The sequence below is a fragment of the Dysgonomonas termitidis genome, from assembly GCF_054657735.1.
In genome coordinates, this window is the sequence record NZ_BAAHYD010000002.1 from 3,799,890 (window position 1) to 3,857,560 (window position 57,671).

Annotated in this window: 46 protein-coding genes and 1 pseudogene (2 of these 47 cut by a window edge); 12 read left to right on the forward strand and 35 right to left on the reverse strand. The window is 41.3% G+C overall.

Going from position 1 to position 57,671, the window contains the following annotated elements:
- Together ilvB and ilvD are read right to left on the reverse strand one after the other, a co-directional pair.
- Positions 1-1,152 carry the 5' portion of a biosynthetic-type acetolactate synthase large subunit gene (ilvB, locus tag ACYQ3L_RS19870; RefSeq protein ID WP_380000058.1) on the reverse strand. 549 nt of this gene lie to the left of the window's left edge, so only the first 1,152 of its 1,701 coding nucleotides appear in the window; its start codon is at positions 1,150-1,152; its stop codon lies off the left edge, out of view.
- 196 nt (positions 1,153-1,348) lie between these two features.
- On the reverse strand, positions 1,349-3,181 hold the full coding sequence (gene ilvD, locus ACYQ3L_RS19875) for a dihydroxy-acid dehydratase (protein WP_380000056.1): 1,833 nt from the start codon (positions 3,179-3,181) through the stop codon (positions 1,349-1,351).
- A 545-nt stretch (positions 3,182-3,726) separates the two neighbouring features.
- Here ilvD and ACYQ3L_RS19880 point away from each other — a divergent pair.
- Positions 3,727-4,017 (forward strand): hypothetical protein, encoded by a 291-nt coding sequence (locus ACYQ3L_RS19880; RefSeq protein WP_380000054.1) that lies wholly within the window; start codon positions 3,727-3,729, stop codon positions 4,015-4,017.
- 44 nt (positions 4,018-4,061) lie between these two features.
- On the opposite strand, the gene ACYQ3L_RS19885 is transcribed toward ACYQ3L_RS19880, so the two are convergent.
- The 15 genes from ACYQ3L_RS19885 to ACYQ3L_RS19955 form a co-directional block, all read right to left on the reverse strand.
- Entirely contained in the window at positions 4,062-5,471 is a 1,410-nt protein-coding gene (locus tag ACYQ3L_RS19885; RefSeq protein WP_380000052.1) for a DUF5009 domain-containing protein, read from the reverse strand.
- 66 nt (positions 5,472-5,537) lie between these two features.
- A complete protein-coding gene (locus ACYQ3L_RS19890) occupies positions 5,538-7,358 on the reverse strand; it encodes an FAD-dependent oxidoreductase (protein ID WP_380000050.1) in 1,821 nt (606 codons plus the stop codon).
- Entirely contained in the window at positions 7,351-8,016 is a 666-nt protein-coding gene (locus tag ACYQ3L_RS19895; protein WP_006797794.1) for a GDSL-type esterase/lipase family protein, read from the reverse strand. The genes ACYQ3L_RS19890 and ACYQ3L_RS19895 overlap by 8 nt, the downstream gene beginning before the upstream one ends.
- 39 nt (positions 8,017-8,055) lie before the next feature.
- Positions 8,056-9,531, reverse strand: a complete 1,476-nt coding sequence (locus ACYQ3L_RS19900) for a calcineurin-like phosphoesterase C-terminal domain-containing protein (RefSeq protein ID WP_380000048.1) — start codon at positions 9,529-9,531, stop codon at positions 8,056-8,058.
- Between the two features lie 9 nt (positions 9,532-9,540).
- Entirely contained in the window at positions 9,541-11,016 is a 1,476-nt protein-coding gene (locus tag ACYQ3L_RS19905) for a calcineurin-like phosphoesterase C-terminal domain-containing protein (protein WP_380000047.1), read from the reverse strand.
- Positions 11,017-11,087: 71 nt separating this feature from the next.
- The gene (locus ACYQ3L_RS19910; protein WP_380000046.1) at positions 11,088-13,061 is read right to left on the reverse strand and encodes a glycoside hydrolase family 97 protein; all 1,974 of its coding nucleotides are present in this window, start codon (positions 13,059-13,061) and stop codon (positions 11,088-11,090) included.
- 20 nt (positions 13,062-13,081) lie between these two features.
- Positions 13,082-14,377: a family 10 glycosylhydrolase gene (locus ACYQ3L_RS19915; protein WP_380000045.1), complete on the reverse strand. Its 1,296-nt coding sequence runs from the start codon at positions 14,375-14,377 to the stop codon at positions 13,082-13,084.
- A gap of 36 nt (positions 14,378-14,413) precedes the next feature.
- Complete coding sequence (locus ACYQ3L_RS19920) at positions 14,414-15,667, reverse strand: family 10 glycosylhydrolase (RefSeq protein WP_380000043.1); 1,254 nt, start codon at positions 15,665-15,667, stop codon at positions 14,414-14,416.
- A gap of 84 nt (positions 15,668-15,751) precedes the next feature.
- The gene (locus ACYQ3L_RS19925) at positions 15,752-17,218 is read right to left on the reverse strand and encodes a DUF5018 domain-containing protein (protein ID WP_380000041.1); all 1,467 of its coding nucleotides are present in this window, start codon (positions 17,216-17,218) and stop codon (positions 15,752-15,754) included.
- A gap of 31 nt (positions 17,219-17,249) precedes the next feature.
- The gene (locus tag ACYQ3L_RS19930) at positions 17,250-17,690 is read right to left on the reverse strand and encodes a hypothetical protein (RefSeq protein WP_380000039.1); all 441 of its coding nucleotides are present in this window, start codon (positions 17,688-17,690) and stop codon (positions 17,250-17,252) included.
- 19 nt (positions 17,691-17,709) lie between these two features.
- Positions 17,710-19,425 (reverse strand): RagB/SusD family nutrient uptake outer membrane protein, encoded by a 1,716-nt coding sequence (locus ACYQ3L_RS19935; RefSeq protein WP_380000037.1) that lies wholly within the window; start codon positions 19,423-19,425, stop codon positions 17,710-17,712.
- Positions 19,426-19,445: 20 nt separating this feature from the next.
- Positions 19,446-22,592 carry a SusC/RagA family TonB-linked outer membrane protein gene (locus ACYQ3L_RS19940; protein ID WP_380000035.1) on the reverse strand — a complete coding sequence of 1,049 codons (3,147 nt, stop codon included), beginning with the start codon at positions 22,590-22,592 and terminating at the stop codon, positions 19,446-19,448.
- Positions 22,593-22,655: 63 nt separating this feature from the next.
- Positions 22,656-23,831 (reverse strand): n-acyl-d-glucosamine 2-epimerase, encoded by a 1,176-nt coding sequence (locus ACYQ3L_RS19945; protein WP_380000033.1) that lies wholly within the window; start codon positions 23,829-23,831, stop codon positions 22,656-22,658.
- Positions 23,832-23,863: 32 nt separating this feature from the next.
- Complete coding sequence (locus ACYQ3L_RS19950; protein WP_380000031.1) at positions 23,864-25,264, reverse strand: sugar porter family MFS transporter; 1,401 nt, start codon at positions 25,262-25,264, stop codon at positions 23,864-23,866.
- Positions 25,265-25,276: 12 nt separating this feature from the next.
- Positions 25,277-26,380, reverse strand: coding sequence for a DUF4434 domain-containing protein (locus ACYQ3L_RS19955; protein ID WP_380000029.1), 1,104 nt, complete (start codon positions 26,378-26,380; stop codon positions 25,277-25,279).
- Positions 26,381-27,569: 1,189 nt separating this feature from the next.
- On the opposite strand from ACYQ3L_RS19955, the gene ACYQ3L_RS19960 reads away from it, so the two are divergent.
- Together ACYQ3L_RS19960 and ACYQ3L_RS19965 are read left to right on the forward strand one after the other, a co-directional pair.
- Positions 27,570-28,457 carry an OmpA family protein gene (locus ACYQ3L_RS19960; RefSeq protein ID WP_380000027.1) on the forward strand — a complete coding sequence of 296 codons (888 nt, stop codon included), beginning with the start codon at positions 27,570-27,572 and terminating at the stop codon, positions 28,455-28,457.
- A gap of 1,044 nt (positions 28,458-29,501) precedes the next feature.
- Positions 29,502-30,713 carry an ROK family transcriptional regulator gene (locus ACYQ3L_RS19965; protein ID WP_380000025.1) on the forward strand — a complete coding sequence of 404 codons (1,212 nt, stop codon included), beginning with the start codon at positions 29,502-29,504 and terminating at the stop codon, positions 30,711-30,713.
- Between the two features lie 213 nt (positions 30,714-30,926).
- Here ACYQ3L_RS19965 and ACYQ3L_RS19970 read toward each other — a convergent pair whose 3' ends face one another.
- From ACYQ3L_RS19970 to ACYQ3L_RS19985, 4 genes are all read right to left on the reverse strand, one after another.
- Positions 30,927-31,154: a hypothetical protein gene (locus tag ACYQ3L_RS19970; protein WP_380000023.1), complete on the reverse strand. Its 228-nt coding sequence runs from the start codon at positions 31,152-31,154 to the stop codon at positions 30,927-30,929.
- A 172-nt stretch (positions 31,155-31,326) separates the two neighbouring features.
- The gene (gene tpx, locus ACYQ3L_RS19975) at positions 31,327-31,830 is read right to left on the reverse strand and encodes a thiol peroxidase (protein ID WP_380000021.1); all 504 of its coding nucleotides are present in this window, start codon (positions 31,828-31,830) and stop codon (positions 31,327-31,329) included.
- Positions 31,831-31,899: 69 nt separating this feature from the next.
- Entirely contained in the window at positions 31,900-32,535 is a 636-nt protein-coding gene (locus tag ACYQ3L_RS19980) for an NAD(P)H-dependent oxidoreductase (protein WP_380000019.1), read from the reverse strand.
- 26 nt (positions 32,536-32,561) lie between these two features.
- Entirely contained in the window at positions 32,562-32,996 is a 435-nt protein-coding gene (locus ACYQ3L_RS19985) for a MarR family winged helix-turn-helix transcriptional regulator (RefSeq protein WP_380000017.1), read from the reverse strand.
- Between the two features lie 898 nt (positions 32,997-33,894).
- On the opposite strand from ACYQ3L_RS19985, the gene ACYQ3L_RS19990 reads away from it, so the two are divergent.
- Entirely contained in the window at positions 33,895-34,749 is an 855-nt protein-coding gene (locus ACYQ3L_RS19990; RefSeq protein WP_380000015.1) for an endonuclease/exonuclease/phosphatase family protein, read from the forward strand.
- Between the two features lie 22 nt (positions 34,750-34,771).
- Positions 34,772-35,602 carry a phosphatidylinositol-specific phospholipase C/glycerophosphodiester phosphodiesterase family protein gene (locus tag ACYQ3L_RS19995; protein ID WP_380000013.1) on the forward strand — a complete coding sequence of 277 codons (831 nt, stop codon included), beginning with the start codon at positions 34,772-34,774 and terminating at the stop codon, positions 35,600-35,602.
- 121 nt (positions 35,603-35,723) lie between these two features.
- Here ACYQ3L_RS19995 and ACYQ3L_RS20000 read toward each other — a convergent pair whose 3' ends face one another.
- The 12 genes from ACYQ3L_RS20000 to ACYQ3L_RS20055 form a co-directional block, all read right to left on the reverse strand.
- Positions 35,724-36,149 carry an ACT domain-containing protein gene (locus tag ACYQ3L_RS20000; protein WP_380000011.1) on the reverse strand — a complete coding sequence of 142 codons (426 nt, stop codon included), beginning with the start codon at positions 36,147-36,149 and terminating at the stop codon, positions 35,724-35,726.
- Between the two features lie 7 nt (positions 36,150-36,156).
- Positions 36,157-37,458 (reverse strand): phenylacetate--CoA ligase family protein, encoded by a 1,302-nt coding sequence (locus tag ACYQ3L_RS20005; protein WP_380000009.1) that lies wholly within the window; start codon positions 37,456-37,458, stop codon positions 36,157-36,159.
- A 33-nt stretch (positions 37,459-37,491) separates the two neighbouring features.
- The gene (locus ACYQ3L_RS20010) at positions 37,492-38,802 is read right to left on the reverse strand and encodes an aminotransferase class I/II-fold pyridoxal phosphate-dependent enzyme (protein WP_380000007.1); all 1,311 of its coding nucleotides are present in this window, start codon (positions 38,800-38,802) and stop codon (positions 37,492-37,494) included.
- A 104-nt stretch (positions 38,803-38,906) separates the two neighbouring features.
- Entirely contained in the window at positions 38,907-39,218 is a 312-nt protein-coding gene (locus tag ACYQ3L_RS20015; protein ID WP_380000005.1) for a GIY-YIG nuclease family protein, read from the reverse strand.
- 638 nt (positions 39,219-39,856) lie between these two features.
- Positions 39,857-40,441 carry an indolepyruvate oxidoreductase subunit beta gene (locus ACYQ3L_RS20020; protein ID WP_380000003.1) on the reverse strand — a complete coding sequence of 195 codons (585 nt, stop codon included), beginning with the start codon at positions 40,439-40,441 and terminating at the stop codon, positions 39,857-39,859.
- Between the two features lies 1 nt (position 40,442).
- A complete protein-coding gene (locus tag ACYQ3L_RS20025; RefSeq protein ID WP_380000001.1) occupies positions 40,443-42,029 on the reverse strand; it encodes a thiamine pyrophosphate-dependent enzyme in 1,587 nt (528 codons plus the stop codon).
- Positions 42,030-42,794 carry an amidohydrolase gene (locus ACYQ3L_RS20030; RefSeq protein ID WP_379999999.1) on the reverse strand — a complete coding sequence of 255 codons (765 nt, stop codon included), beginning with the start codon at positions 42,792-42,794 and terminating at the stop codon, positions 42,030-42,032.
- Between the two features lie 136 nt (positions 42,795-42,930).
- Complete coding sequence (locus tag ACYQ3L_RS20035) at positions 42,931-44,004, reverse strand: AMP-binding protein (protein ID WP_379999997.1); 1,074 nt, start codon at positions 44,002-44,004, stop codon at positions 42,931-42,933.
- Positions 44,005-44,030: 26 nt separating this feature from the next.
- On the reverse strand, positions 44,031-45,095 hold the full coding sequence (locus tag ACYQ3L_RS20040) for an o-succinylbenzoate synthase (RefSeq protein WP_379999995.1): 1,065 nt from the start codon (positions 45,093-45,095) through the stop codon (positions 44,031-44,033).
- 116 nt (positions 45,096-45,211) lie between these two features.
- Entirely contained in the window at positions 45,212-46,033 is an 822-nt protein-coding gene (menB, locus tag ACYQ3L_RS20045; protein WP_006797756.1) for a 1,4-dihydroxy-2-naphthoyl-CoA synthase, read from the reverse strand.
- A gap of 99 nt (positions 46,034-46,132) precedes the next feature.
- Positions 46,133-47,794 carry a 2-succinyl-5-enolpyruvyl-6-hydroxy-3-cyclohexene-1-carboxylic-acid synthase gene (menD, locus tag ACYQ3L_RS20050; RefSeq protein WP_379999992.1) on the reverse strand — a complete coding sequence of 554 codons (1,662 nt, stop codon included), beginning with the start codon at positions 47,792-47,794 and terminating at the stop codon, positions 46,133-46,135.
- Positions 47,795-47,874: 80 nt separating this feature from the next.
- Entirely contained in the window at positions 47,875-48,966 is a 1,092-nt protein-coding gene (locus ACYQ3L_RS20055) for an isochorismate synthase (RefSeq protein ID WP_379999990.1), read from the reverse strand.
- Between the two features lie 287 nt (positions 48,967-49,253).
- On the opposite strand from ACYQ3L_RS20055, the gene lpdA reads away from it, so the two are divergent.
- The 5 genes from lpdA (at position 49,254) to ACYQ3L_RS20080 (ending at position 55,551) form a co-directional block, all read left to right on the forward strand.
- A complete protein-coding gene (lpdA, locus tag ACYQ3L_RS20060) occupies positions 49,254-50,603 on the forward strand; it encodes a dihydrolipoyl dehydrogenase (protein WP_379999988.1) in 1,350 nt (449 codons plus the stop codon).
- 84 nt (positions 50,604-50,687) lie between these two features.
- Positions 50,688-51,449, forward strand: a complete 762-nt coding sequence (locus ACYQ3L_RS20065; protein WP_379999986.1) for a lipoate--protein ligase family protein — start codon at positions 50,688-50,690, stop codon at positions 51,447-51,449.
- Positions 51,450-51,475: 26 nt separating this feature from the next.
- Positions 51,476-52,831: a dihydrolipoamide acetyltransferase family protein gene (locus ACYQ3L_RS20070; protein WP_379999984.1), complete on the forward strand. Its 1,356-nt coding sequence runs from the start codon at positions 51,476-51,478 to the stop codon at positions 52,829-52,831.
- Between the two features lie 89 nt (positions 52,832-52,920).
- Positions 52,921-54,954 (forward strand): alpha-ketoacid dehydrogenase subunit alpha/beta, encoded by a 2,034-nt coding sequence (locus ACYQ3L_RS20075; RefSeq protein WP_379999982.1) that lies wholly within the window; start codon positions 52,921-52,923, stop codon positions 54,952-54,954.
- Positions 54,955-55,044: 90 nt separating this feature from the next.
- Complete coding sequence (locus ACYQ3L_RS20080) at positions 55,045-55,551, forward strand: flavodoxin (protein ID WP_379999980.1); 507 nt, start codon at positions 55,045-55,047, stop codon at positions 55,549-55,551.
- A 55-nt stretch (positions 55,552-55,606) separates the two neighbouring features.
- On the opposite strand, the pseudogene ACYQ3L_RS20085 reads toward ACYQ3L_RS20080, so the two are convergent.
- A pseudogene (locus tag ACYQ3L_RS20085) lies at positions 55,607-55,801 on the reverse strand (anaerobic sulfatase maturase); the annotation flags it as partial.
- 369 nt (positions 55,802-56,170) lie between these two features.
- Between ACYQ3L_RS20085 and ACYQ3L_RS20090 the strand changes: the two are divergent.
- Positions 56,171-56,944: a carbonic anhydrase family protein gene (locus ACYQ3L_RS20090; protein WP_379999978.1), complete on the forward strand. Its 774-nt coding sequence runs from the start codon at positions 56,171-56,173 to the stop codon at positions 56,942-56,944.
- 65 nt (positions 56,945-57,009) lie between these two features.
- Here ACYQ3L_RS20090 and ACYQ3L_RS20095 read toward each other — a convergent pair whose 3' ends face one another.
- Positions 57,010-57,531 carry a DUF2867 domain-containing protein gene (locus tag ACYQ3L_RS20095; protein WP_379999976.1) on the reverse strand — a complete coding sequence of 174 codons (522 nt, stop codon included), beginning with the start codon at positions 57,529-57,531 and terminating at the stop codon, positions 57,010-57,012.
- Positions 57,532-57,639: 108 nt separating this feature from the next.
- On the opposite strand from ACYQ3L_RS20095, the gene ACYQ3L_RS20100 reads away from it, so the two are divergent.
- A protein-coding gene (locus ACYQ3L_RS20100) for a GNAT family N-acetyltransferase (RefSeq protein ID WP_379999974.1) crosses the window boundary here: on the forward strand, positions 57,640-57,671 show its 5' portion. The gene runs 496 nt beyond the window's last position; 32 of the gene's 528 nt are visible here — the first part of the coding sequence; the start codon lies at positions 57,640-57,642; the stop codon falls past the right edge of the window.

Genomic DNA, 57,671 nt, shown 5'->3' on the forward strand with positions numbered 1-57,671 from the left:
CGTAGCCTCAGATACTTTATTAATAACCTCACCCATCTTCAGTTTTCCCGATTCAGGATATAGTTCATCTTTGATTACAAAATTATATTCCTCATCATCGCAGGCTTTAAATTCAGCCAGCCATTCCGGAAATTTATTTCCATTAAGTTTCGCAGTCACTTTAGGTAAGGAATCTTTTACATCTCCCAATACACGGGCAGTTACCGTTACATTTTTATTTATTTCGGCCTTGTCTATATCGAAGTGTATGATCTTTGCCTGTTTGGCATATGTCTTCAAATCTCCGGTTACACGGTCGTCGAAACGCATCCCGATGGCGATCAGCACATCACATTCATTCGTTTTACGATTAGGTCCGATGTTACCATGCATGCCCAGCATACCTACATGTTGCGGATGACCGGATGGTATAGCCGAGAGTCCCAATATGGTAGATGCGGCAGGAATACCCGATTTTTCAAGAAAAGCAAGTAGCTCTTTTTCGGCATTACCCAGAATAACCCCCTGTCCTACTAAGGCCAAAGGCTTCTTCGCCTCATTTATTATCTGCGCGGCAACTTCTATCTCAGCATCCTTTATGTCAGGTTTAGGCTGATAGCTGCGTATAAACGCTCCCCTTTCATATGTATAATTATCCACCTTTCCAAACTGAGCATCTTTGGTTATATCAAGTACAACCGGACCAGGACGACCAGTAGAGGCTATATAAAATGCTCTGGCAACCGCCCATGCCATATCTTCGGGACGGCGTATCTGATACGACCATTTCGAAATAGGCTGGGTAATACCCACAACATCGGCTTCCTGAAAGGCATCGCTCCCCAACAGGGAAGAAATCACCTGCCCCGATATTACAACCATAGGTGTACTGTCGAGCATAGCATCGGCGATGCCTGTAACTGCATTCGTTGCTCCGGGACCGGAGGTAACCAGAGCCACACCAACCTTACCGGATGTACGCGCATAACCTTGTGCGGCATGTGTTGCACCCTGTTCGTGACGGACAAGTATATGGTTTATCTCTTTTTTAAAATCGTATAAACAATCGAATACCGGCATAATAGCACCTCCCGGATATCCGAATATAGTATCTACCCCTTCATTAATCAAAGAACGGATAAGGGCTTCACTTCCTGTTATTTTTGTATTCATATTTAATATATTACATTTGGCAGATAACAGCCAACAATTATTCAGTACTTTACTTATAACTCGCGATTATTTTCTAAAAACCTGACAAATCTGACACTTTTTTACGTTTTTTGTAAATAAGCAGACGAGATACGAGATACCAGTTATAAACTTACCTGCCCGCATATTTGCCTATTCATAACTATAGATAAAGTTTTTATTCTATAATTCTGATTGCTCCCAAATCGGCCGAACTCACCATGCTCGCATAAGCTTTCAGCGCTTTGGATATATAACGTTCCCGATCCGGCTTGAATGCATCTTTACCTTTTGCCAACTCCTCCTGACGACGTGCGTCCAGTTCGGCATCAGATAATTTCACATTGATGGAACGTTTAGGTATATTTATTTCTATGACATCACCGTTACGGACCAAACCGATTGCACCTCCTGATGCGGCTTCGGGAGAAACGTGGCCGATAGACAATCCGGATGTACCACCGGAGAAACGGCCATCTGTAACCAAAGCACATGCTTTGCCTAAGTGTTTCGACTTTATATAGGACGTAGGATAAAGCATTTCCTGCATGCCCGGTCCTCCTTTAGGTCCTTCATAGGTTATGACAACTACATCTCCGGCAACAACTTCACCCTTCAGGATACCTTCGCATGCTGCATCCTGTGAGTGAAATACTTTTGCTTTGCCCGAAAATTTGAAAATACTCTCGTCTACTCCTGCTGTTTTTACTACACATCCGTTAATCGCAATATTTCCTTTCAGTATTGCAAGACCACCGTCTTTGGTATAAGCATGTTCCAAATTGCGGATACAGCCCGCTTCCCTGTCTATATCGAGCGTCGGGAAATAATTATCCTGAGATCCCATTACAAGATTGAAACGGTTACCGGGAGCCGATTTGTATGTAAGCTCCGCCTCCCTGGTTATAATCGTATTTTTCGTAATATCGTATTTACTTATGGCCTGAGCCAATGTAAGTCCATCTGCCCTTGATACAGAAGTGTCTATTAACTTGGCTCTATCCAGTTCTCTCATAATACCCAGAACACCACCTGCACGGTTTACATCCTGTATATGATATTTCTGTGTATTGGGAGCTACTTTACAAAGACAAGGTGTTTTACGGGACAATTTATCAATATCATCCATTGTGAAATCCACTTCGGCTTCCTGAGCAATGGCTAAAAGATGAAGAATGGTATTTGTAGAGCCTCCCATAGCTATATCCAGTGTCATGGCATTAAGGAAAGCTGTTTTTGTCGCGATCTTTCGGGGGAGAACCGATTCGTCCCCATCCCTGTAATAACGATAGGCATTGGTTACAATTTGTCTGGCCGCATTGTTAAATAACTGCATCCGGTTGGCATGCGTAGCCACAATAGTTCCGTTACCCGGCAGGGCTAATCCAATAGCTTCGTTCAGACAGTTCATCGAATTTGCCGTAAACATTCCCGAACAGGAACCACACGTAGGGCAGGCAGCCTTTTCTATTAGATTTACTTCCCTATCTGAAACCGAATCGTCAGCCGACTTTATCATGGCATCTATAAGGTCTAGTTGCTGCCCGTCCATCTTTCCGGCTTCCATTGGTCCACCCGAAACGAAAATAGTCGGGATATTCAATCTCATGGCAGCCATTAGCATTCCCGGAGTAATTTTGTCACAGTTGCTAATGCAGATCATTGCATCGGCTTTATGCGCATTCACCATATATTCTACACTATCGGCTATCAGATCGCGCGAAGGAAGGGAATACAGCATACCATCATGCCCCATAGCAATACCATCGTCAATCGCAATCGTATTGAATTCTGCGGCAAAACAACCCAATGCTTCTATTTCAGCTTTAACTTTTTGCCCTATTTCGTGTAAGTGAACGTGGCCCGGTACAAATTGTGTAAATGAATTTACGATGGCTATCAATGGCTTACCCATCTGCTCTTCCTTCATACCGTTTGCACGCCATAGAGCTCTGGCTCCTGCCATGCGTCTACCTTGTGTGCTTGTCGAACTTCTTAATTCAAATCCCATAACTTTCTAAATTTAGCCGTTAGCTCATCGCCATACGCTTATAGTTGTTTTTCAGTTTATTTATTATCCGGAATATTATAAAAAAACCTTCCCCAAAAATGAGAAAGGCTATATTTTATTTATTCCTTATATTATCAAGCTAATATACACACCTTTCTCATTTATTCCGGCCGACGAGGAGAATATCAAGAATGAGGACATGTAAAAAGCAATTTGTCATAATTTCATATCAAAAAGTGAACACAAAGTTATAAATTTTTTTTTAAATACAAATTTTATCACTGTTTTTTTGCTTCTCAGAGAAGAAGCCGTATTAAATAAAACAAAAACAGCCTGAAACTTATATAAAAATATCCAATTAAGATCCCACTAATTGTAAAGATTTTGTAAAATATTTGGGAATCTGGATTTTAAGGCCTATGTTTATCCCAATAAGATTATATGGACATTTTATTAAAGAAAGGGTGCGTATGAAAAGACTTCACTGCTAATTATCTTAAGAATCTGACTTCTTATGGTTTATAACAGATTAAAATTTGATTATTATGCAAAAATATGAGAAATACAAGACAATACACAGGATTTCATACATCGTTTTCTTTTCTTATTTACTTATTTTAGCCGTGGGTAACTTCGATTTCGGGGAGTACACAAGTTATATACCATATTTCATTGTGGTTCCATTCCTGATATATTGTACAATAGCTGTCTCCGTGAATATTCTCATCAGAAAAGAAAGGGCGGAAAATTATTTTAATAAAAAGAAAGGGAAAGAACCAAACTATAAAAGAGAAGAGATACCGGCATTATCTAATATTAATCATGTGAATCAGTAGTTGGATTTGGTACTGATTTCAATTTTGGCGGCCAAATGGTAAAACTATGTCCGCCAAAACCACCTTATCTTAGTAAAGAACATCGTCACCAATACAGCTATTGCCGTCAGTATAACGCCTCGCAGGAATCCAAGCCACGCATTGTGCTGAAAATTGTCGAAAACAGAATATACACCGGTCAGGCTCAGCAATGGCACTGTAAACAAGCCTGTAGCCACATAGGCTATCATCGGATTCTGCCCCGACATGACGAGAAAACTTGTACTACGACGGCATTTATAATAATCACAAATAACATGGAATGCTATCATTGCCATAAAAGCCAGTCCGGAAGTAAGGAAATAGTAGCTGTATGTAGAAGGGTCTTTCTTTATCCCGTCCTGATAGGCTTCGAAAAACAACCCCAACAGAACGAGATAACTGCCCGCAACAAACAACTTTTTCCATAATTGCTCATCCGCTGTCACAGCCTTTCTCTGAATAAGGTAGCCATAGATTATCAGTCCTGTATTTATGAACATGTTTACTATCAACCAGCGGTTATACAAACAATACAGATTGATAATAATAAGCGCTATAGAAATAAACAACACCTGATACGATCCATTCCTTTCCTTTACATCTGGCTCCGGCTCCATTCCCTTTCTGGCATTCATCCACTCCATCAGATATTCCCCGGCAATACTACCCGGCAACACGATGAACAGATATTTCAGATATTCGAATCTGTACATCCAGTCCAATGGAGTAAAATTATATATCTCACTTACAAAACTGCCTTGTATATCTTTTCCCAGAAAGACAGCCATAATAAAAGGCAATACTGCAATACGCCATATTTTACTCTTTATCGTAAAAATATAAATCAGCGAACCGAATAAAGCCATATTAGCCAGTATAAGGATAATGATATTACTGAAATGCGGGTCGAACCTGCGTCCGTCGGCATAATCTACCATAAGTAACAGGACAAGAGCTGTTGCGTATGCCAGTAATTTCACTACAATATGCGTCCAAGCAGGCATCTTTAACGGTATCCGCATAAACATAGGGAACAGAAGAACGAAACACAGCAGGGACAGCCCCCAAGCCCTTGCATCCTCCGGATTACTCAATACATAAGGATAGAAATGCCGGATAAAGATGGCAAAGAATGTCAATTGGATACTTCTTTTCAGTGCATCGTAAATAAGCTTCAATTTAGACTCCCCTCTCTCCAGTCTCTTCCTGATAGAAAAAGGAAATGCTGAACCCATAGCAAACAAGAAAAAGGGGAAGACTAAATCGACCCATGTTATTCCCGGTGCTGCGGGGTTAAAAACATGGGTGGGAGGAGGTACCTGTGCATGATACATCCATCCGGGCAGGACGCCGTAGACTACGGCTCCCGACAAAACCATTGTCACAATGGCGTATCCTCTAAGTGCATCCAGTGCACATGACCTGTCATCCATCCTTCAGGAATTTATTTTATTATGCCACCGGTATGCATACCTGTTTCAACTTCTTTCCACATATTTTTATTGATAGTGTCCGTCAAATCCGATTTCTTTACTGAAAGGATTGAGCAACCTGTCCAGTATCACCGCCAGTCCGCGTTTTGTAACCGGTTTGGTCGAATATACTTTCCCATCGGTTTTGCTTTGTCCCGTAATCCGGTAAATATATTTAACGGCTGCATCTTCGGTAAGCAGTTTATTATCATCTATAATTTCCGATTCAGGATCGAAAGAATTGAGCCCTTTTGTAAATTCAGCAACTGTGATTGTTGTATCCGGATAGAACCATGTACGGTTTGCCCAACCAAATGGCTCACCTGTTGTTTTTAATATCCCGGTCGCGCTGACTTTCTGTATCACTTCAAAGTCGGGGTCGGACGGCAGAATATCGTATAAAGGCATAATGTATGCCTTTCTCTCCAGCAAGACAGATTGAACATCCCTTACTGATACCCCGCGTGGCTGTTTATCCTCTTTTACTGATAATGCCGCCAGAATTCCGGCAGCCTGCCCGGTAAGCAGAACTACAGGTTGCAGGCGGGTAGACCCATTGATGAGATTCGATACTGAAATAGCTTTATCCGACACTATCAGGCCGTCTACAGTTTCAGGAATAAGAGACCCCAGCGGAACATTAAAAGACGGAACGGGATCAAAGCCTATTTTAGGAGCCTCTGGATTTTTCCCATGATGATGATCGACCGGATAATCACCTACCGATATGCCTGTCCTGTATAAAAACTCCTTTTGGCCGTATGGATTTTCAACATGGTTGAAAGTCAGGAAAGACAATCCTTTAAGTCTGCGCCCTTCCCTATGATATGGTTTATATGCTAATTTGTCCGGTGTGTCAAATTCATCATCTGCTAATCCCAGATGTTTGAACCCTAACTCATTCTGTATATAATATATAAAACAGAGCGTATGTTCTTTCGCTTTTTGGAGTTCTTTTTCCTGTTCTTTGCGAGGCAGTTCTATTACGTTAAGATAAATATCGTTACCGGATTTAGGCCAGTTGATCATATACTTGTTATTCGGCATTTTTCCATAATCGAGCATCCGCCGGCAGTCGATTTGTATCGAATCGACAGTTTCTTTGCAGCAACCATGAAAAATTTCCGGATTATAACCCTGAGGCTTAGGGATTGTTTTATCTGCTCCTTCTCCGTAATCTTTCAGTATGGCAACCCAGGTCAGATCCTGTACGATACCGTTTGATTGTTCAGGAGCGCCCTTTTCTCCGGTTTCATTCTTTGAATCCATTCCCAACCTGTAACCGGCTTTTGCCATTTTCAGGCTTTCGCCGATATCAGTGGCATCTACTGTGATTTTAGCATGAACAATTAATTTCTCGTTCTTATCGTTGCAGAAAACAGCGCCAGTGACCGTATTCCCTTCTTTCAGTATATCATCAAGAAAATAACCATGAAGTACCGTCAAATCTTTTTCGGCCGCAGCCATCGATTTGAAAATACTATCACCTACATGGGGCTCGAATAACGTACTGCTCACCCAGCCTGTCCATACACCGCCAATACCTCCATATCTGTTGCGAAGTTTTTCCCTGAACTCATTCCATATACCCGAATGTAAATTGTGGTTCCCGTCGCAGGCTCCAACACCCTGAGCTGTAAACATACCCCCGAGCCACGGGCTTTCTTCTACTATAAGTGTTTTAACACCTTCTCTAGCAGAAGATATCCCTGCAGACGTGCCACTGGTGGTACCACCGATAACCAGAACATCAGTAGTGATTTCCTTCGTGCTTTGTATATTTTCACACGATATCAGGGAAACTGAAAATATCAGGGTAAAAAATAAAATAAGTGATGTTTTATTCATTGATGTATGGTTTTAACAATGTAGCCCAAATCAAGTACCCTTTTTCATTCAGATGAATGCCATCAGCAGTGTAGCCGGCATTGAGATGTCCGTCGTCTAATAAACCTGAATGAATATCAATGTATTTTAGCCGGTGCTTTTTTGCTATTTCTTTAATAAGTTCATTAAATTCTTTTATTGTGCCGTTCTTATCTTTTAAGAATACACTACCGGGATTTACAATATCGTTGACTGGCAATAAGCTTTCAAGATATATACGGCAACGGGGTTGCTCCCTTGATATTAAATTTATAATTGTATCGTACCGGATTTCAAATTCCTCTTTCGTTATATTATGAAACAGAATATCATTAATTCCGGCTGTAATAAACATTTTAGAGGGCTTGTTTTTTAATATATCGGGTAACCGGTCAATCATACCGCATAAAATATCGCCACCGATTCCTCTGTTCAATATCTTCTTTCCGGGAAAATATTCCCACCACAAACCTCGCTCGGTAAGGCTGTTTCCAAGCATTACAATTGCTCCGTTTACTTTTGGGATGCTTTCCTGTTGTGCCCGCTTGTTGTCATAATAATCATTTCTGAAATCAGGCTTTTGCTGTGCAAAAGTATTTACTGCAACCAAGTACAAGATTATATATACAAAATATTTCATAATTAATATTTTATGATTTACACTTAATATTCTTCTTTATTATTTTATTTTCTTCGGTATTCCGGTATATACATTATCAAACCGGTCTATCACCTCTATTTTTATCTCAGCGTTTTTATCTATCGGTTCGGCATAGAATAAATGTTCTGTCGGTCCCGCCCCGATATATTTATACCGGAAGTTTTCCCGGTTTTTCTCTACATAATCCACAACGCCGGGATCCCAGCCCCTGTACTGCTTCATCTCGCCCATTTTAGCTCCGTTTTCGTACCAATATACTTTCCATTGAGGATCATAATTCCATACGTTTGCTATAATGGCGTCTGGTTTATGTTTATCGGCTCCCGGCAGATATGAATCAAACTGATAATCCTTATCTTTTCCTATCGGTTTATAATACCATTTCACACGGTTTCCGTCAAACTCATAAACAGCATATCCTAAAGGGGTACCGTCACTATTATAGGGAGCTTGCCAGAAAATACCACAGAGGGCAGCATGAACATGCTCGAAGAGATTATCTGCCAACTGATAATTTTCGTTATAATGTTCATGCCCCGAAAGAATTAAAGCGTTGTATGGTTTTAGCATTTTGTAAAGGCTATTCCTGTTTTGAAGCACTTTGTTCATTTCTTCCTTTACATATTCTCCTTTCCGGGCTTCGGGTGAATAAGTTGGTATATGGAAGGCAACAACTACAGTGGAACCTTCGGGAATAAGAGCCAAATCCTGTTCGAGCCAGCATAACTGCTTTTCATCAAGATAGCCGATGGAGGAATATCCCCGGGCCGTAAAGAATACATCATCAAGGACAATATAGTGAACTTTACCTCTGTTGAATGAATAGTATGCCGGCCCTAGCGCTTTTTTGAAAGTTTCCTTCGAATAATGGTTCGATCTTCCGTCCACATCCATATCATGGTTCCCGGCAGCATAGAAGAATGGGATATTTGTTTTGGCAAACATCTGTTTTATCGGTTCCAAAAACTTTGGCTCCCTGCTTATCTCCGCTATTATATCACCGCAAATCATACCATGCACGGGCAGATGCTTATAATATTGGTTAACCAGCAATTCCATATCTTTTAACGCTCCTCCCAGCATGGGTATTTCCTCATCGAATCCGACCTGAGGGTCGGCACAGGCAATCAGGACATGCTTATCTTCATTTTGTCCGGATTTTTCCAGTATAAAATTAAATTTTTGTTTCAATCCGGATTTGTCGGTTATCCGCTGGAAATAGTGAGGGGCATTATCCTTCACCGGAATAATATAGCCCGGTGGTACAGATATATACACAAAGTCGGCAGTGGCATTGCTCAACAACTTATATTCACCCCTATTATCAGTGGTAACAATATTATAGCCATCGGTCACGGCAACCCCAGGAATGGCAGATCCCTTACTATCAAGGACTTTCCCTGACAATTCTATATTTCGTAAATCTACCTGAGCATTTATATTTACCGATGAAATAAATATAACTACCAGATAAAAAAATTTGCAGGCCGGCATATTTGTTTATTATTTAAGTTCTTCAATATAAGAGTTTCCAAAACGGTCGATAACCTCTACCTTTATTCTGGCCTCCTTATCCTTAGGGATAGCAAAAAACAAATGATCTGTCTGCTTAACAGAGATCCAGTTATATCTGAAATTCTTCCCGTTATCTTTTACATAGTCGCGAATATTAGGGTCGTATCCGGTAAACCGTTCCATTTCGCCCATCCTCACATTATCCTCATACCAATATATTTTCCATGAAGGATCATAATTCCAAACATTTGCTGTTATCGCATCCGGTTTTTCCGGACTAGCTCCCAGTGGATATAAATTGAACTGGTAATTCCGATTTTTCCCGATTGTCTTAAAGTACCATTTCACATTATCTCCGTCAAATTCATAGACTCCGTATCCCGAAGCTGTTCCATCATGGCACCACGGCGCCTGCCAGAAAAGACCGCAAATCGCTGCATGATTATGTTCGAAGATATTACCGGCAAGGATATAATTTTCGTTTTGGTGTTCATGCCCCGAAAATATATGGGCATTGTATGGCTTAAGTATTTTATATAGGGATTGGCGGTTCTGCAAGACTTTGGTCGGAGGTTCTTTACTATATTCGCCTCTACGGGCTTCCACCGAATAAGAGGGTATATGCATGGAGACAACAACTGTAGACCCTTCAGGCACAAATGCCAAGTCCTGTTCCAGCCAGTTGAGTTGTTTCTCAGGAAGATATCCGATATAGTAAAAACTATTTCCGGCATAAAAAACATCGTCCAAGACCACATAATGGATTTTGCCTCTGTTGAACGAATAATACGTTGGACCAAAATGCTTTTTATATAATTCTTTCGCATAATTATCCGATCTTACATCGAGATTTATATCATGGTTTCCCACGGCAAAGAAGAAAGGGATATTCATTTGCCTGACAATATCTTTCATCGGTTCATAAAGTCTTGGCTCTTTGCCTGTATCGTGGATAATGTCTCCACATATTATGCCATAAACAGGCCTGTCGGAATAATCATCTCTTATTAGTTCCGATACATCTGAAGCAGCTCTTTCCACGAAAGACAATTCGTCCATGAAGTTTACCTGAGGGTCCGCCCACACTATAAAAGTGTGTTTATTATCATCAACACTGGATTTCTGTAATTCAAAATCTATTTTTTGCTTCTTTTTGTCACTCTTTTCTATTTTTTTGAAAAAGCAAGGCACTTTATTTTCAATCGGAATTTTATATCCCGATGGTACTGTGATATATATGTATTCGGAAGTTCCGTTACTCAATAATTTATATTCCCCCTTCTCATTTGTGATCACGATATTGATACCATCCGTAACAGGGACAGCACCAATACCTTTACCCTTTTCGCTGACTCTGCCATAAAATTCTCTTGTCCGCAAATCGGCTTGCGCTCTACCATTGGTTACAGGCAAGGCGGTTAATATGATTAAGATATAAATTAATTTTATTTTCAGCATATCCATACTTTGTCTTTTCAAAAGTTCTATGGCCTGCACAGATAAAAACGGCAGGCCATACAACAAAACTCAACTATTTATTCCGCAGGTGTCAGTATAGCCGCCCATCCTCCACCTTTAGCCATATTTATCTCTAAAGTCTGGCCTCCGGAAACGTCTTTGGTTTCTATCTTGAAATCGGAACCGTATCTGTTTGCATTTACTCCGTCTTTCAGTATTTCCGCTTTATATTTGCCCTCCCCTATAAAATTAAGATTAACGCTGAGTTTGCGCTGGTCCCAATTAGTAAGTGAAGCGATATACCATTTGTTCCCGCTGCGGCGGGCGATAGTAAGATATTTCCCTGCTTCGGCTTCGATGGCTTTGGTTTCGTCCCACACAGTCGGTATTTGTGCAATGAAAGAGGTAAAATCAGGCGTCTTATAATAGTTGGACGGACTGTCCGCGAACATCTGCAGCGGACTCTCAAATGCAATGAACAGTGCACCCTGATGCGCCCGTGTGCCCTGGCTCATCGGATGGGTGAAGTTCATGTGGAAGTCGTTTTGCGTTGCATTAACGGTCGCCCCCGGCGTATAATCCATCGGGCCTGCCACCATGCGGGTGAAAGGTAATATCAAGTCGTGATCAGGAGAAATATCATTCGAAGACTTATTATGCTCCAACCCGTAAACTCCTTCATAAGTCATCACATTCGGATACTTGCGATGCAAACCCGAAGGCTTGAATGCACCATGAAAGTCAACAAGCAAGTGCCTTTCGAAGGCCGCTTTTCCCACATTTTCGTAAAAATTTACCATTTCCTGATCGTTGCGCTGCATAAAATCAATTTTCACTCCTTTTATCCCCCATTGCTTATACAAATCGAGGATTCCTTCTATATCCTCGTGCAGAGGATTCCATAAAGCCCATAATACAAGCCCTACATTTTTCGTCTTTCCGTACCTGACCAATTCCTGCACGTCGACATCCTTGTTTGGCTCGCGGATATTCCATGTACCGGCAGACCAGCCCTCGTCCAGCAATATATATTCCAATCCGTATTTCGCGGCAAAGTCTATATAATATTTATACGTCCGGGTATTGACTCCCGCCTCAAAATCTACGTCATATACATTCAATGTACTCCACCAATCCCATGAGATGCGGCCGGGTTTTATCCAACTCTTATCTCCGGCTACGCCCGGAGGGGATAACTGGTAGACCAGATTATTTTCCAGCAGGGATTTGTCGTCAGGGCTGATTATCAGCAATCTCCAGGGAAAAGTTCTCTTTCCTTCAGTTTTTGCTATATAATCGGCATTAAGGACAATCTCCTCATTGCGATCCGAGCCTTCTTTTATCTTTTTTTCTAAAATAACAGGAGGAAACACTCCATTTAATTTTTGTGTGGCTGTTCCTGATAAAAACAGATTCGGGTAATCGGACAAACCGGCTTCCATTATAACCATCTTTGTGCCTGATGCTGAAGATAAATAGATCGGGAGATAAGCATATTTCCGGTTCGGAATATCAGAAACGGAGATGTAATCGAAATCGCCTTCACAGTGTGTAATAAAATTCGGGCTGCTCTCTTTCGGCCAATAAGTATTGTAATTACCTCCCAGATTAAATTCTACAGTTTCGTTTTCTACATGTATTTTCTGCGAAGGTACAGCCGTTTCGAATCTGTAGGCCGAGCCATTATTGTAGACACGGAACGTTACGGCATAGCCTCCTTTGAAGGTCAGGCTCATTTCGTTGTAGTTGTCCTTCATATTCCTGAATTTGGTGGGAACTACAACTTCAAAAGCCTCATCGACAGACCGCCGGCTCACTTTTTGCGCCGAAACATTTATCCCGAACACATCGTTGCTTTCTTTTACCGTCATCGCTATTCTGCTCGGCTTCAGTATCGTTTCCTTATTAAAATTCACACTCCAGCTAAGTTCTTTTCCATCAGAAACCTTTACTTGTATTTTACGGTCGGGAGAAGATACAATGTAGTCTTTCCCATGTATAAGACCTATAGAAAAACAAAAAAGTATAATGGAAGCTATTGCTTTGTTCATATTGTTTTTATTTCTGTTTATTATTTATATACGCGATTTATCCCGTCTTTTATCGCGTTCCATTGATTGAAATTAATAACATGCGATATCTCGAATACCATCAGTCCGTCTGTGTTTTTGAGGCATAGATATACAGCATCCGAAACTTTGGAAGCATTGCTTCCATATGCAGGTGTATTTATCGAACCATTTACTTTGCAATCACCCATTGTAAATCTATTGTATGTAGCCACAAAATTCTCTACAGACCAAACAGAATTAGGAGCTTCGGATTTCCAAATAGCATCGGCATACGCACCTAACGAAAATACATCCAACTGGTCGGCAAACCCTGTTTTGCTATAATTACTTGTAAACTGCCAACCATCCGGTTTGTAATTCTTGCTGGCCCAATTCTGGCCTACACCATATCGTGAACCCCAGTCGGCCGATGCCCACAAGTGAAGTTCCATATTCGGATTAATGGATTTCACCTTCGAGCGGATATTCGTTATCAGATTGGTTATCGTCATCGAACGGAATTCTATCCACTTCTGATATTGAGGTCCCGGCGCTCCGGTCGACGTAAGAATATTGTTCCTGTTGGTCACTGTTTCCCCGCTATATGCCTGAAAGGCCGAGATAGTAGCGTCGCTGAACCCATAGTTATCGTACCACCAACGGCAATAATCCAGGCATATCCCTTTTAGTTTAGGATATTTCGTAGCTATTTCTCCTATGATGGAAATGACGAATGACTGTACTTCAGGCAGGCATGGATTCAACATCGCGGCGTCTACATTCTCCTCATTGCGTATATCCACCAAGTCGTTCGGATTGTTGTTATTCATCCTCATTTGCGTTTTGCCATCCCATGTATGGTCATCATAGATCAACCCCTCTTTCTTTCTCGTGTATCCGAATCCAAGTGTGGATATGCTTGCGATGACTTTAATATCCTGGCGTTCGGCTTCTTCAATCCAATATCCAAGATAATCCCAATCGCGTGTCACCGTTTCAGTGTCCCATTTGGTTAGCCGGGGCAGAATATCACTATCGTATAGGGCATAGCCGATGCCCGGCTTCACATCCACATAGATTTCGTTGAAGCCCGTAGCCTTCATTTTTTCCAATGCTCCCTTAATCGCTTCTTTAGTTGAAAAACGGGTAAGGTTCGCATGGGCGTCGATCCACATTTGTATCGGTTTATCAGCCATAGGCGGTTTATCCACATCTATCGGAATCTCGGGTTTATTATCACCGTTACCGCCATCATCACCGGAGCAACTTATCACTGAACATAGAACTGCCAGTAGTAATAATATATATCTAATCATGCGTAAATAAATTTTAGGATACATTGTTTTTTCTTCTTAGTTATTATTTTCCTCTGCGCGTCCGATACCTCGCTTGATATCGTCCCACATATTATATTTTATCACCTGTACAATATCAAATACCATCAGTCCGGCACTCTGGGTGAGACATACATACACGGCGTCTTCCATATTTTTTATATTATTCTCACCATAGACTGTCCCGTATATTTCACAGTCATCACCAATAAGTTTGTACGCGCGGTCTATCGCATATTCTATCGATTCGTTATTATCCAGCCCGTATACATCATACAGGTATGAACCCAGCATGAATACATCCAACTGATCGGCAAAGCCCGTATTTTTATAGGTCTCCGAAGCCCATTCAGGAAACATTTCTGATGGGTCATAATGTTTCTTACTGCCCCAGTTTTGCCCGTTTCCATAGATAGAATGTATCCACGAGGCCGCCCAGTAATCCAACTGCATATCAGGCTTTTTGTCTTTTATTGTCTTCCGGATATTGCCTATAAGGTTTGTAATAGTAGTGGAGCGGAATTCCCACCACTGCTTGTAATATTTGCCCGGGATACGTTCTGCTTTGTCATTATAAGTAAAAATATCTTCAGGGAAATGATCCACTTTCTCTCCGATGAATTTTTCAAATGCCACACGTGTCGAATCCGAAAAGTCGTAATTAGCATTGCAATAACGGCAATAATCCAAAGTAAAAGCATCGAAATCGTAATTGGATACAATTTCTGAAATATATTCCGTAATAAATGTCTGCACGGATTTTAACACAGGATTCAGGAAAACAGCGTATTCGCCGGTTTCCTTCATATTTTTCAAGCCGTCGGGCGTATAAGCGATGCATACTTTATCGTCCCAGGAAGCATCTTCATAGGCTGTTCCTGTTTTTTGCCTGACCAGTCCGGCAGAAAGTATTCCGGCAGAAACAGTTACTTTCATATTCCGCTTACGGGCCTCATCTATAAAGAATTGCAAGTAGTCCCAGTCCCGTTCGTACACATAACCGTCTCCGAATGTCGTCAGGGGTTTCAGCATTTTACTTTTGTATAACGCATCTCCCGCCATCGGGCGCACATCCACCACAATTCCGTTGAATCCTGTATTTTTAGCAAGGTCTAAATAGAAGCGTATACTATCCTTATCCGAAAAACGTTTGAAATTAGCTTCGGCATCCAGCCAGAGTAATTTAGGTTTTCCGGTGTCGGCTTCTTTCTCCTTGGTGGAACAAGCAGCGCATACAAACGCTATAAAAAATAAGATTAGAATATTTCTCATATCAATTAACAATAAATATCCGGTTCTTCCGGATGGAAAAGGAAAGCCCCCGTTTTTGAAAGAGGCTTTCCGGTAATCGGGTAATTATTCGAAACAAGTCAGTTTATAGGTGTACAATCCTACTCTGCCGGCCCAAACAAGCAAATAAGCTTCGTTGTTCTCTTCGCTCCAGTACCAGTCCACCCATGAACCATAGCTCCAGTTACGGTTTATGCCTTCAGCTATATTCAGGTTTTGATGAGCCAGTGTTTGCAGATCGGATGTCAACACTGCGGCCGCGTGCCACCATGCTGTTCCACTGGTTACCGCCACATAGCTCTTCCCGTTGACAACCATTCCACATACTACCGGAGCACGTCCGCCTGTACGGGCTGTGGCGAATCCGGTTCCGACCCACCATGCCTGGAGTGTATTCTGCCAAAGCGGAGGCATAGTCGAAGTAGTCAACCCTGAGAATGTATTAATGTAGCAATGAATCGAATTGGCTGCACCCGCCGTGCCTTCGGTGTCACCCACTACGTAGTTTGGAGAGTCGGAGTCGTCAAGCGGGGAAATCATCTGGAATCCGGCACTGTCGCCACTTGAAAAACCGGTTTCTATCGTAGAGTAGTTCGATGCGAGTTGTCCTCCGGTAACCTTGACACGGTAATGTTCGCCTTTTGCCCCGCGCGGAGCCAAAGCCGTAATCCAAGCATTACCTGTAATATCGCCTGCTACCTGGAAATTAGCCGACCCATCGGTAGACGATGCCATATTCACAGCTATTTTACCCACCGATCTGGGAGCATCCGTCGGTCTGGTCCAGTAGAAAAATTCCGTTTCGTTTCCGGTGACCACAAGTCCGACAAGATTTCCCTTAAAATCGGATGTAATCAATTTCAGATTTGCTACGGAGATAGAACCCAAATTGAATGAACCGGCATCGTTCAGCGTGTTTTTATCCACTACTTTGATACAATACGGAGAGGCAGGGTCGGCGTTGACGTATGCACGTGAAAGCATCACGATGTAATCGCCACAATAGGCGGGATACATCAACAAGTCGCCATACAGTTTCGAATCAGCGAAGCTGAAATCATTCTGTTTGCCCGGATAACCCATCTGATCGAATTTTTTCGCTGTTCCTATCTCCGCGTAACTGAATCCTTGACCATATGGCAACTGATCGGAAATACCCCACCCCACTGTGTAATCACGCTTGTTTTTTCCATCTTCCGAGGTAATGGTATATTTCACACCTCCAGCCTGCGCAAAGTTTTGAGGAAGAGCCGGATCAGGTGTCACTGTTGCCCCCTTCGACAGATAAAAAGTGGGCACAGCCGATTTTAGCGCTTCTTCCGCGTCAATATAAGGCGAAACCTTAATGGTGACTGTATTGTCGCCATTAATCACTCCCCTAAAAACAGCAGGTTTATCCCCAACTGTCCCCTTAACCGAAAAAGACAGGGTTATTTCCGCTTCACTGTTCAGATCGTCATCTTTACAAGCACCGAACGAAACGACACAGCAAAGAGCCAATATTGAATATATATTAAAGATTAAGTTTTTCATAACGAAATAATTTTTATATAAATAATAAAAGTTATTCATAATAACCTCTTACACGGTATTGGCGTGTGGTTCCTATTCCCGACTTCACGGTAATTATAATACCTTCGCCCGTAATGTCATGTCTCCCGGACAAAGATGGCGTGATGATTTCATCATATGTCACTGTTGCCGTTAAATAGATATTCTTCAGATCCACATCATTTTCCAGCGATTTGGAAATCGCAAACAGAATCAGCCCGTAACCGCCGTCCACCTGTTCCTGGGTGAAATCACCGCTTACAAGGTTGCCATTTTTGTCGTACTCCATAATCTCTCCACGAAATTCACTGGCACCATGCTGCGCTTTACAAATCATTTGCGAGATTGTATTAGTATTATGCACATGATCTTCATCGGCATCGGTACATCTCCATAACAAGACTGTCAATAAGATGCTCAGAGTCAATGCTCCTATTTTAGTTATTCTCTTCATTTCCGATATTTTTTATGATTTACCAATATGGATTATTTCCGCCTAATTTATTATTGTTGGCAAGTTCTGCCGTAGGCAGTGAAAAATAGTAATATTTTTCGAGGAATATACGAGGAGTTCCCGCATCGCAATTTACTCTGGCATAAGTGTAAGATCCATTATCATTCGTTACTTTTACTCCATGCGCATTTTGTCCATTAATAACGTTTTCAGCCAGTTTCCAACGACGCAAATCCCAATAGCGGAAACCTTCGCCAGCCAGTTCCACACAGCGTTCTTTACGCAACAGCGTCATAAACGCTTCTTTGGTCGCGGCGTCTTTCGCAGGTAATCCTACTCTGGCCCGTACTTCATTCAATGCACCCAAAGCCTGGGTCTTGTAGCGGATATAATCCAGTTCGGCATACGCCTCGGCCTTATTAAGCAATACCTCGGCATAACGGAGTACCGCATCGTACTGGTAGCTTCCCTGCTCTACAAAACGGGTGTAATTCTCCTGTAAATATTTACGCAGATAATAGCCTGTGCAGGTATGTCCGCTGGTACTCGCCGACATGGTGAAATCTTTAAATTCATCGGCTCCACCTTCCCACGTCTGTATTTCGCGACTTTCCCATTGGCTGCCATTATACAATATAGTGGCATGGAAACGGGGTTCCCTGTCGGTGTAAGGATCTGTATGATTAAGAGTATAAGTACTCCAGCTAAAATCGGTTCCATCACTAAACTCATACATATCGGCCAACTCGCCGGTCGGTACATGTTCTGCATATATAGCGTCCGTCTTGTAAACGGCCCTGTCACCGAAAGGCCGGTTGTACTGGTCGAAACTGTGAGGTACGCCGGGATCTGTGTCCGAGGCACTTGGCTTGTAGTATAATGCGAATAAGATTTCCTTCGAGTTATCCTGTTTTCCATCTACCTGGAACACTTTCGCATAGTCCGGAGCCAGAGCGCCACCCAATTCCTTCACTTTTTCGGCAGCATCTGCGGCTATCTGCCATTTACCGGCGTATAAAGCCATTCTTGAAAGGAATCCGTAAGCGCTTTTCTTTGTCGCACGGCCTTCCCATTCGGCAGGCCATGAATCAGGCAAGCGTTCGGCGGCCCATTGCAATTCACTGATTACAAAGTCCCAGCTCTGGGCTTCGGTGAGACGGGCTCTGTGTACATCTTCCTCGTAGGCACCATCGTCTAATCCACCGTTTATACCGGAAACATCCGTGCGAAGCACCACGCCTCCGTACACACGAATCAGGCGGTAATATGTGAAAGCACGACACAGACGGACTTCTGCGCGGCGTATATTGCACCAATCTTCGCCGAACTTGCTGTCAGCGTTGTAACGCTTCATTTCGTCCAGCAAAGCATTAGCACGGCGAATACGGTCACTATATAATCCCCAACACTCAAACGCGCCTGCGTTCCCGGTAGAGAATGAGCTGGCTTGCAATAAAACTTTATTATATGGATGGTTATACAATTCCCACGATGTGGATTTCATCAGATCGGAATAGCTGTCGTAGAATACGTTGCGGCTATTGCTCACCTGCGAAACATCGGTAAAGGTTTTATAAGATGCTGTGATATACAAGTCGGCTGCCTCTGACGAACCCCAGACTGCATCGCTCGACAATACTCTTGTATTCTCCAAATCGAGAGCGTCATGGCAGGAAGGCATACACAGAGTTAAGGCGACGGCACTTAATAATTTTATAATTGTTCTCTTTTTCATTTTTTTTCCTCCTTACATTATTAGAATGTTACTTTAAGTCCCAAACTGTAGGTTTTTTGTTGCGGATAATATCCGTTACTTACCGACGGGCTTTCGGGGTCAACATATTTGAAATGACTGAACGTAAGCAGGTTGGTTCCTGCCAGATAGATATTCACCGAGCTAAACGGAGTGCTCTTCAACACTTTAGAAGGAACATTATATCCGATATTCGCATTTTTCAGGCGCAGGTATTCACCGTTCACCAGCCACCATGTAGAATGCCATGCATTGTTTCCGCTATTTACAGTAGTCAATCTCGGATATTTGGCATTTGGATTTTCAGGCGTCCATGCTCCTTCGATACGATAGTAAGGCGAATTACCATTCTCTGCGAATGAGGCTGTATAATTTGTGGATGAGATCACGCCTGAGTCATATGTACCGGACAGTGTATAGTCGGTATTCGTAACACCCTGCCATAATAATGTGGCATAAAAGTTTTTGTATGACAGGTTCATATCAAGCGAGAAAGTGATTTCAGGAACATCCCCATATCCGATTTTTACATAATCATATTTTTGACTGATGATACCATCGCCATTCACATCTTCATATTTTATGTCCCCCGGACGCAAGTTCCCTGATGGCGCCATCGGATAGTTGTTTATTTCTTCCTGGCTCTGGAACAATCCGAGAGCGTTAAAGCCATATCTTGCATTCATGGATTTGCCTACCTGACTGCGATAGAGAGGATGATCGTCCGGATTGACTATTTTCAGCACACGGTTGCGGGCAAATGAAAAATTACCTTTTAGTCCGTAACTCCAATCCCGGTCGATACGATTATCGTGTTTCAGTGTGAGTTCAAAACCTTTATTCTCAACTTCCCCTGAATTCATGATTGCAGGGAAAAGTCCGCCCAATGAAGGAGGGTAAGCACCAGACTGAGTTTGTATAATATCATAAGTGCGTTTATAGAATAAATCCAGTTCTACGCCCAGTTTACCTTTCCACATGGTATAATCGAAACCCAGATTATACAAGATGGTGGAAGCCCACGTCACATCCTGGTAAAGGTAGGCGTTTTTAGTATAGAGCTGAGTGATAGGGTTGTCGCCTAGTACCATACTATTTTTTGCAACTTCAAATTCCGACTTGTACAACCAAGGTATGTTGTTGTTCATGTTACCTGCAGTTCCTACACTGGCTCTGATTTTAAAGAAATCTACATTCGGAAAGGCTTTGGAAAAGAATTCTTCTTCCGAAATCACCCAACCTACCGAAGCCATCGGGAAAGTACCCCAACGGTTCTCTGGCGCAAATACATAAGATCCATCACGGCGGACCACTAATTCGGCCAGATATTTTTTATCATACATATAATTAAGGCGTCCTACATATGATGCGGTTCCTCCGGAATATCCGTGAGACCCGGTTACTGCCTGCCAGCCTTTCGGAAGGGAGAGTAACCCCATGCTTATATCGACGGCAACATCACTGTAAAATCCGCGGGCTGCTCCTGTCATTGTATTCGAATAGCTTTTTTCCGTTTCGAATAACAGTGTCGCACTCACGGAATGTTTACCAAATTCACGGGAATAATCAAGTTGCGGGCGCAACATCCATGTATCGCCCCACGACGCCGATTTGGAATATGAATTACCTTTTGTATATCCGCTGGCTCCGGAAACTCCCTGATCAAAATTTCCGTTGATAGAATATACCTCGTAGTAACGGTCGTAATTATCATCGGTAGTATTGCTGTAATTATAAGCGGCGAATATTGATGCTTTCAATCCCTTCAATACATCCGTCAGACCGGAAAGGTCGTATTCCAGTTTATAATTAGAGTTGAGTTGCCATTGGGTATTGTTCTTCCAACCCGATTCTGTCAGAGCGGCATAACCGTTATTATTGTACGTCCCGTTATTCCATGCCACATTCATACCGTCATATTCGGACTTGAAGATAGGTATGGCTGCTATAGCCTGCCTGATCGGGCTGAATTCGGTTTGGTTGCCAATAGCCGTACCCGGCCAATGCCGATCCCTGCGGTCTCCAGACAAACCTATACTGAATTTCAGATTTTTAGCCACCTGAATATCAAGGTTTGTGCGCACATTATAACGCTTTAAGCCTGTATTTATCAATGTTCCCTCCTGATTCATGAAACCTATGCTCGCATAATATTTCACTCTTTCGGTGGCGCCTGAGGCCGAAATATTATGTTGCTGAGTTATTCCGGTTCTGAAGATTTTATCCAGCCAGTCGGTCTGGCCAAATACACTGTTGGGGTCGTTACTCATCACTTTATTCTGGATACCGGCTGTCCACAGAGGATCGAGCCCGTCCATCTGGCTTGCTTTATTGTGCCAGTACATATAATCCCTGGCGTTCAGATACTCGGGCATCGCCGTATTTGCTGTCCATGTCATAGATCCGTCATAAAAGATTTTGGCAGGACCTTCGCTTCCCGATTTTGTAGTAATCAGGATAACTCCATTCGCTCCCTGAATACCATAAACCGATGCCGCCGCATCTTTCAGCACGGAGACACTTTCGATGTCGTTCGGGTTCAAATTGTCTATTGTGCGCGGTACCCCGTCAACAACTATCATAGGACCGTTACCTCCGGCAAATGAATTCAATCCGCGTACATAGAACGTTGCCCCGTCATCGCCGGGTTTGCCCGACCGCTGAAGGCTGGTCAATCCGGGCAGTTTACCCGTAAGCATATTCGATACATTCTGCATTGGTGCTTTTACAATGTCTTCAGAGGTAATCTGAGAAACAGAACCTGTCAGATGGGCGCGTTTTTGGACACCGTATCCCACAACCACCACTTCGTCAAGTTCTTTCAGATTTTCGACCAATGCGATATTTATCTGAGAGCGATTTCCTACTATCACAGTTTGAGGCTTAAAACCCAGAAACGAGAATTCAAGCGACGCATCACCGGAAGGTACCGTGATTTTGTACGCACCGTCTATATCCGTAAACGTACCCACAGTCGCGCCTTTCAACACGACGGAAACACCAGCCAACGCTTCCTGATGAGAGTCAGTAACTTTCCCTGTTATTGTTTTTTGGGAATAAGCATTGGACAGACACATAAAAGCACATAATAATATCCATATAAATTTAGGATATCTGCGCTTTCTTTTTTCATCGTAATTAATCTTCATAGTGTCGATGTTAAAATGTTAGCAATTTCTTTTGTTTTTCATTGAATTTAATAATTATAATAATCATAGATCATTCTGGTTTTCAGATATTGTCTTATATATCTGATATAGTCCGCGAGGAATGTGGAAACATCCTTTCCATTTTCCTCCTTTAAGGCTCAATAAGACGTCACCTTGCCTGTTAAGGTATCCGTACCATTCGGGATATTCGTTATCTTTAAAGTGTTGCCATGTATAATTATGTATTGATTCAAACCATTCCGCGCATTCCTGATTTCCTGTCAGGTAATATCCTTTTATTAATGCTATCAGTGTCTCGATATGCACCCACCATAATTTCTGGTCCCATTCCAATTGTTGCGGCGGGCGTCCCAGACGGTCCAGATAGTAAAAAATACCTCCGTATTCCTTGTCCCAGCCGTAATCAATCATTTTTAAAGTTGTCTCTACAGCCTTGTCTATCAATTCGGGCCTGTTGAGGCGATGTCCGAGATCCATAATAAACCACATAGCTTCAATGGCATGTCCGGGATTCATCAGGCGGCCGTCGAACGTATCGGACAATTCGCCTTCTACGGTCACGTTCTCTACTATCAGTCCGCCTAATTCGGGCCTTAGAAATACTTCCATCACTTCATGGATGCAGTCATCCATCACTTTATTCAGGAACTCTTCCGGCAACAAATGCTCGATCTCCAAAGCCAGATTGCAAAGGATCATCGGCAGCGCGAAATTTTTCAGGTTCCGTGTCCCCGGATACGCCTTGTTCCACTTCCCTTTCGGGTTATCCACTTTTGATAAAATAATATCGAAAGTCTTCCGTGCTATTTCTGCATATTCCTCATTACCCGTAGCCTTGTTTAATTGCCCGAATGCCATGGTGGCAAATGTGTATGAAAATATATTGTAAGGCTCTACCAAGGGATTACCTTCCCGGTCAAGAGAGAAATACCAGTTGTAACTACCATCGTGCCCGTACTTTTTGAGAAATTCCCCGCCCTGAACGGCACAGTCCAACCAATCCTGCCGTTTTTCCACATTGTTATACATCATGGAAAACATCCACACCTCGCGCCCTTGCAGCCAAATAAACTTATCGGTATCGAATACTGTCCCATCCCTGTCGAGGCAGGAAAAATATCCGCCATACTCTTTATCCTGAGAGTTTTTGAGCCAAAAAGGCAATACATTGTCCAGCAGCTCCGATTTGTACTGCTTCTCTAATTTTTTAAAATCCATAAGATTGTATTTTTATATAGTACTTTTCTGATTTATGTTTCCCAGAATTTTTCTATTTCTTCTAACGATTTGCCTGTTGTTTCAGGGACTAATTTCCACACAATAAGTATGTACGGCACACACATAACCGCAAAGAGAATAAAGGTACCTTCGGGCCGCAGGTTCTGCAACAGCCACGGGGTAAGCTGTCCGATAAGATATGTCCCGATCCAAAGCGAAAATCCGGCAATCGACATGGCCAGCCCCCGCACTTTGATCGGATACATCTCCGACAACAAAACCCAGATAACAGCACAGATAGATACGGCACAGAAAAAGATGTAAGCAAGGAAGAATATGAGCAATAATACATTAGATATGCCTAAATCACCTCCTTTAACAAAATAGAATGCAATAAGAAGGAGTGAAACTATCATACCCGAAACACCATAGTACACAAGCTTCTTACGCCCTATCTTATCAATGATAAAGATTGCCAGAATGGTCGTCAACACATTCACCAATCCTACGATCACCTGATAGAAAAGTGAATCGTCACCTGACAAGCCACTGCTTTCGAAAATGGAAGGCCCGTAATAAAGTACCGCATTGACTCCCATAAATTGGCCCAGCATAGCAATTGCCACACCGATTACGACAGCTTTCCTTATACCCGGTTTTAGCAGAATACGCCAGTTAGATTTAGTCTCACTTCCTATTACTTTTTTAGTTTCGTTCATCTCATATGCAGCAGTCTCCACCGAACCATATATATGTTTCAGTATCGATCCGGCCTTTACATCACGATTCTTCAATATCAGCCATCTGGGGCTTTCGGGGATGAAGAATATAATAACAAAGAACAGCAAGGCCGGTATTACCGCCATTCCCAGCATGCTCCGCCACACTTCGCTATGGAAAATATGATACAATGCAGGGTCCGATAATTGTTCCGCCCCGTTTGTTGAATAATTCAACAATGCATAATTTACAAGGTAGGCCCCCAGGAACCCCACTGTTACAGCAAGCTGATAGAGTGATACCAATCGCCCCCTGTATTCGGCAACCGAAATTTCAGAAATATAAAGCGGTGAAATTATGGATACAACACCGATACCAATACCTCCGACAACGCGAGCCATCACCAAGTGATTAAAATCTGAAGATAGAGCACAACCGACAGCAGATATAGAGAAGAGTATGGCTGCTACCAGTAATGTTTTTTTCCGACCAAAGTTATCGCTAAGTATCCCGGCACACATAACGCCGAATATGGAACCGATAAGGGCACATCCCACATACCAGCCCTGAGACATGGCATCCAGAGAGAACTGAGCGGAAACCTGCGCTATCGTCCCCGAGATCACCGCAGTATCGTACCCAAACAGAAAACCTCCCAAAGCCGCAACCACAGATAAAAAACTTATATATTTTATATTTACAGCAGAATTCATAAATCTGTTCTTTTATTTTATTTCAAAATATTCTTTATATCTGTCATATAAATGCCCTGCCTGGAGATAGGCCGACTGAGGACTCATAAAATGTGAAAACTCAAATGTAATAGCCTTATCATAACCCGCACGTTTAGCAGCTTCGAGTTTCATACGCAGTTTGTCGAATTTGATAGGGAGAAATTTTATAGGCATATCACGGTCGAAAGTCTCGGCATTTGTCCAGCATTGAAGGCCATATTTATCTGCCAGTTTTTTATTCACTTCGAAGAAAGCATCCAGTTCATCATAATCTATATGGCCATCCTGAAAAGCGCATGCATCCACGGCTCCTTTTATACCATCAAATATTTCACCCCATTCTTTTTCGTGTTCCTGGACAGAAACCGATTCTGTTTTCGACAGTTGACCCGACGCCGCCATTACAGCCTTTTTGCCATCGATCCAGGGTGATATAAATGTGGGCAATCCGTTCGATACATCCTTACACTGTTTGCCCATCGAATAAAAAGCATTTATTGCTCCTTTGGTTTTCCTGCTGATCTCTCCGCTTATATACCATCCGCCGAAGCTTTTATATTTTTCTCCGTATTTTTTCCATACTTCGTCTATTACATATTTATTATGCTCTATTTCGGAAGACAAATCACCCGTATCCCAATATTCTCCGGAATCATAAAGTCCGAAATAAAACTTCATGTTATATTTCTGAGCGAGGCGCAAGTACATATCAACCAGGTCGACAGAAGGCATATAACAGCCTTTTTTCAATAGATATTCGGAAGGGTATGTAATAAACTTGCGGTATCCAGAACGTATCATAATGACCGTATCGATTCCGATATTCTTCATATGGCGAAAATCAAGATCCCACTCTTTTTCACCCCAGTTCTGATGCGGTATATCGTGTGATATTTCATCCAGGAACGTACCCGAAATATGGAGTCCGTTTGCCTTTGATACTATCAGGCGACTCTCGATAGAGCCATCCGTTTTTAAGGTTTTGCTATCATCCGAAGCCTTTCCCCCGCAAGCAGCCACAGCAGGTATCGCAATAGCCGAAGCTCCGGCTACTGCCGCTTTTTTGAGGAAATCTCTGCGATTATTTGTTTCCATATAGTATTTGGTTATTATTTACTTACAACTACAATTTATTCCGGGCAAATCTTATATTGCCTTATTATAACAAACAGCCTGTATCTTTTCTTTCGATGATAATACTTTAATTATCAAAGGTATAATCCGGGTATCAGAGCGTCAGGTTTATTAAGGAGCTATGTTAAGTATCTATTTCTACAGCAAATATGATAAAATATTTTTTATCGACAAAGTATTTAATAAAATAATTAAATAAATAAGGTCATTTTTAACATTAAAATTAAATACACTGTCACATGATTAAAAAAATATTCATTAATAAGTATTTCCTAACAGATAAAAAAAATACTTTGAAATAAATTTAACAACATATCGAAACTTTTAATAAATTATATAAAAAAGATCAGGTTCAAACTTTCTTCGTTTTATATTATGCCGACTCAAAGACGGATTAGGTTTATTTTCCACAAACAGGTTATACTATCTTATATAGTGCAAAATGACTGCAAGACAGAAACCCACACCCTGCAAACAGGCATGGTCAATTGTTCAGTGTGAGAATCCAGCAAAGGTTTATGGAGTTCCTTTATTAATGCCAATCAGTAGTTGAAGTGATTATTGTAGTATAAAAATGTGGATTTTTTCTACTACGCGCAATCAAAGATTGCTTGTGTTACTTTTGGGCAATGCCAGAAGTGAGGACAAGCCCCGCAGGGCGCGGCAGGAACAAGTTAAAAGCTTTCGAAAATAAATAAGGAAAGGGATTATGCAGAAAAAAACCCAACGTTTCGTCTTCCTTATCATTATTGACAATCATAAAAAAATATGTTCCAGGCTTGGCGTACTATTCATACGCACCATAAATAATTAACAATCAGAGAACAACACGAAGGTAAAACGAATTTATACACAGGATGCCATCCCTCTTTTAAAAACCTTTCTGAAATAATATACAGAAAAAGACCCTTAGTTATAAAGCTAATATTTGGATATGTCCGGCAGAGAAAGAAGACAAGAACCTGATACCTGAAGATTGTTCTCTCCGTTAAAAGAGCTTTTTGCGGATAAAATAAGTTTAAAGAATGAAAACAAAAATTAATTCTATCGACAATTACTTACCAGATAAATTTTTATCTGATACTTTTGTAATCAAACAATGAATGAATATTATTGTTACATATAATAATACATTTAATATAATTTAATTATGAAGTATTCTTTTTGGTTGCTAATATTAACAGCAGGTATAATGTTTACCGGTTGTGTAAGCAAGAAACAGTTCACAAACCTGGAAACTGATTATAATCGCTTACAAACAGAACATAATGATCTGAAAAGAAATTATCAGGAAGGCCAATTGCAACTGGCCGAAAGCAGAACCCGAGTATCGAGCCTGGAGGAGAGATTAGCTGAAGCCCGGAAAAACAATGAGGAATTACGCGCAGCTTACGTAGAGATGCAAAACTCATTGAATAAAAGTCTCTCGCAAAATTCACAGGGTAATGTAAATATTGCGAAACTGGTAGATGAAATCAATGCCTCGAACCGCTTTATCCAGCATCTGGTCCAAGCTAAGAACAAATCGGATTCGTTGAACCTGGTTATGATAAACAATCTTACACGTTCACTTACCCGTGACGAAATGCAGGATATGGATATTAAAGTATTGAAGGGAGTTGTGTACATCTCACTTGACGACAGGATGCTGTACCGCTCCGGAAGCTATGAAATAAGCGATAAGGCAGGGGAAATTCTAAGTAAGATATCTAAAATCATCCTGGACTATAAAGATTATGACGTCCTGATAGAAGGCAATACTGATACAGACCCGATATCACGCCCTAACATCCGCAACAATTGGGATTTAAGTACTCTTCGCGCATCTTCTGTTGTTCAGGCATTACAAAACAATTATGGGGTTGATCCCAAACGCCTGACTGCTGCCGGACGCGGAGAATATAATCCGATTGCGAGCAATAGTACAGCAGAAGGGAAAGCCCGTAACCGCCGGACCCAGATAATTATCACTCCAAAACTGGATCAGTTTATGGATCTAATTGACCAAGCTCCGGAAAGTTCACTCGATAATAAATAATTAATATCCCATACATAAAGTTTATATAATAAAAGGCTGCCTCTGTAAATTGAGGCAGCCTTTTATTATATAAACAAATTTATTCGAAAGAAATATCCGGCAATAAGTCGTATTAGCCAACTGAATCATCAATCGGAGGTGTATAGGCCAGCGCTGACAGAATAAATATCCGCACCTCCAGACCCTGCCTTTATTTTTTATTGACTATTTAATTATTTGATTTTTGGAAAATACTTTATCTATATTATTAGCTGATAGCCGTTAGCTGACAGTTCTTTGAAGTATTGAAAAAGCCCCCTAAATTGGCTCCGCCGAACGTTGTTTCCCCAGGGGGGACTTACAGAGAGAAAAAAAAGGAACAGATAAAAAATAGTGGAAAATGTGTCAAGTTTGTCAGGTTTTGTACATAAACTATTGGCTAACAGCTATCAGCTAATAGCTAAAAAGGTGTTACTTTTTAATAGTTACGGGTTACTGCGCCCTTTGGGCAGTTACAAGTTACGAGTAGACAAGATACAAGATACGGGTTGTTAACTGTTAACTGATGAGATGCTTCGCTCCGCTCAGCATGACAACGTACAGCACTGTTGACTGATGACTGTTTACTGTAAATAGTGTTACCTTTGTTACCTTTTAATAGTTACAAGTTACTGCGCCCTTCGGGCAGTTACGAGTTACGTGTAGACAAGATACGAGTTGTTTACTGCTAACTGTTGACTGTTGACTGATATATCTGTTACCTTTGTTACCTTTTAACAATGTATAGTTAATTAATATAAATATCGTACATCGCGCAGATATAAATTAAGCCAAGACGGAATAGATACTATCCAACAGGAGAGGAGATCATTAAATAGGCTATTATCTGTAACAGAAAGCTATTTCGTTTATTATCATACAATTTGAGGTCCTAAATATTTATCAACCCCAAACTCTTTTTTAATAATAGATACAAAAGGCAGCCTATTTAATAATATTTTTTATTTATATTTGTATTAGCGATGAAATTTTATCCGAAAGGAAAATATCAATAAATCAGGAAACATGAATATACACCTGCTTCAGGAAATTGAAAAAGGCACAAAAAGTGCTTTGATCAAGAAGAATATTATTAATTACTATATCCAAAATGGCAGTTCGACCATCACCGAATTGTCGAAAGAACTGGATTTGAGCATCCCTACTGTCACTAAGTTTATCAGCGAGATGTGTGAAGATGGATATATAAACGACTACGGAAAGCTGGAAACAACAGGGGGGCGTTACCCCAATCTATACGGCCTCAATCCTGAGTCCGGTTATTTTATAGGTGTCGACATGAAGCAGTCGGCAATAAACATCGGACTGATTAACTTCAAGGGAGATATGGTGGATCTGACAATGGGTATTCCTTATCAGATGCAAAACACTCCGGAAGCGATGAACAAGTTGTGTGAATTAATCCTGGCATTTATTGATAAACAAACAGTAGATAAAAACAAAATACTGAATGTAAATGTAAATATATCGGGACGGGTAAACCCTGAATCGGGATACAGCTACAGCATTTTCTATTTTGAAGAAAGACCATTGGCTGAAATTCTTAGCGAAAAACTGAATGGCTACAAAGTTACTATCGATAATGATACCCGGGCCATGACTTATGGTGAATATCTGTCGGGCTGTGTAAACAGTGAGAAAAACATCATATTCGTAAACATAAGCTGGGGGTTGGCTATCGGAATCATTATAGACGGGAAAGTATATACCGGAAAATCGGGATTCGCCGGAGAATTCGGGCACATGAAAATATACGATAATGAAATATTGTGCCATTGCGGAAAGAAAGGCTGCCTGGAAACGGAAGCCTCCGGACTGGCAATGCACCGGCGCCTTTTCGAACTGGTACATGACGGTGCTTCTTCCCTGTTATCGAAGAAAATATTGAAAGACGAATCCGTCACATTAGATGAAATAATTACCGCCGTAAACAAAGAGGATGTGCTTTGCATAGACCTGGTGGAAGAGATCGGACAAAAGCTTGGAGAACAGATCGCCGGACTTATCAATATCTTTAATCCTGAAATGGTTATTATAGGAGGTACAGTATCTATGACCGAAGACTATATAATGCAACCGGTGAAAACAGCGATCCGCAAATATTCCCTTAATCTGGTGAATAAAGATTCTACGATCGCAATATCGAAGTTGAAGGATAAGGCAGGGGTAATAGGCGCCTGTTTATTAGCCAGAACACGTCTGTTTGAGATATATTGAACATTATATGATAAGACCACCCTTAACTTTTTAAAAATGCATAAATTATCTTATAACATTGCAAATATTAAGAAAGTTTCATATCTTGTGTCTTAAACTATCAACAATAGATAATTATAAGGTCCTGATTATTAATCAGACTTTCTGACTCTAAACAAACTTGACTTATATCCAAAAACCTCCGCATATGTTTCGGAGGTTTTATTTTGTAGCCTATCGGGCGAACCTGCCCAGATATTTCCCTTTAATCACCCTCAGTTTGCCTATCACATGAAACTTGGATAATAGGCCGGCCAATATCAAGATCATCCCCGCAGAGAGAAGTAATCCGAAGAAAAAGTCGAACAAAAGGGAATAACGGTTTAGAAGCAGGGCAAACCCTATAACACCTATACCAATGGCAAATTGCTTATTATATATTATATGGAATAATCTCTTCACACCAATTTTTTTTGAGGTTATAAACCTATTTATTATTCTGAGGACAAAGATAGTTTTATTTTAACTCCCCGATATAACGATATTATACCAATCTTTAGGTATCGCCGAAAATTAACAGGAAAAGGCTTCTACCATATAGTAAAAGCCTTGGGATACCGTTCAGTTCTGTTTATTATTTAACGGCCGCTAAAGCCGGTTGATAATTCGGTTCATTTACAATTTCAGGAACCAGCTCTGTATATACTACTTTTCCGTCAGGGTCAATTACAACAACCGATCTGGCCAACAATCCCTTCAGCGGACCATCAAGCATCAATACGCCATAATCTTTTGCAAACGATGTATTTCTAAAAACAGAAGCCGGAACAACATTATCGATGCCTTCTGCCGAACAAAAACGACCCGCAGCAAATGGAAGGTCAGCCGAAACAGCAAGGACTACAGTATCAGGAAGTGCTACCGCTTCTTTATTGAATCTGCGAACCGACGCAGCACATGTACCTGTATCAAGACTGGGGAATATATTTAATATAACAGTCTTACCTTTAAGGTCTTTCAACGACACTTCTGAAAGGTCATTCTTTACAAGTACAAATTCGGGTGCTGCTGAACCTACTGCCGGCAATTGCCCGCTGGTATTTACTGTGATGTCATTTTTAAATGTAACTGTTGCCATAATTTTTTAATTTATATAAGTTAGTATTCTGGTTTTCGAAGTATTATCATATTATAAACCTCAAAATTGTTATTTTAGTTCAATAAGAAATTCATTTTTCGGATGACGGACCTTCTTGAGATTCACCAACCAGTCATTTGCTTCGTCCCGGTAGCCCAATGGTAATACTGTCACACTCCTCAATCCTAATTCTCTCAAGCCAAGAAGATTATCCAACGCATCATTATCAAATCCTTCCATCGGGGTAGAATCGACATTCAGTTCAGCGGCCATTGCAATAGCAAAACCAAAAGCTATATAGGACTGGCGGGCTGCATGCTCGAAATTCACTTCAGACGGGCGACTCAAATATGCCTTCTTCAATCTGTCCGTATAGTCATTATAACGGCCGGGGTCTTGTCCCCTACCCTCTGTTGTATGTTTGTATATATTATCTATACGCTGCGACGTGTAGTTATCCCAAGCTGCAAAGACAAGGACATGTGAAGCATCCGCGACCTGTTGCTGATTATAAGCAATAGGTATCATCTTCTCTTTTAGCTCCTGATTGGTTATTTCAATAACCTGAAAAGGTTGTAAACCCGAAGACGTGGGCGCAAGCCAGGCAGCTTCAACAATCTCGTTAACAAGTTTCTGATCGACTTTTTTAGTAGGATCAAACTTTTTTGTGGCGTAACGCCATTTGAATGTATCTAATAAGTTCATTGCTTTAATTATGTTAGAAATACTCGTTATTGTTCATTACATGTTATTAATAAAATCTTACGCAGCTGATTACGTAACTGAACAAGTTGGTTATCCGTCAGCTTAAGCTGTTTTTTCATTATTGGAGGGATCTGCTCTGCTTGCTTTTCCAAAGCTTTACCTTTATCCGTGATAATTATATCCACACTCCTTTCGTCTTCAGATGATCGTACTCTATTAAGAAGTTCATTTGCCTCCATACGTTTCAATAATGGCGTAAGCGTACCGCTATCGAGCCATAACAGTTCTCCTAATTGTTTTACTGTTGCCGATTTTCGCTCCCACAATACCATCAATACCAGATACTGAGGATATGTGAGTCCCAACTTTTCTAAATAAGGACGATAAAGTGATGTTATCTGCCTCGACAAAGCATATATTGGGAAACACAATTGATTATTCAATTTTAAATCTTCTGACATATATACACGCACTATTATATTGTGCAAAATTAAATATTGCAAAATTAAATATATCATTTTACATGTTAAAAAATAAGAAAGCGCAATAAATTTATGAGATCAATACCTTTTGCAGTAGATACCGTTTTTTAACAAGGAGGGTACAATTATCTTACGTCTTTTTACTATATGAAAATTAAACACCAGATTATCAATTACAAAACACATATGTCCGGCAAGATAACCGCCGGACATTTCCATGTACTTACAAATAGTTTGCCTAAAATTTTGTCTTCACTGCCATAATTCCATGTTGGAAAAATGTAAAAGCTTTATATATCATTTTTTTGAATATTCAAAACTTGCTCAGCACAAAAGTAAGCAGCATTTGTAATATAAACAAGAGTAATTAGTTAAATAAGAATATGTCATCCAGCATTATAAGAGAATTTATATATTGCCTACCGGAACATATCTGCATCGCCCGATGGCCCAGAATAGAGAAAGTGGGCGGATATCGATTACCATGAAAACATTATGATCCGGCAAATCAGTTAAATGACCACATACTTAACGTAAATAAAATCTCTTTAGAACTAACTATTAAGAATGTAAAATATGTAGATCATTTTGCATTTATATTTAGTGGTATTATCTTTGTAACAAAAGATAGTATGTATGAACTTATGCCTAAGACTAACGATAGCCGTATCCGATATCTTGAAAATATGGAAAATACAGATAATAGTGGTTTACAGACTATTATAACGGGAACAGGACCGATTTTTCCGAAAGAGAATTAACTCATACAAACTGTCGGAGGATTACGGAGGAAAACCCAGAGTTGGAAAGCTCAAAACTTCGGAATCAAAAAAGCACGGAATTATATCTATTTATCAAATAACAAACCTATATTAACATGAAAAAGTTATTCTATTTATTTGCTGCTCTATTATTAGCTTCTTGCTCAGAAAATAAACCTATTGACTTGAACGTAATGAGCTTTAATGTTCGCTACGACAATCCTGGCGACAGCCTCAACAGCTGGCAATACAGAAAAGATATTGCCGCACAAACGATCAAAGCTCAAAACGCGGATATTGTAGGTACCCAGGAAGTCCTGGTAAATCAATTGAACGACCTGAAAACCTCCCTGCTGGAATATAATGCTATTGGCATTGGCCGGATAGATGGAATAGAAAAAGGCGAATATTGTGCTGTCCTATACAAAAAAGAAAGATTTAAAGAAGTTAAATCGGGACATTTTTGGCTAAGTGAAACCCCTGAAGTTATAGGTTCGAAAGGATGGGATGGGGCATGTGAGCGCGTTGCAACATGGATTATCCTGGAAGAAATGAGTAGTAAGAAACAGATATTCTTCATTAACACACACCTTGACCATGTAGGGAAAGTAGCCCGTCAGGAAGGTGTGACATTACTACTCGACCGGATAGGAGAACTAAGCAAAGGTTTACCTGTAATATTAACGGGAGATTTCAACGCGACCCCTGATTCGGAAGTAATCAAACATGTTACAAACCCGGCAACTCCAAACTATCTGATGCATACCAAAGACATAGCTGTTGTAAAAAGCGGAACAGACTGGACATTCCATGGTTTTGGGCAAGTACCTCTCGAAAAACGCGAGTTTATAGATTATATTTTTGTAAAACCGGATACAAAAGTATTAAAACACACTGTTATACCTGAAGAACTGGATGGCAAATTTATCTCTGATCACTCAGTTGTAACAGCACAAATAGAAATTGAATAAACCTGCTTTTAATCAATATCTTATGACTTATATTATCAACAAGGGTTTTTCTGTATTGAGGTTATTTTCAATTGCAGTACCGTTAATCATATGTCCGTCCGTTCTGTTTGCACAACAAATACTCATTCACTCACATAACGATTATGAACAACGGGTACCATTTTACCAAGCATATGCCCAGCAAGCAGCATCAATAGAAGCTGATATATATGCTACGAATAAGAAGGACGAATTACTGGTAACTCACAATAAGGAAGATCTTGCCACAGCACTTACTCTTGATGAATTATATATTAAGCCGATTGTAGACCTATATAAAAATAATAATGGCAAAGCCTGGAAAAATTCAGAGAAAACATTCATATTGCTTATAGATTTGAAGACACCTGCAATTCCGACTTTAGATATACTCGTTGATAAACTGAAAGTCTATCCTGAGGTATTTGATCCGTCTGCGAATCCTTATGCCGTGCGCATAGTTATATCCGGCGACCGTCCTGCTCCGGTGGATTTTGCAAAGTATCCTCCTTTTATATCCTTTGACGGAAGAGAAATGAACTATACTGCTGAACAGTTAAAACGCATAGCGATGGTAAGCCTTCCATTCAAAGATTATTCCCAATGGAATGGACAGGGAACAATGATAAAGGAAGAGTATGACAAAGTTATAAAGACAATCGATGCCGTTCATGCACTAAACAAACCCATCCGTTTTTGGGGAACACCGGATGGAGATAATGCATGGAAAACATTCCACCATATAGGTGTGGATTACATTAACACCGACCGGGTAGAAGCATGCACCGATTACTTTTATCATTTTGATAATAAGAAGACTCTTTTGGAACTATAAGTACACTGTCGAATATTTCACAAATTATTGTTTATAAAGAATATACCGTCTTCATTCAAAATGGTCTTTGGAATAAAATTACGTTCCAAAGACCATTTTTAATTATATAAGACCCTAAAGACTAGCATTCTGTAATCTTATCCTGGCTCAGTAATTCACAATTGTTTAACGTAAGTATCTCCATACATTTTTTAATATCGGTAGGCCTTATCACCACATTCGCTCTCTCTCCGTTCGAAAAGGCATACATATATTCAATAAATACATTTTCTTTTGCCAGATATTCCAGTATCATAGCCAGTGAACCCGGCGTGTTAGGACAAGAAAGACAAAGCACATCATTTACACTCACTCCTAAGTGAGCCTCTTTAAGTACCTTTACAGCCATGTCGACATCGGATACTATCAGCCGTAAGATACCGAAGTCGGCACTTTCGGCAAGGCTGAATGCTTTCAGATTTATCCCATTCTTCCCAAGTACATGCGCTACCTCGTTCAGCCGTCCTGTCTTATTTTCCACAAAAATAGATAGTTGTTTTATTGTCATATGCTAATCAATTAAAGATACGTTTATCAATTACACGTTGTGCCTTACCTTCACTTCGTTTGATGCTATACGGTTCTACCAGTTTTATGTCGGCACTGATTCCCAGCACGCTTTGCAGGCGATGGGCTATTTTCTTCTTCAAAGCTATAATCTTCGAGATTTCGTCAGAGAAATACCCGTCCCGTACCTCGACCTGCACTTCCAGTATATCCAGATTGTTTACCCTATCCACAATTAAAAGATAATGTGGTTCGAATTCTTCCATTTCCAGGATCACGCTCTCTATCTGTGAAGGGAATACATTCACTCCGCGAATAATCAGCATATCGTCGCTACGCCCTACTATACGGCTCATGCGCACACTGGTACGCCCGCATTTGCAGGGTTCCTCCGTGAGTGAACAAAGATCTTTGGTACGGTAACGCAATAGCGGCAAACCCTCTTTTGTAAGTGTGGTAAATACGAGTTCCCCCTGTTCTCCATATGGAAGCTGCTCAAGTGTGTCAGGCGAAACAATTTCGGGCAGAAAATGGTCATCAATAATATGCGAACCGCTCTTACATTCGCATTCGTGCGATACACCCGGCCCCATTATCTCACTCAACCCATATATGTTGTAGGCATCTACGCCCAGCTTTGCTTCTATCTCTTTGCGCATATTCTCTGTCCACGGTTCCGCACCCAGAATAGCAGTTCGCAGCCTGAATTCCTCGCGGGGAATGCCTGTCTTCGCTATCGACTCTGCCAAATAGAGGGCATAAGACGGGGTACAGGCAAGAGCCGTAGCTCCAAAATCGCGTGCAAGCTGAATATGTTTAGCTGTATTTCCCGTAGACATGGGGATAACCGTTGCCCCCAAGTGCTCCACTCCATAGTGTAAACCTAGTCCTCCGGTAAAGAGTCCGTAACCATAGCCAACCGAAAAAATATCATTCTGGTCGGTACCGAAAGCACTCAGGCAACGGGCGGTCATCTCGGACCATATGGATAAATCGCGCCGGGTATAACCTACTACAGTGGGTGTACCAGTTGTTCCCGATGAGGCGTGCAGTCTCACAATCTGTGACATAGGCACTGCAAACAAACCGTAAGGATAATTGTCACGCAAATCCTGTTTTGTGGTAAAAGGTAGTTTTACGATATCCTCCACCGAACGGATGTCGCCGGGTGTAATATCCATTTCCTGCATTTTCTGTCTATAGAAAGGAGTACTGTGATATACCTTCTCCACCAGCTTACGCAAACGTTCTCCCTGAAGGCAGCGTTTTTCGCCGGGACTCATGCACTCCTTAGATTTGTTCCAAATCATATTATATGTTAGTTTTTTTAGTTGTTTATCCTGTTAATGATCTAATCTGAAAAACCTCAATCTTTCATCCAGTACAGCGTATAAATCATCATGCATGCGCGAGCAGCACGCCCTGATGCCCTGTTGTTCGCTGCCTGTAGTAGACAAGGCTATGGAACTGATTCCATAGTAAAGCAGCTCCCGCATCAGCTCGGCACATGACATATCTTTATAGCCGATTGTGAAAAAGAACCCGTCGGAAATATCCCTGTCAATATCTTTATCATATACTACATGAAAACCGTATTTATTGAATAGCTCCTTCATACGGTGGGCACGCCTGCCATATTCACTTGTTTCTTTCACAAAATCCAGTTCGCCGTCCGATGCGGCTCTTAGCATAGCAGCATAGCCATACTGAGTGGAATGAGTTATGCCGGATGTTATCATATATAGTATTTCCCCGATAAATACAGGTCCGAAAATACCCGAACCGGAATACCTCTGCGCCAATGCTTCAAATTTACGGGAAAATAATTTATCCGAAATACAAAGAACTGCGGCGCGTTGTCCTGCATAGCTGAATATCTTGGAAGCCGAAAGCATCAGAATGTAATTATCGGTATATCCGGCCACGGTAGGCACAAAAGGCGCTTGAAAAGGCTTACTGAAATCGGTACGGAAATCCATAGCGAAATAGGCTAAATCTTCAATAACGACCGCATCATATTTTGTAGCCAATTCTCCTATTATCTGCAATTCATCCTCCGTCAGACATATCCAGGCCGGATTATTCGGATTGGAATATACGATAGAAGATATATTGCCCTTTTCCAATAATCCTTCAAGTTTAGCTTTTAAGCCTCCCCCCCTGTAATTGTAGACATCAAATTCTATATATTTAATATCAAGTATTTTCAATTGGGATTTCTGTATAGGAAAGCCGGGATCGATAAATAATACAGTATCCTTATCTTTATCCCGTTGGTTGCAGGCGATAAAGGAACTGAAAGAACCGGCAACCGAACCTGTAACCGGTATGCATGAGCCTGATGATATATCAACATCGAGAAACGCTTTAACAAAACGGGATGCTTCTTCCTTCAACACAGGAATACCCGCAGCAGCCGGATACATCGAAGCTACACCCTCGTCCAACGCTTTTTTCTCCGCATCTATACCTATCCGGCAGGGTTTAAGTCCCGGTACACCCTGATCCATACGGATAAAAGGAATGCCTGTAATCTGTTCGAGGCTCGAAGCCAATAGGAGTACCTCCCCTATAGTAGCTTTCTCCAGATCGGCTATCTTTAGTTCGTTTACAACCTGATTTACCAGATCCTGACTGAATATTCTGTTTTGCATATATTATTATCTCTTTATCTACTTTGTCATTCTGAACGGAGTGAAGAATCTCTTATGAGAGACGAGATTCTTCGTTACACTCAGAATGACAAATGAGTATTAGTTTATATTTCTTCATTCAGAAAGTTCCATTCAGGATTAAATTCTGATATAAGTTTATCTTTCTGTTTCCTCACCCACCCTTTTATCTCTGTTTCTCTGTCTATAGCATGTTCTATATATTCAAATTTTTCCCAATAAATTAAATAGAATATATTGTATTTCCCTGTAAAATGACTTTTCTCGTTCATGGAATCAAACTTATGCTCGTATAAGCGTCTTTTTAAATCATTGGTTACTCCAATATATAAAACACTTCTATTTCTATTCGTAACTATATAAACAAAATAATTATGTGTTCCGGTTAGTTTAAACATAGATTATAAGTCTTTATTATCCTTGTCATTCTGAACGAAGTGAAGAATCTCTTTCATAAAAAGTATCTCTCGCAAAGTCTAACTTATTACTCACTACTATATTTACAATTATTAACCATATTTGGTTAAAACCTGACACTTCTGACACATTTTCCACTATTTTTCACTTGTCTATTTTATATTCATTAACCATATTCAGTTAAAAAGTAACAAAGGTAACAGAAATCAATGTACCGATTAATCAATTTGCCGATGTGCCAATGTTTTTAACGAAAAATGAAAAACGAAGAACGAAAAATATTCTTAAATGAAAAACGAAGAATGAAAAGTGAAGAATGTTTTTAAACGAAGAGCTAAAAGTGATAAGTGATAAATATTTTTCACTCTTAATTTTTAGTTTTTCATTTTCTTTCACTTTTAATTTTTCACTTATCACTTTTAATTTAAAACATTTGCTAATATGCTAATTTACAAATCTGCTAATTATTTTTTCAAAGAGCTAAAAGCTAACAGCTAGAGGCTAATAGCTTACTATATAGATAAACTTTTACCAAAAAAATATAATCCTCGGGCACTTAGCCTGCAATACCCCGGATGTTTCGTTCTTGAGACATAGCAAACAAGAATCATTCCTCTCATTATTCCATTTGTTTTTCGCCTGCGCGTTTCCCCTCCCTGAAGGCTTTTATATTCATATCCACTACAGATTCTCCTTTACGGCCGAATACCTGTGCAATAGCTTCTTCCAGTTTTGATGCTTCTATACCCAGTATCACAGAAGCAGCTCCCAGCAATACCATATTGGCAGCCCTGGCCACTTTAGCATCTTTAGCAATAGCATCCACATCCAGAAGTATGACATTGGGCAATGAAGATAATTCTTTAAGGATCGTATCCGGTTCGGGATAATTGGGAATATTAACATAAGGCGAAATATTTGTTACCACCCAACCCTCTCCGGATAAGTACGGAATATAGCGTAAGGCCTCCATCGGTTCCAATGATATAATGGCATCTGCACCTCCTTTTGCAATAAGGTCGGAATGTATCGGTACCGACGATATACGGAGATTGGACTGTACATCCCCTCCCCGTTGGCTCATACCGTGCACTTCGGCCTGTTTGATATGCAACCCCTCCCGAAGCGAGGCTTCTCCAATAATGGCAGCAATGGAAAGTATCCCTTGTCCGCCTACACCTGAAAGTATTATATCGAGTTTCATATTATTTTTTCTTTGCATGTTTTTTCAGTGTCTGTATACATTCTCTGCGAGGAATAATAACTGAAACACCGTTATACTCAATTTCTTCACGAATAATATCCTTTATCTCCTCTATATTCTTCGGTAACGGAATAACAATGCGCAGGTGTTCTCTTTCCACGCCAACACCAAGACATATATCCTCCAGTTTCCCGTATCCCGCCGAATCCTGTCCTCCGGTCATAGCCGTAGTCAAATTATCTGAAATAACAATGGTCACACTGGCATTCGAATTTACGGCATCTAACAATCCTGTAATTCCTGAATGAGTGAAAGTGGAATCGCCAATAACCGCTACCGATGGGAACAAACCTCCATCAGAAGCACCTTTAGCCATCGTTATGGACGCACCCATATCCACACAGGTATCTATAGCACGGAAAGGCGGTAATGCTCCAAGCGTATAACAACCTATATCACTGAACACTTTCGCATTTTCATATTCACGAAGCACTTCATTCAACGCGTCATATACGTCCCTGTGTCCGCAACCTGTACATAATGCCGGTGGACGGGCTACGACATTTTCACTTGCTCCCTGGTGCACCTTTACCGAAAAACCCAATGCTGCGCGAACATTGTCGGGAGTAAGTTCTCCCACCCGAGGCAATTCGCCCGTCAGGCGTCCTTTAATCTTTCCTGTTTCATCCAGCAATCCGCGAAGCTGCTCTTCTACAAAAGGTTGTCCGTCTTCGAGAATCAAGACCTCGTCGCATTCATTCAGCACTTCCCGTATAAGCTCTTTCGGCAAAGGATACTGTGATATTTTCAACACGGTGCGGTTACATCCGTCCGGAAAACTCTCCATCAGGTAATTGTACCCTATTCCACAAGCAATAACACCTTGCCTGCTACCCTTCTTGTAAAGATTATAAGGGGATACGGCCGAAATCTTCTCCAGTCCGGGTTGTGCAGCCAAAAGTTCGTTGTATCTTCTTCTCGCATTTACAGGAAGCAGTACCCAACGTGATTTGTCTTCGGGAAACTTTATTTCATTCTGTCCTCTGATTCCGGATATTTCAACCACAGCGCGCGAATGTGCCATACGGGTAGTCAGTCTCATCAAGACAGGCAATTCGTATTTTTCCGAAATATCGAAGGCATAACGCACCATATCATATGCCTCCTGTTGCGACGATGGTTCGAATATAGGTGTAAACGCAAACTTACCATAGAAACGTGAGTCCTGTTCATTCTGTGAAGAATGCATCGAGGGGTCGTCAGCCACAAGTACCACCAGTCCGCCATTTGTCCCCGTCATAGCCGAATTTACAAAGGCATCGGCTGCTACATTCAGTCCCACGTGTTTCATACATACCAATGCCCGCTTTCCAATATACGACACGCCTAAGGCAGCTTCCATAGCTGTTTTCTCATTGGTACACCATTGACTGTAAATATTCCGTTCCTGTGCCAATGGCGAATCCTGAATGTATTCTGTGATTTCTGTAGACGGCGTTCCGGGATAAGCATAAACACCCGTGATGCCTGCATGGATAGCACCCAAGGCAATAGCCTGGTCTCCCAGCATTAATAGTTTTTCTCTCATTTAGTTGATTATTCTGTATTTATCGGCATCGTTGAGTGCCGGGAATTTTTCGCGAAAGTCTTTTAATGTCTGCATATCTATTTTCCCGCAAACTGCATTCTCCAACCCATCTTCTGCCGACACAATGGATTTCCCCATATAATCGAGCAGTACGGTGCCTCCACTATAGCCGTTGCCGGGGTCATTCCCTACCCTGTTCACTCCCGCTACATAACAAAGGTTCTCGATAGCGCGCGCTTTGAGCAGAGTATTCCATGCATCGATACGGACGGCAGGCCAGTTGGCAACGTAGATAATCATATCATAATCTCCCCTGCTTCTGGAAAATACAGGGAAGCGCAGATCATAGCAGATTTGCAGTAATATTCTAACCCCCTTATACTCTACTATTACCCTTTCATCTCCTGCTGCATATTCTTTGTCCTCACCTGAGAATGTAAACAGATGCTTTTTATTATAGATAGTATAGCTACCGTCGGGTTTTACGAAATAGAAACGGTTGTAATATCTTCCTCCGTCTTCAACAGACACGCTTCCTGCAACCGCCGTCTTCTTTTTCATAGCGATTGTTTGCATCCATTGAAGAGTCACAGAGCCGGCCTTCTCTGCAACTTCTGCGGGAACCATACAAAAACCGGAGGTAAACATTTCAGGTAAGATAATCAAATCTGCCTGTGGCAACGTGTCGATTATCGTCTCTGCCTGCGTCCTGTTTTCATTTGGCTTTTGCCATTGTATGTCGGTTTGTAATAGTATAATGTTCATGTGCATTAGATATATGCACCGAAGATAAAGATTTTTAGCGAAAAGCCGAAATGACAATTTGCAATTTTAAATGATTTAAGGATATTATTTTACTAATTATATGAAAAGAGTTTGAACAAGATGATAAAATATCTCATTAAAGTTCACTTACCAACTTCTTCAATTCTACACGGCTTATCTTACCCGTCTCTGTTAAAGGGATTTTATCTACCTTAATAATCTTTTTTGGAATGTAATACGCAGGTTGGATATCTTTAAATATCTCCGGATCAACATCTTCTTCCACAGCAAGGATCAATGCTTCTCCAAATTTAGGATCGGGAAGAGATGTAACAGCAAAAGAGCTATTGATAAGGGGCTTCAGTAACTTTTCAACTTCTTCTATCTGAATTTTTATTCCTCCGCTGTTAATTACATTATCTTTGCGCCCTGTGATACGGAAGCTTCCGTCTTCATCTATTTCCGCAATATCGTTGGTATAAAGTTTTTCGCTTGTCACCAACGGCGCATCTATTATCAATGTATTATCATCCGACAATGATAGAGCAACCGATGGAAACGGGATATATGATCCGGAAACACTCTCTCCGTTCAGCCTGCGTAAAGCAATGTGCGAAAGGGTCTCGGTCATTCCATATGTAGAATATACGTTATTAGGAAAAAATTTCAGTTTTTCTTCCAGACGGGAGTCAATCGCCCCTCCTCCTATTATCAGATTTTTTATTTTTTCCAGTTTCTTCCGCTCTTTATCAGAGTCCAAGCTATTATACACCTGCATAGGGATCATCGCGGCAAAACCGAACGTAACTTTTGTATCTCTCAGCGGGTTGCCGGACGGGGTGACAGGATATAAGTCCAGGCCTGCGATCAATGCACGTACCACCATCATTTTACCTGCAATATAGTCTAGCGACATACACAGCAGGGCTTTGTTTCCTTCTTTTAATCCGAGGAAAGAACAGGTAAGTTCCGCACTGCGCATCATCCGCTCTTTTTCCACCATCATTTCTTTGGGTATACCTGTAGAACCTGATGTTTGTACCCTAATCAACGGTGAACGTGAAAACCATTCCTTCAGGAATAAATAAAGACTATAATGAAAATCCGACTTTAGGGCAAAGGCGGGTATTCCTTTGCTCCGGAAAATATCAGGAGTATAGGAGCCTCCGTCTATTGTTATTATTTGTCTTTTTATGTAAAGTTGATACATATATTTTATAAGTGAAAAGTGAAGAACTAAAAATGTAGAATATTTTTCACTTTTCGTTTTTCATTTTTCGTTTTTATTTCGTACCACAGACAGTCTCCCTGTATAAACAATGGCATCTCTATATTGTTCGTATATAATGCTCCCGTACCAAGCCCTTGAGGAAGCGGATTATTGTAAGTAGAACACCATTGGGCTATCGCGTTCAACCCGATATTCGATTCCAAAGCCGAAGTTATCCACCAGCCGATATCCATTGACCGGGCCAATTCTATCCATTCGGTTGCACCGATGATTCCTCCATGTAAGGTAGGTTTCAGAATAATATATTGCGGTTTTATAGTTTCCAGCAAGCGTTTCTTTTCTTCAGGCTGGTTAACTCCGATCAGTTCCTCATCGAGCGCTATCGGCAAAGGTGTTACTTTCACCAGTCCGGACATATCGTTCCATTGTCCGGCACGAATAGGTTGTTCTATAGAATGCAAATCCAGTTCGGCCAAGCGTTTCAATTTATCCGGTGCATCACCCGGCGAAAATGCCCCGTTTGCATCCACACGCAAGGTTATTCTATCAGCACCGTAATGCTTACGGATATAACGAAGCAGGTCTAGTTCCTGCTCAAAATTAATGGCTCCTATCTTGAGTTTCACACAGCGAAAACCCTGTTGCAACTTAGATTCTATCTGTTCGAGCATGTACTCATAATCGCCCATCCAGATAAGCCCGTTGATAGGAATCCCTTTCTCTCCCCGGGCAAACGGAGTATCCCATAAACGGAAACTGCCTTGTTCCAACTGCCTCATCGCCGTCTCCAGACCGAAGAGAATGGATGGATACGGACGCAATGCTTCTATATCCAGTTTTCCGTCCTGCTCCAGTTTTTGGCAAAAGTAAGATAGCCTATCCTCATAATTTTCGTCATAGTCGCAGCTAAGATCAAAAAGCGGGGCACACTCCCCGATGCCCCATCCTTCGGGCCGGGATGTATCAGCCGCCACCACATACCATATTTTATGGTCGTGATAAACTCCGCGCGATGTCCCTGCGGGACGCTTAAAATGGAGAGTATAGGGTATGATCCGGGTTTTAAGCATATCGGCCCCTCCTAGCCTCCCCAAAGGGGAGGAACTCAAAGAAAGTATATATTAGTAATCATCTTTTATCTTTTCGTGGCTTTGCCTAAAGTCCCCTTCGGGGGATTTAGGGGGCCTTACGGAAACTTAGGAAATTTCTTGAAGTCCGGCTTACGCTTTTCGAGGAATGCATGCTTTCCTTCCTGCGCCTCATCTGTCAGGTAATAAAGTAAAGTCGCATTTCCGGCCAGTTCCTGAATACCAGATTGCCCGTCAAGTTCGGCATTGAGTCCCATTTTTATCATACGCAGCGCCATAGGGCTGTGCTGCATCATTTCGTGCGCCCATTTCACAGTTTCGTCTTCCAACTGATCGAAAGGCACAACAGTGTTTACCAGTCCCATATCCAGAGCTTCCTGCGCTGAATACTGACGACAAAGGAACCATATTTCACGAGCCTTTTTTTGTCCCACTATACGCGCCAGATATGATGACCCGAATCCGGCATCGAAGCTGCCTACACGAGGGCCGGTCTGTCCGAAGATCGCATTTTCCGACGCAATAGACAGGTCACAAACAACGTGCAATACATGTCCCCCACCAATAGCATAACCGTTTACCATAGCAATAACAGGCTTAGGCATTGAGCGTATTTGTTTCTGCACTTCAAGCACCTGCAAGCGTGGGACACCATCTTTACCTATATATCCGCCTTTACCTTTTACATTCTGGTCTCCTCCAGCACAGAAAGCTTTATCTCCCGCGCCTGTAAGCACTACGACATAGATATCCTGATTTTCGTGACATATACGAAGCGCATCACTGATCTCCATAGTCGTGGTAGGAGTAAATGCGTTGCGATAACGCGGACGGTTGATTGTTATACGACCTATCCCTTCGAAATAATCGAACAGGATTTCTTCATATTCTTTAATGGTTTGCCATTCTCTTGTTGCCATAATATTTTAGTTTATTAATTTGCCAATTAATTAATATGCCAATTTGCCAATATTACCAAACTAATCATCGGCACATTTTCATATTGGCATTTCAGCTCATTATTTTAGTTTATGATAATAGTCCTTAAAAACTGCTTTGCTCACTTCCATATCAGTAATTACTTCAAGCACCATAGATTCCTGGATCGTCTCATTCATAAATGTCTCAAAAGCCTTACCAAGTTCTTCCCCGCTGGTAGCCGAAAGATATTGCATGCCCGAAGCCCGCACCCATTCTCCAGCTCCGGTATTATGCGTTGCAGCAACATATTGCTTCAGCGATGGAGCCTTATTCAATCCCGGTAGCAGGTGGAAAATACCGCCGCCGCCATTATTGACGAGCAGTACCCGCAGATTCTTTATATGTGAAATATTCCACAATGAATTCAGTCCGTAAAAGAAACTCAGATCGCCTATAACCAAATAGGTTATGCCCTCGTAAACGGATGCAAAACCAATAGCCGAAGGCAATGAACTTTCTATCCCGTTCGTCCCGCGATTACAAAATACGTCTACTGATTTATCCAATGTATAAAGCTGTGCGTTACGCACGGTAGAACTGTTAGCCAAATGCAAAACAGAATTGTCTGGTAAGCATTTCAGGAAATCACCCATAGCCCGGATATCGGAAAACAGTGTCTCAGAAGACGGTTCCGTTATCTTCTCCGAAGCCTCTTTCCATAAGCCGGAATATGGCCTTTGTTCATCTGCCGAAATGGCATTATACAAAGCTTTGAGGAATTTCTCGTTATCAGTCTCAATCAAATCTGTAAGCGATTGGAAAAGGTCTACCACTTCGCCCGACGGTGTAATATGCCAGTGACTTACAGGCTTATTCCCTCTTAGAAATTGCTTCAATCGCTTTGAAACGATATGCCCACCGACGGTAATAACCAAATCGGGTACAAAATCAGTCTTCTTTTCGTCGGGGATAGCATATAACAAAGCATCAAAATTGGATATGAACAAAGGTGAAACACAATTGGACGGATGCTCTACCAAAACGACGCAGTCATTCCGTTTCACTAATTCCTCCAAAACCTTTACTAACCCGGGCGATTTTGGTAACTGCCCTACTATAATCATACGTTTGGGCAGATGTTTCCACTTATCCGAAAAAGGTGTTGTATCAACCGATTTTTCAATAGAGGCAAGATTTATTTTTCTTACCTCGGGAAGTTTCTCCACCGAATAATCGAATAAGGGTTCCGATATAGGTACATTGATATGTACAGGCCCCTGAGCATCAGTCATACAATCAATCAAGGCCTCATTTATAAGACGGTTGCAAAACCATGTATCCCGTTCTGTTTCTATTTCCGGCAGATTCACAGATTTCTTTACCAACGAACCGAAAACTCCTGCCTGCGGCAATGTCTGCCCGTCCATTTGTCCTATCCACTCCTGCGAACGGTCCGCCGAAACCACTATCAGAGGTAATTGCTGATAATATGCCTCCGCTACAGCCGGGGCATAATTGAGCAAGGCGGTACCCGATGTACAACAGATTACGACAGGCTTACGGGTACACTGGATAATACCCAGTGCATAGAATGCCGCATTGCGCTCGTCCACGATTACATGACAATCGAAAGACGAATCCTGCGAAAATGTCTGCATCAATGGTGCATTGCGTGAACCGGGAGACATTACCACATGCCGTATCCCGTACGCTTTGAGTATCGCTACCGTTTGTAATACATTTTTCTTTACTGAGAACATTTTAGTTACAATTTGTAAGTGAAAAACGAAAAGTGAAAAGTGAAAAATACTTTTAATTCTTCGTTCTTCATTTTTCACTTTTAAATTACCGACAATATCGTTTGCAATTTATTTTCTGTTTCTTCCCATTCCGGTTTCAGTTCGGAAGAAAGAAGCATACCTCCTCCCGCATAAAGCCGAAGCAGATCCTCCCCCATCTGCATACACCTCAGATTTACATACAGGCGGCTGCTTTCCTCAATATCCAGCGGACCTGCAAACCCCGAATAATAACGACGGTCATACGATTCATTCCTAAAGATAAAATCGAAAGCCGCTTCTTTCGGGAACCCGGATACCGCGGGGCTGGGATGCAACAAGGCGAGCAAATCCCCTATCTTGTATCCATCTTTCAGCTTAAACGAGAATTTGGTTTTCAAATGCTCTATATTTCCTGCCTGCGCAGTAAATGGCCCACTCTGTATTACATCTCCACACAGTTGATTAAGCTGCTGCTGCATATAATCAACAACAATCTGCTGCTCTTTCCGGTTCTTATCATCCCAATCTTCGGGCGATACTTTTTTAGTGCCTGCCAGCGCTACAGTTTTATAGATTCCATCCTGCTCCGAAACAAGCAATTCGGGAGAAATACCCATCCAAGCCCCGGTTTGGGGAGTATTGCATAGAAATACAAAGTTGGAATGATATTTCCCACATGCCTCACGGAAAGACGTACCTGCCGAAAAACTACGCTTCCTTTCCACATCGAATGTACGGGAAAGCACCAGTTTTTGTAATTTATTTTCAGACAACGCTGAATAAAAGGTAGTATAGTCAGAGCTATATTGGGTGAACGAATTAACAGAGGTCTGATTATGAATATTAATCGCCGATGAAATCCCTTCAGAATGATAATCTGATAAATAGCTGAATACTACCGCTTCTCCTTTCAGACAGATATCAGGATGAATAACAATAAGAGGAGTATCTTCCGAGATACGAAAAGGAGCAATAACAAAACCTGTCTTTCCATTCAGATCGGACAAAGAATCTAAACATAGAGCAGCCTGCGATGTTTGTAATACCAGATGTATATCTTGTTGCCTTGCCTGCCTGTATACGGCAAAGGATACATTTTTTTCAATCAGGGAATCAAAAATACTATAATCGAAATCTTGATTAAATTCCATTTAAAACATAACGTTGATTAAAATCTAATTTACAAAAGTACACTAAATAGGGCATCATACAGCTATATTCAGTTGACTTTTTTAGCCCAAAATATGTTGTACAACATATTTATAAACCTGTATATTTTTTCAAGCAGAGCTACAAACGTTTCACATGCATGAATTTGTAACATTGAGTTTGCATTATAGATAGAATCTATCTAATAGATATAATCAATTTCTATAAAACAAAATGTTAAACAGCATTGTTAATCAAGCACTAAATAAGATATTAAATAATAACAACTATGGAACATGATATAGCAATTATCGGAGGTGGCCCGGCAGGATACAATGCTGCAGAAAAGGCTGCCCTGAACGGTTTGAGGACAATACTCTTCGAGAAAAACGCAATCGGTGGTGTTTGTCTGAACGAAGGGTGTATCCCAACCAAGACATTACTCTATTCAGCTAAAACACTGGATAATATAAAAAGTGCGTCAAAATATGGTATCTCTGTAGAAGGCGAACCGACCTTCGACCTGCCTAAAATTATCTCCCGGAAAGATAAGGTTGTAAAAAAACTGACTGCCGGCGTAAGTGCCAAACTGAGTTTCAACGGGGTTACAGTTGTACAAGGTGCAGCCGACATTGTGAATGAAGATAACGGTCTGTTCCAAATTAAAAGCGGTGAGAATACATACTCCGTAAAATATATATTATTGTGTACCGGCTCCGAAACGATTATCCCGCCTATAAAAGGATTGTCGGAAGTAGACTACTGGACTTCGAAAGAGGCTTTGGAATCGAAAGAATTGCCCAAATCTCTGGCCATTATCGGCGGCGGTGTTATCGGCATCGAATTTGCTTCATTCTTTAACAGTATGGGAGTAAAAGTAAATGTAATAGAGATGATGCCCGAAATACTCGGTGCAATGGATAAAGAAACCTCAGCCATGCTGCGCACCGATTACACAAAGAAAGGGGTTACTTTCCGTCTGAACACAAAAGTAGTGGAAGTAACGAAAAAAGGTGTTGTAGTAGAAAAAGACGGCAAATCAGAAACCATCGAAGCCGACCGCATACTCGTAAGCGTAGGCCGCAGGCCGATAGTAAAAGGCTTCGGACTCGAAAATCTGAACATTGAAATGCTGAGAAACGGTATTAAAGTGAATGAATACATGCAGACCAGCAATCCTCGTGTATATGCCGCAGGTGATGTTACCGGATTCTCATTACTGGCTCACACAGCGATCCGTGAAGGCGAGGTTGCTATAAGCCATATTGTAGGCGAAGATGATAAGATGAGCTACAAAGCCATCCCCGGAGTGGTTTATACCAACCCCGAACTGGCAGGTGTAGGTAAAACTGAAGAAGAACTGAATGCAAACGGCGAATCATTCCGTGTACTGAAACTGCCAATGGCTTACTCGGGCCGTTTCGTAGCCGAAAATGAGGTGGGCAACGGGCTATGTAAGATAATTGTGGATGACGACGACCGCATTATCGGTTGTCATATGCTCGGTAATCCGGCATCGGAACTCATTGTTATTGCAGGAATAGCAATTGAAAACGGCGACACAGTGGAAGAATTCCGCAAACATGTATATCCTCACCCTACCGTGAGCGAAATTATACACGAAACGTTATTCTCATGAATTATAATTTCAAGATTTCAAAATCTCAGATTTCAAGATTAAAAAGAAAAATAGATTCCGAATCTTGAAATAAAACGAATAATTATGCTTTGTATCAACAATACACATACCGACGCTTATTTCAACCTGGCAAGCGAAGAATATCTTCTGAAAAATTTCAGAGATGATATTTTCATGCTGTGGCAGAACGAACCGTCGGTCATTGTTGGCAAATATCAGAATGTGCTGGCCGAGATAAATCTCGACTTTGTCAAACGTAATCGGATAAAAGTCGTCAGACGCTTTTCGGGCGGGGGTACAGTGTTTCATGACCTCGGCAACCTCAACCTCACATTCATTGAGAAAAATAATAATGTAAACTTCGACAAGTTCACAAAACAGATTATCGCCCTACTCTCCGAAATCGGGATACATGCCCAATCGGACGAACGCAGGGCGATAAATATTGACGGGCTGAAGATATCGGGAAGTGCGCAATGTGTACACAAAGACAGGGTAATGTATCATGCTACCCTGCTTTTTTCGTCTGACCTAAGCAGCCTCGTCTCCACATTGGAGAGCGACCCCAAGCAACTGGAAAACAAGACAGACAACCGTATTTATGTAAAATCGGTAAAAAGCCCTGTTACCAATATTCTGCAACACCTGGATAAGCCTTTGGATATAAAGTTTTTCAAAAAATACATACTCGATTATTTTCTCAATAAGGACAAGGATAACAAGATGTATAAATTTTCGGAAGAAGATATTTCGGCAGTCAAAGCATTGTCTGCAATGAAATATACTACCGAAGAATGGAACTTTCATGGCAACAGGACTGTAAACAATAATTATTTGCACGTATAAGAATAAACCAAAATATATAAATAACCATGTCAAAATTTGAAATAAAAATGCCCAAACTGGGCGAAAGTATTACAGAAGGGACAATCATTTCGTGGTCAGTTAAAGTAGGCGACACTATCAACGAAGATGATGTATTGTTCGAAGTGAATACAGCAAAGGTAAGTGCGGAAATCCCGTCGCCTGTCGCAGGTAAGATACTTGAAATATTATTTAAGGAAGGAGATACTGTTGCCGTAGGCACAGTGGTTGCGGTCGTACAACTCGAAGATGAAGAAGGCGAGAGTGAAGATGCTGCTCCGGCTCCGGCTGCTGAAAAGAAAGCAGAACCTTCGACTCCGGCGAAAGCAGAAGAAAAAGCCGCTCCGGCTGCTGCATCCGCCGAACCGGCAGTAAGTGCACCCGCTACAAAAAACAGTGGTGACAGATGGTATTCGCCTGTTGTTCTCGGAAAAGCCCGCGACGCCAAGATTGACAAAGATGAACTCGACGCTATTCCGGGCTCCGGATACGAGGGTCGTCTGAGCAAACGCGATATAGAAAAATATATAGACAACAAGAAAAAAGGAATCTCAGCTACAGAAGCAAAACCAAAATCCGCAGCAGCAGAAAAACCGGCGGCTGCAACGGCTTCACATTCACAAACCAATGATGCGCCGAAGCCTGCTGTTCCTGTGGCTGTAGCCGATGGCGATACTGTAATTGCAATGGACCCTATACGCAAGATCATTGCCGACCGCATGACTTCATCCAAAAAGATTTCTCCGCACGTAACCAACGTAATCGAAGTAGATGTAACCAAACTGGTGAAATGGCGCGAAGAAAACAAAGACGCATTCAAAAAACGCGAAGGCATCAGCCTTACTTATATGCCTGCAATCGTAGAGGCGACAGCTAAGGCTCTGAAAGACTTCCCCCGTGTAAACTCATCGGTAGACGGATACAATATTATCGAGAAGAAACGTATCAATGTGGGTGTTGCCGTATCGCTGAACGATGGTAATCTGATTGTGCCTGTCGTAAAAGATGCAGATAAACTAAGCATCAGCGGAATAGCAGCATCGGTAAGTTCTCTGGCAAACAAGGCCCGTGCTAACAAACTGATGCCGGACGAAATACAAGGCGGTACATTTACAATAACCAATTTCGGTTCATTCAAGAGCTTGTTCGGTACTCCGATCATCAATCAACCGGAAGTTGCGATTCTGGGGGTAGGTATTATCGAAAAGAAACCTTCTATAGTAGAAACTCCTGAGGGAGATGTAATAGCTATCCGTCACAAGATGTATCTGTCATTGTCGTACGATCACCGGGTGATAGACGGCATGCTGGGAGGGAACTTCCTGTACCGTATAGCAGAGTATCTGGAAAACTGGAATGAATAAACTCAGATACAAGTAGACAAGGTACAAGTAAACGAGTTTCTAACTTGTATCTCGTATCTCGTCTACTTGTCAACTAACAAAAAATAAGAATGAAAAAATACGATATAAAAACCACAGACAAAGAAACGCTCAAAAAATGGTATCACCTGATGACATTGGGGCGTGCTATCGATGAGAAAGCTCCGGCTTATCTCCTGCAATCGCTGGGATGGTCGTATCATGCGCCTTATGCAGGACATGACGGTATCCAGCTGGCAATGGGACAAGTTTTCAAGAGGGGCGAAGATTTTATGTTTCCTTATTACAGGGATATGCTCACTGTTCTGTCAGCAGGCCTGACCGCCGAAGAACTGATACTGAACGGTATATCAAAAGCTACCGACCCTGCCAGTGGCGGGCGTCATATGTCGAACCACTTCGCCAAACCCGAATGGGGAATACAGAATGTATCATCTGCAACCGCCAACCACGACTCTCAGGCTGTCGGCACTGCCCGCGCGATGGTCTACTATAACCATAAGGGTGTAGCAATAGCCTCGCATGGAGATTCATCCACATCCGAAGGTTATGTATACGAAGCGATCAACGGGGCATCAAAAGAGCGACTGCCTTTTATCCTTGTCGTACAGGACAACGGTTATGGTATATCTGTTCCTAAAAAAGACCAGACAGCCAACCGCAAAGCGTCTGAAAACTTCAGGGGAATAAAAAACCTGCGAATCATATATTGTAACGGTAAGGATGTTTTCGATTCGATGAACGCCATGACCGAAGCCCGTGAATATGCTATTGCAAACCGCACTCCGGTAATAGTACACGCCAATTGCGTACGTATCGGTTCACACTCCAACTCGGATAAACATACACTTTACCGTGACGAAAACGAGTTGAAATATGTAAAGGAAGCTGACCCCCTGATGAAGTTCCGCCGTATGCTGTTGCGCTACAAACGCTTTACAGAAGAGGAACTGAAAGAGATAGAAGCAAACGCGAAGAAAGAATTGAGCGCCGCTAACAAAAAGGCTCTGGCAGCACCGGACCCTGATCCGGCATCTATATTCGATTTTGTAACACCCGAACCATATCAGCCACAAAAATATGTCGACGGCACACATAATGAAGAAGGAGAAAAGAAAAATCTCGTTACCGCATTAAATGAAACATTAAAAGCCGAATTCCGCCATAATCCGGATACTTTCCTATGGGGACAGGATGTGGCCAATAAGGATAAAGGAGGTGTGTTTAATGTATCGAAAGGTATGCAGCAGGAATTTGGCGAAGCACGTGTATTTAATGCTCCGATTGCCGAGGACTATATTGTAGCCACAGCGAACGGCATGAGCCGTTTCGACAAAAAGATAAGAGTAGTAATAGAAGGTGCCGAGTTTGCCGACTACTTCTGGCCGGCGATGGAGCAGTATGTGGAATGTACGCACGACTACTGGCGAAGCAATGGTAAGTTTGCGCCGAATATCATTCTGAGGCTGGCTTCAGGCGGGTTTATCGGTGGAGGTATGTACCACTCACAGAATCTGGAAGGAACATTAACAACACTCCCCGGTGCGCGTATCGTATATCCGTCATTTGCCGACGACGCGGCAGGACTGCTGCGCACAAGTATGCGCTCCGAAGGATTTACAGTATTCCTTGAACCGAAAGCATTATACAATTCAGTAGAAGCCTCAACTGTCATCCCCGACGATTTCGAGGTTCCCTTCGGAAAGGCCCGTATCCGCCGTCCGGGGAAGGATCTTAGTATCATTACTTACGGAAATACGACCCTCTTCTGCCTAAATGTTGCCGAACGCCTTGCCAAAGAAGACAGCTGGGATGTGGAAGTAATCGATATCCGTTCGCTTATACCTCTCGACAAAGATGCCATTTTCGAATCGGTGAAGAAGACCAGCAAGGTACTTGTTGTACATGAAGATAAAGTTTTCTCCGGCTTTGGGGCGGAAATAGCTGCTATGATAGGAACTGAAATGTTCCGCTACCTGGATGCCCCTGTGCAGCGGGTAGGTTCCACATTTACTCCGGTAGGCTTCAACCCTATACTCGAGAAAGCCGTACTACCGGGAGAAGACCGGATATATGAAGCAGCTAAGAAATTATTAGAATATTAAAGTAGTTACAGGTTACAGGTTACGAGTTACAAGAAAAGCGATCTTCATACCCGTAACTTGTAACTCGTAACTTGTAACAAATAAAGACATATGAAAAAAATAGGATTGTTTTACGGAACAAGCACAACCAAAACCGCGGCAGTAGCAAAAAAAGTTAAAGCTGCATTCGGAGAGGACAAGATCGATATTATTCCCATAGAAGATGCATGGACAAAGGATTTTGAAGGCTATAACAATATTATCATAGGTGTTTCCACATGGTTCGATGGTGAACTACCTACTTATTGGGACGAAGTGAAGCCAGAGCTGGAAACATTGAAGATGAACGGGAAAAAGATTGCTATCTTTGGTTTGGGCGATCAGGTAAAATACCCTGAAAACTTTGTAGACGGTATAGGTATACTAGCCGAAACATTCGAAGCTATCGGAGCTACTCTTGTAGGATTTACTTCAACAGAAGGCTATACATTCGAACATTCACGTGCCGTGCGCGAGGGTAAATTTGTGGGGCTGGCGATCGATTTCGAAAACCAGCACAGCAAGACAGACAAAAGAGTAAAAGAATGGGTGGAGCAATTAAAGAAGGAATTTGATTGATTTACCGGCAGATGTATAAGAACGGGATCTTTCATTTGGATGGTCCCGTTTCTGTTTATATGAGATATCCGTTTTTTACAGTGTCCATAACATCCATCGGCGAACGTTGATTATCCAATTCATTTTTCATAAAATCCATATAAGGCGCTACGTGATCGAAAAACTTATAATATCCTTTGCATAAATAATTTAGTCTTTCCTCTCCGGAATCTGTTCTGATTATCCTGTTTTTAGGGCATTCACCATTACAATCCGCAGATTACAGCGTCCCCGACCGGCTTCAACATGACATACAACGGTCTAGAAAAAGTAGAAACGTAGTAGGTAGCCGACATTTTTCTGACGATATTGATCCGGCTACAAAAATATAATTATTTTAGTTATCATGATTAATAGAAAAGAATAGCCTGAAATGACACGGGTTTATTTTATACATTTTCTAAATAGTATAGTTAATATTATAAACAATTTTTATTATCTTTGTATTGAATTGCTATACGATCTATACAAAACTAAATTAATTTTTTTAACAACAAACACATTAATAACACAATTATATAATATTACAAATCCGAGAATTTAATAACATATAACACATTCATTAAACATTAAACACATCATGAAAAAAATTGTATTGAATAGTATACTATTCATTTTACTAGCTAGTGCATCTGGTATCTTTACATCATGTAATAAACAGGGTAAAGTAAATAGCGATTCGGCAACTCAGTCTACAGAGATAAGCCTTCCTGAGAAGGAAATATTAAGTAATACAATCCTTACAGCTGAAGAGCAGGCACAACTGACTCCGGACTCTGTATTGGAGATTCTTAAACAAGGGAACAAAGAATATACAGAAGATAATCTTACAGTGCGCAACAATTCGCGGCGTATAAGAGAGGCCGCACTGGGGCAATATCCCAAGGCAGTCATAGTATCTTGTCTCGACTCGCGTGTCCCTGTAGAAGATGTATTTCATAGGGGAATAGGAGATATATTCGTAGCGCGCGTGGCAGGCAATATAGTAAATTCCGATATACTGGGAAGCCTCGAATTTGCATGCAAAGTCTCAGGGTCTAAACTGGTAGTCGTACTGGGACATGAACATTGCGGAGCTGTAAAATCGGCTATCGATGATGTAAAATTGGGGAACATCACAACATTACTCTCTAAAATCCGCCCGGCTGTAGCTTTGGCTTCCAAAGATTTTGAGGGAGATAAAACTTCCAAAAACCCTGAATTCGTACAAAAGGTTTGCGACGACAATGTAAAATTAACAATAGAAGAAATTCGGGCTAAAAGTCCTATACTGAAAGAAATGGAAGAAAAGGGAGAAATAAAAATTGTAGGAGGTACATATCATATGGAAACAGGGCAGGTAGATTTTTTCTGATAACAAAACGGTAAATTTTTCATAGACAGGTTGCGGTATATAAGAGTATTGCGGCCTGTTTTATTTTATATACCTCCGGTATGGCTTTTGATGGCGTGTTTCAACATTTTCCTCACCACAATATGATGGAAAGGGCAAATAACATAGAAATAGGTATATCCGAGCCAGTTATGAAACTGAACCAATGTAATAGCATTGACAATCTGCTCATTTCCTTCATTCTCTATATAAACTGACAAATGTGCTGATAAATGTTTGTCGCTGAGATAGAGCACCGTTTCATTTTCTGATTTGTCTGAAACTGACATAAGACCAGAGCTAGTACCTTCACGGATACATCGCTCAATTTCTTCTGCATTCTTATTTTCATCTCCTTTGAGCCCGAATGGCTTAACCAAAGTATTCCGGATACGGTAAAGATTTTTGAGCCATTTAGGTTTCACAGTCCAGAAGGCAACCTGAATATCATCAGCCGTAATCATCGGTGTATTCTCTATGATACATTCGAAGATGTCTTTATAGTCGACCGGAAGATATTTGTTTACTAATGCCTTTCGCGGAATATTCTTTTTTTGTGTTACGATCATTCTCTTCTTTACTATTTCACTATAAAAGTAAAGATTTTAATTTTCAAATTAGTCTGGAATCATAATTAATATTGTATTTTTAAACTATAATAGCGTATTCAGTATAGTATGAAAGAAATAGAGACAAGAAGAGTGACATT

What these genes read in the sequence shown, in the direction of transcription:
- ilvD (WP_380000056.1), bottom strand. Translation starts at nt 3,181, where the DNA reads ATGGGATTTGAATTAAGAAGTTCGACAAGCACACAAGGTAGACGCATG.
- ACYQ3L_RS19880 (WP_380000054.1), top strand. Translation starts at nt 3,727, where the DNA reads ATGCAAAAATATGAGAAATACAAGACAATACACAGGATTTCATACATC.
- ACYQ3L_RS19885 (WP_380000052.1), bottom strand. Translation starts at nt 5,471, where the DNA reads ATGGATGACAGGTCATGTGCACTGGATGCACTTAGAGGATACGCCATT.
- ACYQ3L_RS19890 (WP_380000050.1), bottom strand. Translation starts at nt 7,358, where the DNA reads ATGAATAAAACATCACTTATTTTATTTTTTACCCTGATATTTTCAGTT.
- ACYQ3L_RS19895 (WP_006797794.1), bottom strand. Translation starts at nt 8,016, where the DNA reads ATGAAATATTTTGTATATATAATCTTGTACTTGGTTGCAGTAAATACT.
- ACYQ3L_RS19900 (WP_380000048.1), bottom strand. Translation starts at nt 9,531, where the DNA reads ATGCCGGCCTGCAAATTTTTTTATCTGGTAGTTATATTTATTTCATCG.
- ACYQ3L_RS19905 (WP_380000047.1), bottom strand. Translation starts at nt 11,016, where the DNA reads ATGGATATGCTGAAAATAAAATTAATTTATATCTTAATCATATTAACC.
- ACYQ3L_RS19910 (WP_380000046.1), bottom strand. Translation starts at nt 13,061, where the DNA reads ATGAACAAAGCAATAGCTTCCATTATACTTTTTTGTTTTTCTATAGGT.
- ACYQ3L_RS19915 (WP_380000045.1), bottom strand. Translation starts at nt 14,377, where the DNA reads ATGATTAGATATATATTATTACTACTGGCAGTTCTATGTTCAGTGATA.
- ACYQ3L_RS19920 (WP_380000043.1), bottom strand. Translation starts at nt 15,667, where the DNA reads ATGAGAAATATTCTAATCTTATTTTTTATAGCGTTTGTATGCGCTGCT.
- ACYQ3L_RS19925 (WP_380000041.1), bottom strand. Translation starts at nt 17,218, where the DNA reads ATGAAAAACTTAATCTTTAATATATATTCAATATTGGCTCTTTGCTGT.
- ACYQ3L_RS19930 (WP_380000039.1), bottom strand. Translation starts at nt 17,690, where the DNA reads ATGAAGAGAATAACTAAAATAGGAGCATTGACTCTGAGCATCTTATTG.
- ACYQ3L_RS19935 (WP_380000037.1), bottom strand. Translation starts at nt 19,425, where the DNA reads ATGAAAAAGAGAACAATTATAAAATTATTAAGTGCCGTCGCCTTAACT.
- ACYQ3L_RS19940 (WP_380000035.1), bottom strand. Translation starts at nt 22,592, where the DNA reads ATGAAGATTAATTACGATGAAAAAAGAAAGCGCAGATATCCTAAATTT.
- ACYQ3L_RS19945 (WP_380000033.1), bottom strand. Translation starts at nt 23,831, where the DNA reads ATGGATTTTAAAAAATTAGAGAAGCAGTACAAATCGGAGCTGCTGGAC.
- ACYQ3L_RS19950 (WP_380000031.1), bottom strand. Translation starts at nt 25,264, where the DNA reads ATGAATTCTGCTGTAAATATAAAATATATAAGTTTTTTATCTGTGGTT.
- ACYQ3L_RS19955 (WP_380000029.1), bottom strand. Translation starts at nt 26,380, where the DNA reads ATGGAAACAAATAATCGCAGAGATTTCCTCAAAAAAGCGGCAGTAGCC.
- ACYQ3L_RS19960 (WP_380000027.1), top strand. Translation starts at nt 27,570, where the DNA reads ATGAAGTATTCTTTTTGGTTGCTAATATTAACAGCAGGTATAATGTTT.
- ACYQ3L_RS19965 (WP_380000025.1), top strand. Translation starts at nt 29,502, where the DNA reads ATGAATATACACCTGCTTCAGGAAATTGAAAAAGGCACAAAAAGTGCT.
- tpx (WP_380000021.1), bottom strand. Translation starts at nt 31,830, where the DNA reads ATGGCAACAGTTACATTTAAAAATGACATCACAGTAAATACCAGCGGG.
- ACYQ3L_RS19980 (WP_380000019.1), bottom strand. Translation starts at nt 32,535, where the DNA reads ATGAACTTATTAGATACATTCAAATGGCGTTACGCCACAAAAAAGTTT.
- ACYQ3L_RS19985 (WP_380000017.1), bottom strand. Translation starts at nt 32,996, where the DNA reads ATGTCAGAAGATTTAAAATTGAATAATCAATTGTGTTTCCCAATATAT.
- ACYQ3L_RS19990 (WP_380000015.1), top strand. Translation starts at nt 33,895, where the DNA reads ATGAAAAAGTTATTCTATTTATTTGCTGCTCTATTATTAGCTTCTTGC.
- ACYQ3L_RS19995 (WP_380000013.1), top strand. Translation starts at nt 34,772, where the DNA reads ATGACTTATATTATCAACAAGGGTTTTTCTGTATTGAGGTTATTTTCA.
- ACYQ3L_RS20000 (WP_380000011.1), bottom strand. Translation starts at nt 36,149, where the DNA reads ATGACAATAAAACAACTATCTATTTTTGTGGAAAATAAGACAGGACGG.
- ACYQ3L_RS20005 (WP_380000009.1), bottom strand. Translation starts at nt 37,458, where the DNA reads ATGATTTGGAACAAATCTAAGGAGTGCATGAGTCCCGGCGAAAAACGC.
- ACYQ3L_RS20010 (WP_380000007.1), bottom strand. Translation starts at nt 38,802, where the DNA reads ATGCAAAACAGAATATTCAGTCAGGATCTGGTAAATCAGGTTGTAAAC.
- ACYQ3L_RS20015 (WP_380000005.1), bottom strand. Translation starts at nt 39,218, where the DNA reads ATGTTTAAACTAACCGGAACACATAATTATTTTGTTTATATAGTTACG.
- ACYQ3L_RS20020 (WP_380000003.1), bottom strand. Translation starts at nt 40,441, where the DNA reads ATGAAACTCGATATAATACTTTCAGGTGTAGGCGGACAAGGGATACTT.
- ACYQ3L_RS20025 (WP_380000001.1), bottom strand. Translation starts at nt 42,029, where the DNA reads ATGAGAGAAAAACTATTAATGCTGGGAGACCAGGCTATTGCCTTGGGT.
- ACYQ3L_RS20030 (WP_379999999.1), bottom strand. Translation starts at nt 42,794, where the DNA reads ATGAACATTATACTATTACAAACCGACATACAATGGCAAAAGCCAAAT.
- ACYQ3L_RS20035 (WP_379999997.1), bottom strand. Translation starts at nt 44,004, where the DNA reads ATGTATCAACTTTACATAAAAAGACAAATAATAACAATAGACGGAGGC.
- ACYQ3L_RS20040 (WP_379999995.1), bottom strand. Translation starts at nt 45,095, where the DNA reads ATGCTTAAAACCCGGATCATACCCTATACTCTCCATTTTAAGCGTCCC.
- menB (WP_006797756.1), bottom strand. Translation starts at nt 46,033, where the DNA reads ATGGCAACAAGAGAATGGCAAACCATTAAAGAATATGAAGAAATCCTG.
- menD (WP_379999992.1), bottom strand. Translation starts at nt 47,794, where the DNA reads ATGTTCTCAGTAAAGAAAAATGTATTACAAACGGTAGCGATACTCAAA.
- ACYQ3L_RS20055 (WP_379999990.1), bottom strand. Translation starts at nt 48,966, where the DNA reads ATGGAATTTAATCAAGATTTCGATTATAGTATTTTTGATTCCCTGATT.
- lpdA (WP_379999988.1), top strand. Translation starts at nt 49,254, where the DNA reads ATGGAACATGATATAGCAATTATCGGAGGTGGCCCGGCAGGATACAAT.
- ACYQ3L_RS20065 (WP_379999986.1), top strand. Translation starts at nt 50,688, where the DNA reads ATGCTTTGTATCAACAATACACATACCGACGCTTATTTCAACCTGGCA.
- ACYQ3L_RS20070 (WP_379999984.1), top strand. Translation starts at nt 51,476, where the DNA reads ATGTCAAAATTTGAAATAAAAATGCCCAAACTGGGCGAAAGTATTACA.
- ACYQ3L_RS20075 (WP_379999982.1), top strand. Translation starts at nt 52,921, where the DNA reads ATGAAAAAATACGATATAAAAACCACAGACAAAGAAACGCTCAAAAAA.
- ACYQ3L_RS20080 (WP_379999980.1), top strand. Translation starts at nt 55,045, where the DNA reads ATGAAAAAAATAGGATTGTTTTACGGAACAAGCACAACCAAAACCGCG.
- ACYQ3L_RS20090 (WP_379999978.1), top strand. Translation starts at nt 56,171, where the DNA reads ATGAAAAAAATTGTATTGAATAGTATACTATTCATTTTACTAGCTAGT.
- ACYQ3L_RS20095 (WP_379999976.1), bottom strand. Translation starts at nt 57,531, where the DNA reads ATGATCGTAACACAAAAAAAGAATATTCCGCGAAAGGCATTAGTAAAC.